The 44,564-nt window shown below is 55.8% G+C and carries 44 protein-coding genes and 3 tRNA genes; 34 read left to right on the top strand and 13 right to left on the bottom strand.

Annotation, left to right across the window (positions count from 1 at the left end; all coding sequences use genetic code 11):
• Nucleotides 1–733: 733 nt before the first annotated feature.
• From prmB to yedA, 3 genes are all read right to left on the bottom strand, one after another.
• Entirely contained in the window at nt 734–1,630 is an 897-nt protein-coding gene (prmB, locus tag HNQ59_RS16980) for a 50S ribosomal protein L3 N(5)-glutamine methyltransferase (protein ID WP_184041586.1), read from the bottom strand.
• Between the two features lie 10 nt (nt 1,631–1,640).
• Complete coding sequence (locus tag HNQ59_RS16975) at nt 1,641–2,264, bottom strand: YchE family NAAT transporter (protein WP_184041585.1); 624 nt, start codon at nt 2,262–2,264, stop codon at nt 1,641–1,643.
• Between the two features lie 70 nt (nt 2,265–2,334).
• A complete protein-coding gene (gene yedA, locus HNQ59_RS16970; RefSeq protein ID WP_246491058.1) occupies nt 2,335–3,240 on the bottom strand; it encodes a drug/metabolite exporter YedA in 906 nt (301 codons plus the stop codon).
• A 140-nt stretch (nt 3,241–3,380) separates the two neighbouring features.
• Here yedA and ribH point away from each other — a divergent pair, with 140 nt between their 5' ends.
• Both ribH and nusB read left to right on the top strand, forming a co-directional pair.
• Nucleotides 3,381–3,854, top strand: coding sequence for a 6,7-dimethyl-8-ribityllumazine synthase (ribH, locus tag HNQ59_RS16965; RefSeq protein ID WP_184041584.1), 474 nt, complete (start codon nt 3,381–3,383; stop codon nt 3,852–3,854).
• Nucleotides 3,854–4,306 (top strand): transcription antitermination factor NusB, encoded by a 453-nt coding sequence (gene nusB / locus HNQ59_RS16960; protein ID WP_184041583.1) that lies wholly within the window; start codon nt 3,854–3,856, stop codon nt 4,304–4,306. The genes ribH and nusB overlap by 1 nt, the downstream gene beginning before the upstream one ends.
• A 145-nt stretch (nt 4,307–4,451) precedes the next feature.
• Here nusB and HNQ59_RS16955 read toward each other — a convergent pair whose 3' ends face one another.
• Complete coding sequence (locus HNQ59_RS16955; RefSeq protein WP_184041582.1) at nt 4,452–6,305, bottom strand: M48 family metallopeptidase; 1,854 nt, start codon at nt 6,303–6,305, stop codon at nt 4,452–4,454.
• Nucleotides 6,306–6,491: 186 nt separating this feature from the next.
• Between HNQ59_RS16955 and ribD the strand changes: the two genes are divergently transcribed.
• The 20 genes from ribD to nagZ all read left to right on the top strand — a co-directional run bounded on the left by ribD (nt 6,492) and on the right by nagZ (nt 22,561).
• Nucleotides 6,492–7,589, top strand: coding sequence for a bifunctional diaminohydroxyphosphoribosylaminopyrimidine deaminase/5-amino-6-(5-phosphoribosylamino)uracil reductase RibD (ribD, locus tag HNQ59_RS16950; RefSeq protein WP_184041581.1), 1,098 nt, complete (start codon nt 6,492–6,494; stop codon nt 7,587–7,589).
• 31 nt (nt 7,590–7,620) lie between these two features.
• The gene (locus HNQ59_RS16945; RefSeq protein ID WP_184041580.1) at nt 7,621–8,229 is read left to right on the top strand and encodes a riboflavin synthase; all 609 of its coding nucleotides are present in this window, start codon (nt 7,621–7,623) and stop codon (nt 8,227–8,229) included.
• A gap of 142 nt (nt 8,230–8,371) precedes the next feature.
• Nucleotides 8,372–8,848 carry a DinB family protein gene (locus HNQ59_RS16940; RefSeq protein ID WP_221320278.1) on the top strand — a complete coding sequence of 159 codons (477 nt, stop codon included), beginning with the start codon at nt 8,372–8,374 and terminating at the stop codon, nt 8,846–8,848.
• 44 nt (nt 8,849–8,892) lie between these two features.
• The gene (gene ribBA, locus HNQ59_RS16935) at nt 8,893–9,984 is read left to right on the top strand and encodes a bifunctional 3,4-dihydroxy-2-butanone-4-phosphate synthase/GTP cyclohydrolase II (RefSeq protein WP_184041578.1); all 1,092 of its coding nucleotides are present in this window, start codon (nt 8,893–8,895) and stop codon (nt 9,982–9,984) included.
• A 257-nt stretch (nt 9,985–10,241) separates the two neighbouring features.
• Nucleotides 10,242–10,841, top strand: a complete 600-nt coding sequence (gene rpoE, locus HNQ59_RS16930; RefSeq protein WP_184041577.1) for an RNA polymerase sigma factor RpoE — start codon at nt 10,242–10,244, stop codon at nt 10,839–10,841.
• Nucleotides 10,842–10,845: 4 nt separating this feature from the next.
• A complete protein-coding gene (locus tag HNQ59_RS16925; protein WP_184041576.1) occupies nt 10,846–11,364 on the top strand; it encodes a sigma-E factor negative regulatory protein in 519 nt (172 codons plus the stop codon).
• A gap of 4 nt (nt 11,365–11,368) precedes the next feature.
• Nucleotides 11,369–12,376 carry a MucB/RseB C-terminal domain-containing protein gene (locus HNQ59_RS16920; RefSeq protein WP_184041575.1) on the top strand — a complete coding sequence of 336 codons (1,008 nt, stop codon included), beginning with the start codon at nt 11,369–11,371 and terminating at the stop codon, nt 12,374–12,376.
• A complete protein-coding gene (locus HNQ59_RS16915; RefSeq protein ID WP_246491059.1) occupies nt 12,376–12,813 on the top strand; it encodes a SoxR reducing system RseC family protein in 438 nt (145 codons plus the stop codon). The genes HNQ59_RS16920 and HNQ59_RS16915 overlap by 1 nt, the downstream gene beginning before the upstream one ends.
• Nucleotides 12,814–12,820: 7 nt before the next feature.
• Nucleotides 12,821–14,209 (top strand): DegQ family serine endoprotease, encoded by a 1,389-nt coding sequence (locus HNQ59_RS16910; protein ID WP_184041573.1) that lies wholly within the window; start codon nt 12,821–12,823, stop codon nt 14,207–14,209.
• Nucleotides 14,202–14,450 (top strand): glutaredoxin family protein, encoded by a 249-nt coding sequence (locus HNQ59_RS16905; protein ID WP_184041572.1) that lies wholly within the window; start codon nt 14,202–14,204, stop codon nt 14,448–14,450. Before HNQ59_RS16910 ends, HNQ59_RS16905 begins: the two co-directional genes overlap by 8 nt.
• Before the next feature lie 64 nt (nt 14,451–14,514).
• Nucleotides 14,515–16,308 (top strand): translation elongation factor 4, encoded by a 1,794-nt coding sequence (gene lepA, locus HNQ59_RS16900; RefSeq protein WP_184041589.1) that lies wholly within the window; start codon nt 14,515–14,517, stop codon nt 16,306–16,308.
• Entirely contained in the window at nt 16,305–17,285 is a 981-nt protein-coding gene (gene lepB, locus HNQ59_RS16895) for a signal peptidase I (RefSeq protein WP_425491403.1), read from the top strand. The genes lepA and lepB overlap by 4 nt, the downstream gene beginning before the upstream one ends.
• A 12-nt stretch (nt 17,286–17,297) precedes the next feature.
• Nucleotides 17,298–17,672, top strand: coding sequence for a DUF4845 domain-containing protein (locus HNQ59_RS16890; RefSeq protein ID WP_184041571.1), 375 nt, complete (start codon nt 17,298–17,300; stop codon nt 17,670–17,672).
• A gap of 7 nt (nt 17,673–17,679) precedes the next feature.
• Nucleotides 17,680–18,366, top strand: coding sequence for a ribonuclease III (rnc, locus tag HNQ59_RS16885; protein WP_184041570.1), 687 nt, complete (start codon nt 17,680–17,682; stop codon nt 18,364–18,366).
• Nucleotides 18,363–19,253 carry a GTPase Era gene (gene era / locus HNQ59_RS16880; RefSeq protein ID WP_184041569.1) on the top strand — a complete coding sequence of 297 codons (891 nt, stop codon included), beginning with the start codon at nt 18,363–18,365 and terminating at the stop codon, nt 19,251–19,253. Before rnc ends, era begins: the two co-directional genes overlap by 4 nt.
• 1 nt (nt 19,254) lies before the next feature.
• Nucleotides 19,255–19,590 carry an antibiotic biosynthesis monooxygenase gene (locus HNQ59_RS16875; protein WP_184041568.1) on the top strand — a complete coding sequence of 112 codons (336 nt, stop codon included), beginning with the start codon at nt 19,255–19,257 and terminating at the stop codon, nt 19,588–19,590.
• Complete coding sequence (recO, locus tag HNQ59_RS16870) at nt 19,587–20,300, top strand: DNA repair protein RecO (RefSeq protein WP_184041567.1); 714 nt, start codon at nt 19,587–19,589, stop codon at nt 20,298–20,300. Before HNQ59_RS16875 ends, recO begins: the two co-directional genes overlap by 4 nt.
• Before the next feature lie 33 nt (nt 20,301–20,333).
• A complete protein-coding gene (pdxJ, locus tag HNQ59_RS16865; RefSeq protein ID WP_184041566.1) occupies nt 20,334–21,071 on the top strand; it encodes a pyridoxine 5'-phosphate synthase in 738 nt (245 codons plus the stop codon).
• 9 nt (nt 21,072–21,080) lie between these two features.
• Nucleotides 21,081–21,458: a holo-ACP synthase gene (gene acpS / locus HNQ59_RS16860; RefSeq protein WP_184041565.1), complete on the top strand. Its 378-nt coding sequence runs from the start codon at nt 21,081–21,083 to the stop codon at nt 21,456–21,458.
• Between the two features lie 2 nt (nt 21,459–21,460).
• Entirely contained in the window at nt 21,461–22,561 is a 1,101-nt protein-coding gene (nagZ, locus tag HNQ59_RS16855) for a beta-N-acetylhexosaminidase (protein ID WP_184041564.1), read from the top strand.
• Between the two features lie 42 nt (nt 22,562–22,603).
• On the opposite strand, the gene nrdR is transcribed toward nagZ, so the two are convergent.
• From nrdR to gluQRS, 7 genes are all read right to left on the bottom strand, one after another.
• The gene (gene nrdR / locus HNQ59_RS16850) at nt 22,604–23,056 is read right to left on the bottom strand and encodes a transcriptional regulator NrdR (RefSeq protein WP_184041563.1); all 453 of its coding nucleotides are present in this window, start codon (nt 23,054–23,056) and stop codon (nt 22,604–22,606) included.
• On the bottom strand, nt 23,053–24,168 hold the full coding sequence (locus tag HNQ59_RS16845; protein ID WP_281397240.1) for an aminopeptidase: 1,116 nt from the start codon (nt 24,166–24,168) through the stop codon (nt 23,053–23,055). Before HNQ59_RS16845 ends, nrdR begins: the two co-directional genes overlap by 4 nt.
• A gap of 128 nt (nt 24,169–24,296) precedes the next feature.
• Nucleotides 24,297–25,544 (bottom strand): serine hydroxymethyltransferase, encoded by a 1,248-nt coding sequence (gene glyA / locus HNQ59_RS16840; protein WP_184041561.1) that lies wholly within the window; start codon nt 25,542–25,544, stop codon nt 24,297–24,299.
• Between the two features lie 186 nt (nt 25,545–25,730).
• A tRNA-Glu gene (locus tag HNQ59_RS16835) sits at nt 25,731–25,806 on the bottom strand.
• A 27-nt stretch (nt 25,807–25,833) separates the two neighbouring features.
• Nucleotides 25,834–25,909, bottom strand: a tRNA-Glu gene (locus HNQ59_RS16830).
• A gap of 27 nt (nt 25,910–25,936) precedes the next feature.
• Nucleotides 25,937–26,012 (bottom strand) — tRNA-Glu (locus tag HNQ59_RS16825).
• A gap of 79 nt (nt 26,013–26,091) precedes the next feature.
• On the bottom strand, nt 26,092–27,048 hold the full coding sequence (gluQRS, locus tag HNQ59_RS16820) for a tRNA glutamyl-Q(34) synthetase GluQRS (RefSeq protein ID WP_184041560.1): 957 nt from the start codon (nt 27,046–27,048) through the stop codon (nt 26,092–26,094).
• 112 nt (nt 27,049–27,160) lie between these two features.
• Between gluQRS and fdxA the strand changes: the two genes are divergently transcribed.
• The gene (gene fdxA / locus HNQ59_RS16815) at nt 27,161–27,496 is read left to right on the top strand and encodes a ferredoxin FdxA (protein ID WP_184041559.1); all 336 of its coding nucleotides are present in this window, start codon (nt 27,161–27,163) and stop codon (nt 27,494–27,496) included.
• Between the two features lie 147 nt (nt 27,497–27,643).
• Here fdxA and HNQ59_RS16810 read toward each other — a convergent pair whose 3' ends face one another.
• Together HNQ59_RS16810 and HNQ59_RS16805 are read right to left on the bottom strand one after the other, a co-directional pair.
• Nucleotides 27,644–28,042, bottom strand: a complete 399-nt coding sequence (locus tag HNQ59_RS16810) for a DUF6970 domain-containing protein (RefSeq protein WP_184041558.1) — start codon at nt 28,040–28,042, stop codon at nt 27,644–27,646.
• 134 nt (nt 28,043–28,176) lie between these two features.
• Nucleotides 28,177–30,849 (bottom strand): ABC transporter substrate-binding protein, encoded by a 2,673-nt coding sequence (locus HNQ59_RS16805; protein ID WP_246491056.1) that lies wholly within the window; start codon nt 30,847–30,849, stop codon nt 28,177–28,179.
• 522 nt (nt 30,850–31,371) lie between these two features.
• Here HNQ59_RS16805 and tssA point away from each other — a divergent pair.
• From tssA to HNQ59_RS16750, 11 genes are all read left to right on the top strand, one after another.
• Nucleotides 31,372–32,403, top strand: a complete 1,032-nt coding sequence (tssA, locus tag HNQ59_RS16800) for a type VI secretion system protein TssA (RefSeq protein ID WP_184041557.1) — start codon at nt 31,372–31,374, stop codon at nt 32,401–32,403.
• A gap of 172 nt (nt 32,404–32,575) precedes the next feature.
• A complete protein-coding gene (gene tssB, locus HNQ59_RS16795; RefSeq protein ID WP_184041556.1) occupies nt 32,576–33,073 on the top strand; it encodes a type VI secretion system contractile sheath small subunit in 498 nt (165 codons plus the stop codon).
• A gap of 30 nt (nt 33,074–33,103) precedes the next feature.
• Complete coding sequence (gene tssC, locus HNQ59_RS16790; RefSeq protein WP_184041555.1) at nt 33,104–34,597, top strand: type VI secretion system contractile sheath large subunit; 1,494 nt, start codon at nt 33,104–33,106, stop codon at nt 34,595–34,597.
• 104 nt (nt 34,598–34,701) lie between these two features.
• Nucleotides 34,702–35,181 (top strand): Hcp family type VI secretion system effector, encoded by a 480-nt coding sequence (locus HNQ59_RS16785; protein ID WP_184041554.1) that lies wholly within the window; start codon nt 34,702–34,704, stop codon nt 35,179–35,181.
• Between the two features lie 164 nt (nt 35,182–35,345).
• Nucleotides 35,346–36,164: a type VI secretion system accessory protein TagJ gene (locus tag HNQ59_RS16780; protein WP_184041553.1), complete on the top strand. Its 819-nt coding sequence runs from the start codon at nt 35,346–35,348 to the stop codon at nt 36,162–36,164.
• A 9-nt stretch (nt 36,165–36,173) separates the two neighbouring features.
• Nucleotides 36,174–36,686, top strand: coding sequence for a type VI secretion system baseplate subunit TssE (gene tssE, locus HNQ59_RS16775; protein ID WP_184041552.1), 513 nt, complete (start codon nt 36,174–36,176; stop codon nt 36,684–36,686).
• The gene (gene tssF / locus HNQ59_RS16770) at nt 36,686–38,563 is read left to right on the top strand and encodes a type VI secretion system baseplate subunit TssF (RefSeq protein ID WP_184041551.1); all 1,878 of its coding nucleotides are present in this window, start codon (nt 36,686–36,688) and stop codon (nt 38,561–38,563) included. Before tssE ends, tssF begins: the two co-directional genes overlap by 1 nt.
• Nucleotides 38,548–39,585 (top strand): type VI secretion system baseplate subunit TssG, encoded by a 1,038-nt coding sequence (gene tssG / locus HNQ59_RS16765; protein ID WP_184041550.1) that lies wholly within the window; start codon nt 38,548–38,550, stop codon nt 39,583–39,585. Before tssF ends, tssG begins: the two co-directional genes overlap by 16 nt.
• Before the next feature lie 48 nt (nt 39,586–39,633).
• The gene (tssH, locus tag HNQ59_RS16760) at nt 39,634–42,324 is read left to right on the top strand and encodes a type VI secretion system ATPase TssH (protein WP_184041549.1); all 2,691 of its coding nucleotides are present in this window, start codon (nt 39,634–39,636) and stop codon (nt 42,322–42,324) included.
• 230 nt (nt 42,325–42,554) lie between these two features.
• Entirely contained in the window at nt 42,555–43,139 is a 585-nt protein-coding gene (locus HNQ59_RS16755; RefSeq protein WP_184041548.1) for a hypothetical protein, read from the top strand.
• A gap of 191 nt (nt 43,140–43,330) precedes the next feature.
• On the top strand, nt 43,331–44,350 hold the full coding sequence (locus HNQ59_RS16750; protein ID WP_184041547.1) for an adenosine deaminase: 1,020 nt from the start codon (nt 43,331–43,333) through the stop codon (nt 44,348–44,350).
• The last annotated feature ends 214 nt before the right edge of the window (nt 44,351–44,564 follow it).

Genomic DNA, 44,564 nt, shown 5'->3' with positions numbered 1-44,564 from the left:
ACTTCAGCATGCTGGGCCGTCCGTGCACGGTAGCTTTGGCGTAAATCCGTTGGGGTAAAGGGGAGCATCGCCCGATTCAGGATTTATGCAACAGCGCCATTAAGGACTGACATTTGATCACCTCATTTCGATATCAATTGAATAGAACAAAGAGAAGTTTGCCCACACCAGCTGGTGTACTTCATTGTCGGCTGGGCTTGCAAATGACGTGATGCAAAAATTGTTCCGGTGAGAGTGATATTTTGAATATTCGAATTGAATTATTTATCTGTGAGTAAAAAGGCTAAAAATTTCATGGCTGCGCTTTTTTCCATGAATCCGATATGCAATATGTTTCAGCTATCTTGCTTTGCCGATACTGTCAGGTATTTCGACATTGCTACGTTGGCGGGTTGCAGCCTTATCGGAATCGATTGAATATGGGGCATGTCTCTATTGGCTTATGGCAGCCCTTGCGCGGGCGATCATCGTCCCTGCGAACTTGGTCTGTGATACAGCGACGTGCTGCATACACATGGGTTGATTCCTGTGCTGGCCGGGGCATCCGCCAGCCCGCTCAACCCTGGGTGGCAAAGAGCGGCTGTGATCAAGTGCTGCATCAATAGCGGGTGGGATGGTAATGGAAGGGAATGGCTGATGGCTGGGGGATGGGTGCTTTTTGTGCTGTGTTTTCAGCGCATGAAATAAAAAAACCGAGCCCCATGAAGCCCGGTTGTTGTGAGTGATGGGCGGTTTACGTCGGAAAATCTTCCTTTCGTAACAGGAACACAAAACCATCGCCGCCACTTGTTTCCAGCCAAGTAAAGGGTAGCTCTGGATATTCCTCTTCCAGCAATGCCCGATTATGGCCGATTTCCACCACCAGGATGCCGTGCGGTGTCAGCAGGGCAGGAGCTTCGTCGAGGATGATGCGTGTCGCGTCCAGTCCGTCATGGCCTGATCCCAATGCCATTTCCGGCTCTTGCAGGTATTCGGTAGGTAGCTCGGCCACCGATTCGGCATCTACATAAGGCGGGTTGCTGACGATCAGGTCATATTGGTGGCCCTGAACAGCGACAAACATGTCAGATTGCAGGAGATTGACTCGGTAGCCAAGGCGGTAGTCTTCCACATTGCGTGCGGCGACTGCGAGCGCGTCACTTGAGAGGTCGATCGCATCGATTTCCGCATCCGGAAAGGCATCGGCCATCATGATTGCCAGGCAGCCGGAGCCGGTGCACAGATCCAGGCCTCGATGGATCAATTCCGGGTATTCGACCCACGGGGCAAGATGCTGCCGTAGCAGCTCTGAGATGAAAGAGCGCGGCACAATCACACGCTCATCGACATAAAAACGGTACTCGCCCAACCACGCTTCGTGGGTGAGATAGGCCGCAGGTTTGCGCTCTTCGACACGACGTCTGATCAGAGGCAGAACTTGATTGATCTCCTCGGGCAGCAGGCGTGCATCCAGAAAAGGTTCGAGACGATCGATTGGTAGCTTGAGGGTATGTAGCACCAGATAGACGGCTTCGTCGTAAGCGTTGTCCGTGCCATGGCCAAAATGCAGCTGGGCTTGGTTGAAGCGGCTGACTGCAAAGCGGATCAGGTCGCGGACGGTGTGCAGGTGTGATGCGGCGGAATCAAACATGGTCTTTCCATTATTTGGCGAGGCCGGGAAGGAGCTCCACCAGGCCTGCGCAGATGAATTCAATACCGACGGCGGACAGCAACAGGCCCATCAGTCGGGTGGAGATATTGATGCCTGTCTTGCCGACCAATCGGCTGATCGGGTCGGCCAGATTGAGCGCAGCAAAGGTGATCAGCCCGATCACCACGCCTGCGCCAACCATATAGGAGTACTCCCACCAGTGGCGGATGCGGTCGGTATAGATGATGACCGTGCTGATTGCGCCAGGCCCGGTCAGCAGCGGAATGGCCAAGGGCACCACGCCGATGCTGTGCTTGTGCTCGGCTTCATCGGTTTCCTCTGGGGTTTGGCGGGAGGGGGCCAGCTGTGCATTCAGCATCGAAATCGATAATAGCAGCAGCAGGATGCCGCCACCTGTCCGGAAGCTGGCCATGCTGATACCAAACAGCTTGATCACGAATTCACCGATGAACGCTGAAATGATGATCACCAGGGCGACCGCAATGGCGGCAACACGGATGGTGCGTTTTTTTTCGACTCTTGACTGTGCATGGGTCAGGCTGATGAACAGCGGAATGGCGCCGATCGGATTGATCAGCACCAATAGCGATATGAAAGCTTTCAGGAATTCCATGACAATGCCCGGTGGGATGATGTGCTTAGTTTAGGTTCTGTTGCGGAATGGTGCAGCCGAGTCTGCCGGATTATCCCTTGTTTCGTACTTGTTGGTACACCACCAGGGCCACGGCGATCAGGATGGCGCCCATTGCGAACAGCTCGTGCAGCCCGATATGTTCGTTGCCGATCGACCAGCCCAGAAAGACAGCCACGACCGGGTTGACATAGGCGTAACTGGAAGCCAGTGCAGGCCGGACATGTATGATCAGATAGGAGAAAGCACTGTAGGCAATCATCGAGCCTGCAACGACCAGATAGAGCAGGGCAGCAATCGATGTGCCACTGGGCATATGCGTCATCCGCTCGCCATGCATCAGGCTCATCAAAGTCAGTACCAGCGCGGCAGCCAGCATTTGCAGGGCGCTGGACATGGTGCCGGAGGGCATGTCGAGGTATTTGCTCCAGACCGTGGCAATCGACCAGATCACCGTCGCGAACAGGATGAGCCCTGCGCCCATAGGGCTGGCGCTCATGTCAGCACCGAAATTCAAGGAAACGATGCCAGCCATGCCGATACCAATGCCGATCCACTCTGACCGACTGGAATGATGCCCCCAGAAACGCGCCACGATGATGGTCAGCAATGGCACGACAGCAACGCCCAGCGCGGCCACCGCCGAGGAGATCTCCAACTCGGCAAAGGTTACCGCGCCATTGCCACCCGCCAGCATCATGGTGCCGATGATCGCTGCATTGCGCATCTGCCGTTTCGAGGGAAGCGCAGCCCCTTTCCATTTCAGCCATGCAAACAGCATGCCGCCAGCCAGCCAGAAGCGAATTGCCGCAGCCATGAAGGGTGGAATGTCTACAATCACAAAACGGATCGCCAGATAGGTCGATCCCCAGATGAGCCAAGTTGAAAGCAGGGCCATGGCCAGGCCGGTGCGGGATGGGGCGGACACAATGAACTCGAAGAACAAACAGCGCTGCATTATAAGCGGATTTGCGTCTATTTCCGGTAGATGGGAAAGCCATTGTTAGCCAGCAGGCTTATCACCATGTAAAATGAAGAGTTTTCCGTTACACACCGACGGCTGATCGTTTGATCAGCGCTTGAATTTAGGAAAGCCGTATGGCCCGCTACGACAATATTCTGGAAATCGAACAAAATCTTTCTGGCAGTGGTTTACGTATCGGCATCGTGATGTGCCGTTTCAATACTGATGTATGTGAAGGCCTGTTGGCCGCCTGTACTGCGGAACTATTGCGTTTGGGCGTCAAGACGGAAGATATGCTGATTGCGACGATCCCTGGCGCGTTGGAAGCCCCCTTGACGCTGAAGACCATGGCCCAGAGTGGCAAATTTGATGGTCTGGTGGCGCTGGGCGCGGTGATCCGGGGTGAGACCTATCACTTTGAAGTCGTGTCGAACGAGTCGGCATCGGGTATCAGTGCGGTCGGTCTGGAAACCGACACGCCGATCGCCAATGCCATTCTGACCACCGAAAACGATGACCAGGCACTGGCGCGCATGCATGAAAAAGGCACTGACGCGGCCCGTGTCGTGGTTGAAATGATCAATCTGTTGAAAAAGTTGAGTAAATAATGAAAAGCGCACGACGCAAAGCACGTGAATTCGCCGTGCAGGGTTTGTATCAATGGCAGTTGACCCAAGACCCCCCCACGCTGATCGAAAAGAATCTGGCCGAAAACCAGGCTTTTGAGAAGTGTGATCTGACGCTGTTCCGTGCGGTGTTGTTCGGTGCGATCAGCCACGCCGACACCTTGCGCTCAGCCATGTCACCTTATCTGGAGCGCGACTGGGATGATGTCAGCCCGGTCGAGCGGGGCGTTCTGTTGGTGGCTGGTTTCGAGTTGGTGCACATGCCAGAGACTCCTTTCCCGGTCATCATCAACGAGGCCATCGAGTTGTCGAAGACGTTTGGTGGCAACGAAGGTCACAAATTCATCAATGGCGTACTGGATAAATTTGTCGAGCAGGTGCGTGCGGCTGAGGCGCAGAATGTGCGCAACCAGCGTGGCCAGCGTCGAGGCTGAATGTAGCCAGCCAGTGAAATGGTGGTGATCAAACGGGGGCATCTGCCCCCGTTGTTGTTTGTGCACGCCGCCTGCAGGCGGTTGATCAATCGCTGTGCGGCATGCGGGCTCCGGTGTTACGGGTATTGGAACGGTGCGATGGAGTCTAGGGAAAGATTTGTGAGCCCACCAGCTTCTCGGCGCGTTGTTTCAGCGCCCGGGTGCGTTGATCCAGTTTGATGATGAATGTTTGATTGGGAATCAGTGTTTCTGGGGCGATGGTGTGGGCGGCCACCTGCCGGGCCTGGGTCGTATTCTGCAAGAGTAGGAGATAGAGTGACCGCTCCGGGAAGTCTGTCACGTGGCGCCTCAGCAGCCAGGCTTGCTCGACATATGGGTCATGTGCCAGGTCACGGCTCAGTGCGTCCGCCTGTTTAGGCAGCAGATCATGTGGCAGCAATGAAACGTCTGTCTTTGGGGTGCCATCGTCCCGATGCTCGGTGGCCAGCACATATTCACAGGCCAGCCGGAAATAGTTCTCTGCCCCACGTTTGTCGCCCAGCCCTTGCAGGTACAGATAAGCCTGCCGTGCGCAAGGCGTGGTCAGCCGTGGGTCTTGTCGGAGTGCGTGATCAAGGCTGTCCAGGCCACGTGCATCACCTTGGGCGAGCAATAACTGACCTTGCAGATGATGGCCCGGTGCATATTCCGGATGGGTTTGTGTCAGATATTCACAGGTGGCGATGGCAAGCTGGGGCTGACCCAGCGCCTGGGCCAATTCGGCCAATCGCCAGGCGCGTGGCAGGCTCAGCGGCCCGACACTGGCTTCTTGTTGCAATGCTTCCAGCTCGCGTCGGCCTTCCTGTACTTGTTGATGGCGTGCGTACCAGCTGCCACGGATCTGTTGTCGCCAGTTATCGTCAAGCTGGTCTTGCAGGACATCCAGATCCTCGCCCAGTAGGCGTCGGGCTGCGTTGATACTGATGGGCTCTGGCAGCGTAGCGGCATGATCAAGCCGACTCAGGCGGTCAGCCAACGAGGGGTGAGTGTCGAAATGACCGGTCTGATGGGTGAGCGCTTCTGCAAGCCACACATCCAGCCCATGCTGCTGCATGCCCAGCGCAATGGCTTGTTCCAGTGCGCGATGAGGGGACGGGGTGGGCTCTGGATTGTCTTCGGCATTGCGTAGCAACGCTGGCCAGTAATGTTGCTCCAGCCAGCGGCTGGTCAACTGCGACAACACCAGTGCCTCCATCGTTACACGTTTGCCACACATGGTGACAGAGGCCTGATCTGCTTCGTATTCGTTCTGTCGCGCCAGAACGAATGAATAGGCATTGAAGTAGTGGACAAAGCGTTGCAGCCAAGTCAGCAACAGATTCGGCGTATGTTCAACGACGGAAGGTTGCTCCAGCGCCCGTTGCCAAGTATTGCGCAGGCGATAGACCCAGCAGGCGAACCGGCCATGCTGAGCTGATAGATGGCCAAACTCATGGGCCAGCACCGCAGCAAAATGCCGGGTAGAGAGCGCCATCATCAGCGGCAGCCCCAGCAGCAGGATGTTCCGATGCCATCCGACCAAGCCCAGCCGCGGTTGCTGGACGATTGCCGCATTGAAATCCGCAGTCAGCAGCACCTTGTCCACCCCGGGGCTCCCCACCTTGGCGGTGACTTTATCGATCAGGCGAAACAGATTGGGCGAGGTCTGGCGAGTCAATGGCTCGCCAACGGGTGTGGCGGGCGTGACGCGACAGAGCAACCAGATCAACCCGCCCACGATGCATAGCGCAATGGCCAGCAAAAACCAGCTTGGATGCAGCGGGTAAGTCAATATGGCTACGGTCAGCAGTGCTAGTGCAATCAGGAACAGGCTGAGCGCCACCAGCTGGCCAACGTGTCCAAGCAGAATCAACATCAGAATCCGCAAGCGATACCAGCCTGGATGGCGAAGTGCATCGGCCTCCAGGCGTGCGATCAGCTCGGTGTAGACACCGTGATTTGGATTGTGCTGTGTCATCATCTTGCGGGTCAATATACTTAATGAACATCGATTTTATGCAACTAGCAAGCAATTGACAAAGCAGGTTGAAAAAAACTTGATCAAGTAGGGCCTGGTGGATATCGCCTTGCTTGAATGTGCCGGACGTGGACGCTGATCGTCACGGTCGGTAACATGTCGCCTTTCCGAGATGGAGTACGGTGGCAGATGTTCACGGAAGCAGATCATCAATACATGTCGCAAGCCCTGCAGCAAGCAGCATTGGGGGCTTGGCAGACCTCGCCCAATCCCTCGGTGGGCTGCGTGCTGGTCAAGGCGGGCGTGGTGATCGGTCAAGGCCACACATTGGCCGCAGGGCAGGATCATGCTGAAATCCAGGCGCTGAAGGATTGCCATGCACGTGGCTTGAGTGCGCAGGGTGCAACGGCCTATGTCACATTGGAGCCCTGTAGCCATTTTGGCCGCACCCCGCCATGCGCCGACCGCTTGGTCGAAGCGGGTGTGGTAAGGGTGGTGGCTGCCTTGGGTGATCCCAATCCGCAGGTGTCTGGGCGGGGCCTGGCCCGGTTGCGATCGGCTGGGGTGGTGACGCAGGTCGGATTGCTGGCGGATGCCGCCCGACACCACCATCGCGGTTTCCTGTCACGCATGGAGCGGGGGCGGCCTTGGCTGCGGGTTAAATTGGCAGCCAGCCTGGATGGCAAAACCGCTTTGTGGAATGGCGCCAGTCAATGGATTACCGGCGAGGCCGCCCGGCAGGATGTGCATCGGCTCCGCGCCGGGGCGTGTGCCATGTTGACTGGAATCGGCACCGTTTTGGCAGATGACCCCCGGCTGACGGCCCGCATCGATCAGGTCAGCCGACAACCGGCGCGAGTGGTGGTGGATAGCCAACTGAGAACACCCCCCTCTGCCAAATTGCTGGACGGAGGGCAGGCGTTCATCATCCATGCTTCGACCGATGTGAAGCGGATGGCCGATCTGCAAGATGCCGGGGCCAGCTTGCAAGCCTTGCCGACATCTACAGGGCGGGTTGATCTGAATGCCCTGCTGACCTGGATGGGCCAGCAGGGATGGAATGAGGTCTTGGTGGAGGCTGGGCCGGCGCTGAGTGGCGCACTGATCCAGGCCGGGCTGGTGGATGAGTTGGTCCTGTACCTGGCCCCCATGTTGCTTGGACACCAGGCGCATGGGCTGGTAGATTGGCCGCCGTTGTCATCGCTGACAGAGCGGGTGGATTTGACCTGGGTGGATCAACGCATGATCGGTGCGGACTTGCGATTGATTGCGCAGCTGCGTCCGTGATCTTTTTAAATAGCATTGATAGGGAGTCAACATGTTTACCGGCATTATCCAAGCACTGGGCACCATTCATGGTGCGACTCCACAGCGAGGCGATCTGCGCTTGGAGATACACGCACCAGGCATGGATTTCAGTGATGTGAAGCTTGGGGACAGCATTGCGGTGAATGGTGTGTGCCTGACGGCAATCGAGCAGGACTCAGAGAGCTTTGTGGTGGATGTCTCCAGGGAATCGCTCGACTGTACCGTCGGCTTGGATCAGGTCGGGCTGGTGGTCAACCTGGAGAAGGCGATGCGCCCAATTGACCGTCTGGGTGGTCATCTGGTGTCGGGCCATGTCGATGGAGTGGGTGAGGTGGTTCGATTCGAACAAGTCGGCGACTGCTATGAGCTGGTGGTGCGAGCGCCTGCAGACTTGGCTCGCTATTTCGCGGCCAAAGGCTCGGCCACCATCAACGGCGTGAGCCTGACCACCAACCGGGTAGAGGGAGATTGCTTTTCGATCAACCTGATCCCACACACCTTGCAGGAAACCAACCTCAAGTATCTCAAGGCCGGTAGCAAGGTCAATCTTGAAGTGGATCTGATCGCGCGCTATTGCGAACGTCTGCTCAGTTTCCGTCTTACGCTCGATCAGGCTTGAAAAGAGTGTGGTCTGGTCATATCAATGAACAAGCATGCCGCTGCAGGTGACAATCGGTCCCGTGGTAGCATTTGCCATGACATGAATCGTCTGCGTCTCGCGAAAGGGTATCAGCGTGTTTAATGGCCACTATCCGATATTGATGGCGGAATACAATCGCTGGATGAATGACAAGCTGTATCAGGCCTGCCATCAGCTTGGTGAGGATCTGTTGAAGGCTGATCGGGGTGCATTTTTTGGCTCCATCCACCATACCTTGAATCACATCCTGTGGGGTGACCGGGTCTGGCTGTCCCGCTTCAATGGTCAGGGCTATCAGGTTGGGACAATTGGGGAGGTGCTCTATGAATCATTCGATGAGCTATCTTCCGCCCGCCGTGCGCTGGATCAGGACCTGATGGACTGGGCTCAGGCGGTGGATCAGGCATGGCTCGACACACCCATGACCTGGACCAGCAAGCTATATGGCATGACCCAAACGGTGCCGCGTTGGGTGCTGGTGACCCATATGTTCAACCATCAGACGCACCATCGTGGCCAGATCACCACACTTTTATCTCAGCTGGGGGTGGATATCGGCATCACCGATATGCCCATGCTACCTTTGTTGAATACCTGAGCCATTGGCCATCCTTGCCAGGCTGTCAGTAGAAAGAAATCGATATGACTATTGCCCCCATTCAGGACATCATTGCCGATATGCGCGCAGGGCGCATGGTGATCTTGGTGGATGATGAAGATCGAGAAAACGAAGGCGACCTGATCGTTGCCTCCGATTTCGTCACGCCAGAAGCCATCAATTTCATGGCCAAACATGGCCGGGGCTTGATATGCCTGACACTGACCAAGGAACGGTGCAGTCAGCTCGATTTGTCCTTGATGGTGTCACGCAATGGCACGCCCCATGGCACCAATTTCACCGTATCCATCGAAGCTGCTGAGGGCGTCTCGACCGGCATCTCGGCGGCAGATCGTGCGCGGACAGTACGTGTGGCGGTTGCCAAACATGCCAAAGCTGAAGACCTGGTCCAGCCTGGACACATCTTTCCATTGATGGCGCAAGATGGCGGTGTGTTGGTTCGGGCGGGGCATACCGAGGCAGGTTGCGACTTGGCCCAGCTGGCCGGCTTGACACCTTCGTCGGTGATCTGTGAGATCATGAATGACGATGGCACCATGGCGCGTCTGCCTGAATTACTCCAGTTCGCAGAGATACATGGCCTGAAGGTGGGGACGATTGCCGATCTGATCCAGTATCGCCATCAACATGAGCGTTTGGTCGAGCGCGTGGTGGAGCGGCAGATCAGCACAATCGCCGGTGAATTCCAGTTGATCGTGTATCGCGATCTGACTGCCAATACCTTGCAGCTGGCGCTGGTAAAGGGCGACATCCAAGCTGGGGACGATGTGCTGGTGCGGGTTCACGAGCCCCTCAGCGTGGTCGATCTGTTGGATGTGACGGACAAGGCGCATTCATGGGGTGTCTATCCCGCATTGCAAAAGATCGCTGAGGCGGGCAAGGGCGTCGTGCTGCTGTTGCATCGCCCGGAGACAGCCGAGGATCTGTTGGCGCGTCTGTTACCCAATCAGGACAACCGCGCACGGCCCAAGTGGGATCTACGTAATTATGGTATTGGCGCACAGATCCTTCGCGATCTGAATGTCACTCGCATGACGGTGATGGCGCCGCAACGCAAAATGCCAAGCATGGCTGGCTTTGACCTGGCCCTGCTGGGTAATGTGTTGCCTGACTGACCATCGCCATGGCCAATGGTGAATGGCGCATGTGGTCGGACATGGGGAATGGTTGAAATGACCGATATCCCCTGTAAAAGTCGTGTTTATCTGGCTAGCATGATAGATGCAGGTGTTGTGAACTATTTGTTAATCTCAGTGTCACTAGTGACAAACCAGTCAGGATAACTTGGCAGGCGGGCAAAAAAATGGCTTTCGAGATGTCAAAATACGGAACCAATGTCCGCAGAAAACGACAAAACAGGGAGTGATATTGAATGGGCGATCGTGAGGTCGACCAGCAACTGGTCGAACGAGCGCAGCATGGCGACAAGCGGGCATTCGAGTTGCTGGTCAACAAATACCAGCGCAAGCTGGCGCGCTTGCTCTCGCGCTTCATCCGCGATCCCAGCGAAGTCGAGGATGTGACGCAGGAAGCCTTCATCAAGGCGTACCGTGCGTTGCCTACGTTCCGAGGCGAGAGCGCGTTTTACACATGGCTGTATCGAATTGGCATCAATACCGCCAAGAACTATCTCGTGTCGATGGGGCGGCGGGCACCGGTCAATGCGGATGTGTTGGATGACGAAGAGGAAGGCCCGACGCTGTCTGACCGTATGCCCGACATGAATACGCCAGAGACTGAATTGATGAATCGGCAGATCGTCGATACCGTCAATCAGGCGGTAGAGGCTTTACCAGATGAATTGAGAACAGCCATTACATTGCGCGAGATGGAAGGGCTGAGTTATGAAGACATTGCTTCGATCATGAACTGCCCGATCGGGACGGTGCGATCACGTATTTTCCGCGCGCGCGAAGCCATCGCCGCGCAACTGCGACCTTTGCTTGATACCGGGAAAAACAAGAGGTGGTAAACAAATGAACGAACAGATTTCACAAATGATGGACGGCGAACTCGATGAGGACGAGGTCGGACGAGTGTTGGCAGCACTCAAGTCTGATCAGGATCTCAACGACGAGTGGAGTGTCTATCACTTGATCGGTGATGCGATGCGCGATGACGGGCCGGTTCTGACGGCTGATTTCTCATCCCGGTTCAGTGAGAGATTGGCGGCAGAGCCGATCGTCTTTGCGCCCAAGGTCATCCCCAAAAAACCTGCCGGATTCTCGCGCCGTTATGTGGCCATGTCTGCGGCTGCGTCCGTTGCCGCTGTTGCAATGGTGAGCTGGTTTGCGCTCAATGGCGCCCAGTTGGGAACCGTCAGCCCGACCGGGATGCAGCCTATCGCGGCTGCCAATGACCCAGCTTTGCACCAGGTGTCGGTTTCGAATGGGGCCAATATCGAGAACGTGCAGGATTATCTGGTCGTGCACCGGGAAGCGACTGGGTTGCACACCGCGAATTACACTACTGCAGGTCAATCCAAAGGGCATTAAGCACATGAGGGTGTTCCTGAGCGTACTGCTGCTGTCGGTAGCAAGCAGTGTGTGTGTGGCTGAGACGGCTCTATCACCTGCCGATGCTACTGCGTTGCTGAAGAAGATATCCAACGCCATTCGTAAGCAGAATTACCACGGCATGTATGTGTACCAGCATGACGGCGAAGTGGAAACGTTTCGAATGATCCATGTGTTGGATGGCGACAATCAGCTTGAGAAGCACGAGTCGTTGGACGGCCCGGTTCGTGAGTTCGTCCGTCTCAATGATCAGATCAACTGCTATCTGCCTGAAATGCCAGCCAATCCGGTCGAGCTGCGTCGTCGTGTCAGTATCAAGCTGTTCCCGGCTTTGCTGCCCGAAGATCCATCAGACATCGCCAACCTCTATCACTTCAAGAAGAAGGATGCAGAGCGCGTCGCCGGTATCGACAGCGCGGTGTTGATGATGGAGCCCAAGGACAGCCTGCGCTATGCCCGCAAGCTTTGGTATGACCCTGTATCCGGGCTGTTGCTGCGGATCGGTACCTATAACAGTCGGCAAGAGCCGGTGGAAAAGTTCTCGTTCATCCAGCTTGATATTGGTGGTCAGGCGGATCGTAAAGCCTTGAAACCACGCTTTGCCAATAAGATTCCACTGAAACCAAGTGAGATGACTGTAGCGGATAACGACAACGGGCGAGCCGACGCAGGTTTTGAGATCAGACCCATGCCGCCGGGTTATCGTTTGATTCAGGAAGGTAAACGTCTTCTTGGTCATCGAAACGTGCAGGTTTCACATCTGATGGTGGGTGATGGCATGGCGGCGATATCAGTATTCGTCGAACCGGTCCAAGTCCCGAATAAAACCAGCAGCATGATGGTCAACCAGGGTGCGATCAATATCTACACCCGGTATACCAATGATTCACGCATCACCGCATTGGGCGATGTGCCCGAAGCCGCGCTGAAGCTGATTGGCAGTTCGGTCGTCACCAAGCCTGGCAAGCCTCAACAAGGGGCTGCGCAGTGATGCAGGTACACGCGGTTGTGCGTCGGATCGATGGCCATCGTGCCTACATCGCTATCCAGCAACCGCGTTGTGCGGGTTGTACCGGCCAATGTGCCGACAAGGGGGCCTTTTCCCGCCTGTTCAGCCCTCGGCTGCATGCTGTTTCTGCGCCTGAGGGTTGTCGGGTGGGGGATGAATTGCAGTTCAGCTTGCCGGAATCCTCCATGAGTCGATTGGCTTGGTTGGGCTATGGTTTGCCGCTGTCTGGTCTATTGGGCGGTGCATTGCTTGGTTCCCTGGTGAGCGATGGCATTTCAATCCTCGCCGCAACACTCGGCTTGTTGTCCGGCCTAAGTGCGAGCGGCTGGTGGATGCGTCGTCATCGACCAACCTGTCAGCAACTTCATCGACAAGTTGTGGTCTCTTCTCTGTCTCAATCATCAATTCAACAAAGGTAATCTACCCATGAAGAAATTGTTGTCAGCAACCGCGTTGCTGTTGGCATCGATTCCTGTTGCCTATTCGGCAACCGCTTCTCTGGATGTTGCATCGCTGGTCGAAAAAGAAGGTCCTGCGGTTGTGAATATCAGCACCACCCAGACAGTAGTCAATAATCAGGGCGGGCCTGGAATGTCTGAGGACGACCCGTTCTATGAATTTTTCCGCCGGTTTCAGCCAAGGCAGCAACCACGCGAGTTTCAGGCTCGGAGCCTGGGGTCGGGTTTCATCATCAGTCAGGATGGTTACATCATGACCAACGCCCACGTGGTGGGCAATGCCGATGAGATCACGGTCAAATTGACCGACAAGCGGGAATTCAAAGCCAAGGTCATTGGAACCGACGAGCGTACCGATGTGGCGCTGATCAAGATCGAAGCCAAATTGCTGCCGACGGTGAGACTGGGTGATCCGGCCAAATTGCGGGTGGGCGAACCTGTTGTGGCGATCGGTTCCCCGTTTGGTTTCGACAACACCGTGACATCAGGGATCGTCAGTGCAAAGGGGCGTCAGCTGCCAGACGAGAGTTTCGTTCCCTTCATCCAGACCGATGCGGCGGTCAATCCGGGTAACTCCGGCGGGCCTCTGTTCAATGCCAATGGCGAAGTGGTCGGGATCAATTCGCAGATCTACAGTCGCACAGGTGGCTTCATGGGCCTGTCCTTTGCCATTCCCATCGATGTGGCAATGGATATCTCCACGCAATTGAAGGCAGGTGGCAAGGTCATTCGTGGTCGGATAGGGGTATCGATTCAGGAAATGTCCCGGGATCTGGCCGAGTCCTTCGGCTTGACCAAGCCACAAGGCGCATTGATCAGCGGGGTCGAGAAAGACGGCCCGGCAGATAAGGCAGGCATGTTGCCATCCGACATCGTCTTGAAGTTCGGAGACAAGGTTGTGAATTCCAATGCTGATCTGGTCCGCCTGGTGGGTAGTACCAAGCCCGGTACCAGGATGACCATGCAGGTCTGGCGTAACAAGACCACCAAGGATCTGACCGTGACTGTGGGTGAGATGCAGGATCAGCCAGGCCCAGGCAAGCCTGGACGCCGCCATAATGCAAATGTCGGTCAGGTCGGCCTCATGGTGGGTGAGCTGACTGCCGCCCAGCGTAAGCAGCTTGGTGTGGAATATGGGCTGCTGGTCCAGGCATCGCAAGGGGCCGCTGCACGGTCGGGCATCCAGCAAGGTGACGTGATCGTCGGCATCGGTGGAGAAGGCCTGAAGAGCTACCAGCAATTGGCACGCGCAATCGAAGATGCCAAGACCGGCAATAAAACCGTGACATTGAGGATTTATCGTGACGGTGGTTACCAGTTCATCCCGCTCAAGTTGTCGAACAAATCGGATGAATAAACCTGTTCTGACAGTGTTGTTCCGCGACTATTGCAGTTTGTGTCATGCCATGGTCGCGGCATTGGAGGCGTATCCGGGGCGAGCTGGATTTGACATGCAGATTGTGGATGTCGATGCCGACCCGATGCTGGAGGAAAAGTGGGGAGAGTGGGTGCCTGTATTACTCGCGGGTGATCAGGAAATCTGCCATTATCACTTGGATACCGCAGCATTAGATGCGCATTTGGCCGTGTTCGGGTAGAATCGCACGCTGGCTCAGTTTGATGAAGGGCACGCAGGGCGTGCCCTTCTTTTTTGTAAGACGTATGGAACATATCCGCAATTTCTCGATCATCGCACATATCGACCACGGCAAATCAACGCTCGCGGATCGCTTCATTCAATTTTGTGGCGGCCTGGAGGCTCGGGAGATGTCCGAGCAGGTGCTCGACTCGATGGACATCGAGAAGGAGCGTGGCATCACCATCAAAGCCCAGACTGCTGCCCTGCAATACAAAGCACGGGATGGGAAAGTCTACAACCTCAACCTGATCGACACCCCAGGGCACGTTGACTTCTCATACGAAGTCAGCCGCTCACTGGCCGCTTGTGAAGGTGCTTTGCTGGTTGTAGATGCATCACAAGGGGTGGAGGCGCAGACCGTTGCCAATTGCTACACCGCCATTGAGCAAGGGGTGGAGGTCGTTGCTGTCCTTAACAAGATCGACCTGCCTGCTGCCGATCCGGATCGCGTCATCCAAGAGGTTGAAGACATCATTGGCATCGAGGCCACCGATGCGGTACGCGCTTCCGCCAAGAATGGCATCGGTATCGAGGATATTCTTGAGGCAGTGGTCAACAAGGTGCCTCACCCAAAGGGCAACCCCGCAGGGCCTTTGAAAGCCCTGATTATCGACTCATGGTTTGATAATTACGTCGGCGTCGTCATGCTGGTGCGTGTAGTCGATGGCCAGATCAAACCCAAGGACAAATTATTGTTCATGTCCACCAAGGCCCAGCATCTGTGTGAGCAGGTGGGGGTGTTCACGCCCAAGTCGTTACAGCGTGAAGCGCTCAAGGCGGGTGAGGTTGGTTTTGTGATCGCAGGCATCAAAGAGCTGGCGTCCGCCAAGGTCGGTGACACCATCACCCTGGCTTCGGCCCCTGCGGTAGATCCCTTGCCAGGCTTCAAGGAGGTCAAGTCCCAGGTATTTGCTGGCCTGTATCCGGTTGAGTCTCACGATTACGAAGCCCTACGAGATTCACTGGAAAAATTGAAACTGAACGATGCCAGCTTACACTTCGAGCCGGAAGTTTCCCAGGCGCTCGGTTTTGGTTTCCGTTGCGGCTTCCTTGGGTTGTTGCATCTGGAAATCGTGCAAGAGCGGCTGGAACGCGAATTTGACATGGATCTCATCACCACTGCACCAACGGTGGTCTATGAGGTTCTGTTGAAGGATGGTGTGGTGATCAATGTCGAAAACCCATCCAAATTACCTGATTTGTCCAAGATCCAAGAGATCCGAGAGCCCATCATCACCGCCACCATCCTTGTGCCGCAAGAGTACGTGGGTGCCGTCATGACACTCTGTAATCAGAAACGCGGTGCGCAGCGCAATATGCAGTATATGGGTCGTCAAGTCATGCTGACCTATGACATGCCGATGAACGAAGTGGTCATGGATTTCTTCGATAAACTCAAATCGACTTCCCGTGGTTACGCCTCACTGGACTATGAATTCAAAGAGTTCCAAGCTGCGGATCTGGTGAAACTCGATATTCTGGTCAATAGCGAAAAAGTCGACGCGCTGAGCTTGATCGTGCATCGCCTGAATTCCCAGTATCGTGGTCGGGAGCTGGCCGCCAAGATGCGCGAACTGATCCCGCGGCAAATGTTCGATATCGCAGTTCAGGCGGCGATTGGCTCCAACATCATAGCCCGTGAGACGATCAAAGCCATGCGTAAAAATGTGCTGGCCAAATGCTACGGCGGTGATATCACACGTAAACGCAAGCTGCTTGAGAAACAGAAGGCAGGCAAGAAACGCATGAAGCAGGTGGGTAATGTCGAAATCCCTCAGGAAGCATTCCTGGCCATTTTGCAAGTGAGTGATAAATAAACATGAACTGGCTCTATTTCTTTGCATTTGTCACCTTCATCGGGGTGATGTTGGCTGCGGCCAATCGTGATCCGATCGAGCCGGGAGAGGAGCCCCCGGTGATTTTGCAGGCCGGCTACCTCGGTATCTTTGTCGGTATTTTTGGTTTGATGGCACAATTTGCCAGCCTGTCTGCCGCCATGCTGATGTTTGTCGTGCTGATCGCAATTGTGGCTTATGGGTACAAGTTGTTTGAAGGTAAACCAGCAGAAGCAGCAGACAAGACCAAGCGCATTCCGCTATCGGTCGAATATGCACGCGACTTCTTTCCGATTCTGTTGGTGGTCTTCCTATTGCGCTCGTTCTTGGTTGAGCCTTTCCAGATTCCCTCCAGCTCTATGCGCCCAGGCTTGATCGTGGGGGATTTCATCCTGGTCAATAAGTTTGCATATGGCTTGCGGATGCCTGTCACCAATCAGGTGGTGATCCCGATTGATATGCCCAAACGTGGCGATGTGATGGTGTTTCATTTCCCGGAAGAAGAGAAGATCGATTACATCAAACGGGTGATCGGTTTGCCGGGCGATAAGGTTGAATATCGCAATAAAAAGCTGTTCATCAATGGCCAGGCCATGTCGCAGCAAGACAACGGTACTTATCAGTACGTTGCTGACGAGGCCTTCAGCGTGGTGACCACTGCCCGCAAGGTAGAGCAATTGGGCGACCGTAGTCACCCGATCATTATCGATGAAAGCAAACCGACACTCACGACCATGAACGTCAAGGATTTCCCAAATCGTGACGCATGTGTCTATAGTGATGATGGGTTTGTCTGTCAGGTGCCTGAAGGGCATTACTTCACAATGGGCGACAATCGGGACAATTCTGCCGATAGTCGCTATTGGGGTTTTGTACCGGAGCGTAATATCGTTGGCAAGGCGTTTTTAGTGTGGATGAATTTCCGTGATTTAAAACGAATTGGTACCCTGATTAACTAAGGAGCACAACTCATGCGCAAGCAACAAGGCTTGAGCCTGTTCGGTTTTTTGATTATCGCAGCTTTTGTGGGTTTTTTTGCGTTGCTGGCGGTTCGTTCCATTCCGGCCTATTCCGAGTATTTCAGTGTCAAGAAGATGGTCAAGGCGTTGATTCAGGAAAATGCCAGTGGCAGTCCGCAAGATATTCGTAATAGTTTCGATAAGCGTGCCAGTATCGATTATGTGAGCTCCGTCAAAGGTGAAGATCTGGATATCACGCAAATCGGTGGGGTCACGACAATTGGTCTTGAGTACTCAAAAGAAGTCCCTGTTGTAGCGAATATCAGCCTGAAGTTCGCGTTCAAGATAGAAGAGACAACGGGTAGTAAAGCAGCAGCTGCTCAGTAGTGCTGGAATGCGATATCAACGTCTTACCCAGCAGTTAGGTTATGAATTTTCTGATGCGTCATTATTGCGCCAAGCGTTGACGCATCGGAGTTTCGGTACCCCTCATAATGAGCGGCTCGAATTTCTCGGTGATTCAGTTTTGAATTGCTCGGTGGCTCGGCTTCTGTTCGAACATTTTCCCCGCTTGACTGAGGGTGAGCTCAGTCGTATCCGTGCCAGTCTGGTCAGACAGCAGGCATTGGCCGAGATCGCCGGCCAATTGCAGCTGGGTGAATATCTGATGCTTGGTGAAGGTGAGTTGAAAAGTGGCGGTTTTCGCCGCCCTTCCATCCTCGCAGATGCAGTGGAGGCCATACTTGGAGCCATCATGCTGGATCGGGGCTTTGACGCCGCATTCGCGGTGATTGCGCACCTCTATCATCCGATGTTGAGTGCGCTGGATCCCAATGCTGTGTCGAAAGATCCCAAGACACGTTTGCAGGAGTGGTTGCAGGGGCGGCGTTATCAGCTCCCGATGTATACGCTGTTGCAAGTTCAAGGGGAGGCGCACGATCAGCAGTTCGAGGTTGAATGCCAGATTCCGGAATTGAAACTCGCAGCCAAAGGTTTAGGCAGTAGTCGCCGTACTGCTGAACAGGATTCAGCGCAACAGGTATATGAAATGATCATGAAACAGCAAAGGCGGAAGCCGTGAGTAGTACTGAATTTCGCGCGGGATTTGTCGCGATCGTGGGGCGGCCCAATGTGGGTAAATCGACTCTGCTCAATCAATTGATCGGGCAGAAGATCAGCATCACCTCTCGGAAGGCGCAGACCACGCGACACCGTGTTACGGGTATATACACTGACGAAGTTTCACAGTTCGTGTTTGTCGATACCCCTGGGTTTCAAACCCGTCATCGCAATGCGATGAACGATGCGCTGAATCAAAGCGTCAAGACGACTTTGGGTGATGTGGATGCCATCCTGTTCGTCGTAGAGGCGATGAAATACAGTGCTGCGGATGCGGAGGTTCTGGCGCTGCTGCCCAAGCATCGGCCTGTCTGGTTGGTCATCAACAAGATCGATAAACACGCGGATAAAGGATTGTTGCTCCCATTCATCCAGAAAATGGCGGAGCAGTTTGCATTTGCAGGTATCGTCCCGATCTCCGCGGAAAAAGGGACGCAGATCCCTGAATTGTTGAACGATGTTCGTCCTCATCTGCCCGTTGGTGAGATGCTCTACCCTGAGGACCAGATCACCGATCGCAATGAGCGCTTTCTGGCTGCGGAAATCGTTCGTGAAAAGCTGTTCCGTCTGCTTGGTGAGGAGCTTCCCTATTCAATCAATGTTGAAATAGAGAAATTTGATCTGGATGGTGCTCTGCGGCGGATCTATGCCGCTGTTTATGTTGACAAGCCCAATCAGAAAGCCATCATCATCGGCAAAGGTGGCGAGAAGCTCAAGCGGGTTTCCTCCGAGGCCCGTGTTGACATGGAGTTGCTGTTTGATGGCAAGGTCTATCTTGAAGTCTGGGTAAAGGTGAAGAGTGGCTGGGCGGATGATGTTCGATTCCTGAAACAACTCACAGGAGAGTGAGGTGTTCGCCAGCACGCCACCCCCACCTTACTACGTCGTCATTTTCACATCGTTACGCAATCAATATGATGAAGTCGGCTATGAAGCAATGGCTGAACGGATGTTGGCATTGGCGCAATGTCAAGCGGGGTTTCTTGGTGCTGAGAGTGCGCGCGGCAGTGATGGATTGGGCATCACTGTCTCCTATTGGCGGGATGAGGCGTCCATTCAAGCTTGGCGTAATCAGTTGGATCACCTTGAAGCGCAGCGGCTAGGCCGTACCCGCTGGTATGAACGTTATTCGCTCCGTGTGGCACATGTCGAGCGTGCCTATGAGTTCAGCCCCTCTCCAGTATGACTGAGCCACGCCGTGTTGAGGGTCAGCCGGCATTCGTCCTGCATACCTATCCATATCGTGAAACCAGCTTGATCGTCGAGGCATTCAGTCGTGATCATGGCCGGGTTGCCATTGTCGCACGAGGTGCCCGTCGCCCGAAGTCGGCTGTCCGTGGCGTATTGATGGCTTTCCAGCCACTTTTGTTATCGTGGTTTGGCAAGCAGGAACTGAAGACGCTGCATAGTGCGGAATGGCAGGGCGGTATTCCGCAGCTGTCTGGTTTGCCATTGATCTGTGGTTTTTATCTGAACGAACTGCTGCTGAATATGCTGGCGCGTGAAGATGCGCACAGTGGGCTGTTTGCTAATTATTTCGATACCATACAGAGACTAAGCTGTCAGCTTGACCCGGCACCCTGCTTGCGCCGGTTTGAGTTGCAGATGTTGATGGAGCTTGGCTATGGGCTGGATCTGACCCGGACAGTGGATGGTCAGCGCGTGCGGGCTGGGTTGTGGTATGTTTTTGCAGGGGGGCTCGGTCTGCGAGAAGACCAGATGCATGGTGAAGGCGCGGTGCAAGGCGAAACGTTGCTGGCAATGGCTGAGCAGCGCTTTGATCAACCTCAGGTATTGGCTCAAAGCAAGGGCTTGATGCGGCAAGCCATTCAACACGCGCTGGGTGATCGACAGCTCTATACGCGGCGGCTGTTGAGAGATTTGAATCAGCTTTGAACGAGCATAGCATTACGTGAATGGGAGAGAGAAATGATCCAACTGGGCGTCAACATCGACCACGTTGCCACGCTGCGCCAAGCGCGGGGTACGCGTTATCCAAGTCCTATCCAGGCTGCAGTGATTGCGGAGTCGGCTGGGGCCGACGCCATCACAGTGCATTTGCGCGAAGATCGCCGACATATTCAGGATCGGGATGTGGAAATCCTGCGTGATGTGATCCAGACGCGGATGAATCTGGAAACGGCGGTGACGGATGAGATGTTGGCGCATGCGCTGAGGATTCGCCCGCAAGATGCATGCCTGGTGCCAGAGAAGCGCGAGGAGTTGACCACGGAAGGAGGGTTGGATGTCGTAGGTCAGCGCGCCAAGGTCAAGGCTGCCATCAACATGTTGACGGAGGCGGGCTCGCGGGTTTCGATTTTTATCGATCCCGATCTCAAACAGATTGATGCCGCTAAAGAGCTGGGTGCGCCAGTAATCGAGATCCATACTGGCCGATACGCAGAAGCGGAAGATCTACACACCATGCAGCTTGAGCTGGAGCGGATTCGGGTTGCCGTGGCGCACGGCACCAAACTTGGGTTGCGGGTCAATGCGGGGCATGGTCTGCACTACCACAATGTACAAAAGATTGCGGCCATTCCCGACATTCGGGAGCTGAATATCGGCCATGCCATCGTGGCACAAGCATTGTTTGTGGGCTTCAAAGAAGCCGTTCGTGAAATGAAACAATTGATCGAGGTGTCTTCACGTCTTTCAGCGAGCTGAGATGGCATCATGATCTACGGAATCGGCACCGATATCGTGACGATCAGCCGCATCGACAAACCTTTACAGCGGTTTGGTGAGCGCTTTACCGCGCGGTTTCTTTCTGCTGTCGAACGCCAGTCACCGCCTGCACAGGCATTGCAGGCGGCCTGGGTGGCCAAGCGCTTTGCCGCCAAAGAGGCTTTTCTAAAAGCGCTGGGAATGGGGCTGGCTGGCCCGGTCCGGCTGGTTGATCTGACCATCTGCCATGACACCGCTGGCCGCCCCTATTTTGAATACACCCCATCCGTTGCGGCATTGCTTGCCGAACGTTCAATCAAAACCATCCACCTGAGTATCTCGGACGAGCAGACGCTGGCCTGTGCGTTTGTCGTCATGGAATGCTGAATATGGCTGAATTGACATCCCGTTATCAGTTGGGGCAACTTGGGCCGCTGATGGTGGACATGGCTGGCATGGCCCTGACCGATCAGGAGCGGGATCGACTGCAGCATCCGATGGTGGGGGGCTTGATGCTGGCCGCTCGGAACTATCAATCTATCGAACAACTGACTGCGTTGTGTGATGAGATCCATCATTTGCGCCAACCCAAGCTGTTGATTGGTGTCGAGCAGGAAGGTGGACGTATTCAACATTTTCAATCGGGTTTCACCCATTTACCGGCGATGCGGGATCTCGGCTTGGTTCATGACCGCCATGGGCGCCACCCCGCGCGGCGCTTGGCCGAGCAAACGGGCTGGGTGTTGGCGGCAGAGTTGCGGGCTTGTGGTGTGGATTTCAGCCTTGCACCCGTGTTGGATGTGGATCATGGCTCATGTGGTGTCATCGGCAATCGGGCATTCCATCGCCAACCTGCGGTGGTGGCGGAATTGGCGCACGCGCTACAAATGGGCATGCGGCGAGGCGGCATGCATGCGGTAGGCAAGCACTTTCCCGGCCATGGGCATGTCAGTGATGATGTGTGCCACGCGCTGCCGGTCGATCCACGCACGCTGCCGGAAATCGAGGCCGAGGAGCTCCGGGTGTTCCGGCACATGATTGATGAAGGGCTGGCGGCCATCATGCCCGCCCATGTCATCTACCCTCGGGTTGATTCGCAGGCGGCTTGTTTTTCAGCTATCTGGTTGCAGGAGATCTTGCGCGATCGGTTGGGTTTTGCTGGGCTGATCATCAGCGATGATCTAGGGGTGATTGGTGCGGCATCTGCCGGGGATATGCTGCGTAGAGTACACGCAGCACTGGACGCGGGTTGCGATATGGTATTGATTTGTAATCAGCCGGCATGGGTTGATCATGTGTTGGCACATCTCAATCGTCCGGCCCAGGCGGTCAGTTTGGCGCGGTTTGCACGAATGCATGGGCGCCCCTGTCCTTCGCGGGTTGCATTGCGGGAGGATGCTGAGTTCGCCTTGGCCATTCATGAGGTAGGGGCTGTGGGGTTGGCCAGTGCGGTGCTGCCATTCTCACCACCAGACGAAGCATCGTGTTGAATCCTTTGCGTTGATTGGCGCGCTGACCACTAGCGCCTATTGTCAAGGCTGTTGCACCTCCTGGATGGCCTCACGGAAATCGTCCACATCTTGAAAGCTACGGTAGACTGACGCAAAGCGGATGTACCCGACCTTATCCAGCTTGTGTAGCTCAGTCATGACCATTTCCCCGATCTGGCGAGAGGGGATTTCCCGCTCAGCCAAACTGAGCACCTTTTGCAGAATCCGTTCAATGGCTTCATCCACCAGGGTGGTGGGCACAGGGCGTTTATGTAGTGCCCGTAGAAAGCTGACTCTCAATTTTTCGCGATCGAATTCAGTGCGATGGCCGTTGGTTTTGACGACCTGCGGCATGCGAAGCTCTGCCGTCTCAAAGGTGGTAAAGCGTTTTTGGCAGGTGGCGCATTTACGCCGACGGCGGACTGAATTGCCCTCCTCATTGACGCGGGAGTCGATCACCTGGGTATCGGCTGCGCCACAGAATGGGCATTTCATTGTGTGTTCTCCTCAACTTGGTTCACTGTCGATGGTGCCAGCACCTGTGTTGCGGGCGCCAAAGCCCGTGCAGACAGGGCTTCCAGCATTTTGGCACGTTCTGTGGCGGGCTGCTTGCCGATTCGTCGGGTCTTGTCGTAAAAAACCGCCCACTGCCCATCACTTTCCTTGAGCAGCTGGCGAAATGCCGGTACCCATTGGTAATAGGTGGCTTGACTTGCCAGATGGGCATTGCCGGGATGCGGCTCAAACCAATGATCATACCCACGATAGCCACGCCAAACCTGTTTGAAAACCTGATAGCGGCTGGCATATTCGGCTTGAATATGGTGCTTATGAAGCCGCATATCGGCTTGGCTGAGCGGCGCCTGATACAGTGCGGCCAATGCCTGGCGCATCTCATCCAGCAGCTGCCGGAAAGCTGTCTTGCGTAGCTCCTGCTGCTCGGGTGAAGCATCATGTTGTGCCGGATGTTTCTGCTGATCAAGCCAGCGTTTGGCTCCCTCCAACTCAACTGCAGTGGCGAAGGCCTCGTTAAAGGCAGTATCGTCTTTTATATAGATCAATTGATGCGACAGCTCATGGAAAATCAGTCGGGCCAAATCCAATTCGGAGTACGCAAGAAAGCTGTTGACCAGGGGGTCAGGAAACCAACCCAGCGTAGAGTAAGCGGGGACGCCGTATACAAACACATCTTTTCCCTCGCTACTGAGCTTGGCGGCATGTTCCTGTGCGTCAGCAGGCGAGAAAAAACCGCGATAGCTCAAGCAGCCCACCACCCAGAAGCACTCTGTATCTGCCCTCAACGTAAACTCGGCTGCGCTGACCACATTCCAGGTCAGATAGGGACGCCCCAGGTCGGCATAGCTTTGATAGCTGGCATTGTCAGGCAGCTGGAGTTGCTGACTGGCAAAAGCCCGGATGGCTTGAGCAGTCTTGAGTTGATGGCGAAGCGATGCGGGAGTTGTTGGATTTTCGATGATTTGGTCAATTGGCTGTGCCTTAGCCATGAGCGTCAAGTGGCCGCGGATGGCTTGCCCATAATAGCCAAGCGTACTGCAGCCCGTCAGGGCGCAGAGTGTCAAGAGAAAAGCAAACAATCGAATGGGCATGGGGCTTGCGGTGCAACCGTATCAACGGAGTCTAGACGGCGGGTGTGTCAAATCTGTGATATGGAAAAAGCAAAAAGGAGGGTAGCCCCTCCTTTTTGATGCAGCTACTGGCTTACAGCAGCAAGCGATCATTCACCATACACAGGGAAGCGTTTGGTCAGTGCATGCACCTTGTCTCGTGTGGCGGCAATCACGGACTCATTGCTTGGGTTGTCCAGCACATCGGCAACCAGATGCGCCACCTGACGTGCTTCTTCTTCCTTGAAGCCGCGCGTGGTGATGGCGGGAGAGCCGATGCGGATGCCCGAGGTCACAAATGGGCTCTCCGGATCATTCGGGATCGCATTCTTATTGACGGTGATGTGCGCCAGACTTAGCGCTGCATCTGCTGCCTTGCCGGTCAAGCTCTTCGGACGCAGGTCAACCAGGAACAGGTGGGATTCGGTGCGGCCAGAAATGATGCGCACTCCGCGCTCCGCCAATGTGCGAGCCATGGCGTCAGCGTTTTTCAATACTTGTTCCTGATAGGTTTTGAATTCGGGCTTGAGTGCCTCGCCAAAAGCCACGGCTTTTGCTGCGATGACATGCTCCAGCGGGCCACCCTGCAAGCTTGGGAATACGCTGGAGTTCAAAATCTTCTCATGCTCAGCACGGGCCAGGATGATGCCGCCGCGTGGGCCGCGCAGGGTCTTATGGGTCGTGGAAGTGACGAAATCCGCATGTGGCACGGGGTTGGGGTAGACGCCTGCTGCAATCAAGCCTGCGTAGTGCGCCATATCAACCATGAAATACGCGCCAGCCTTCTTGGCAATGGCTGCCATACGTTCAAAATCGAAGCGCAATGCATACGCCGAAGCGCCGCCGATCAGCAGCTTGGGCTTGGTTTCCAGCGCAATGCGTTCCATCTCGTCATAATCGATTTCTTCTTGATCGTTCAAGCCATAAGGCACGATCTTGAACATCTTGCCCGACAGGTTGGCAGGCGAGCCATGTGTCAGGTGTCCGCCATGGCCTAGGTTCATGCCCATGATGGTGTCGCCAGGTTTCAGGATGGCAAAATACACACCTTGATTGGCCTGGGAGCCAGAGTGAGGCTGGACATTGGCATATTCTGCGCCGAACAGCTGTTTGACACGATCAATGGCAATCTGCTCGACCTTGTCGACAAATTCGCAACCGCCATAAAAGCGCTTGCCCGGATAGCCTTCCGCATATTTGTTGGTCAGTTGGGAGCCCTGAGCTTGCATGACGGCTGGGCTGGTATAGTTTTCGGAGGCGATCAGTTCGATGTGCTCTTCCTGGCGATGGCGCTCGCCTTCCATGTGTTGCCAGAGTTCAGGGTCGAGCGATGCAATCGTCTGCTTATAGGAAAACATGGGGTCTCTTTCCGGGCATTAAGTTTTGGTGGTAAATCAAGCTCGGGATTTTATCAGATCAAAACCGGAACGGTATTGTAGTTTTCCATGTAAGAATGAGGCGCATTCATGCAAAACCCTGAGCAAAGGGCAGGATCTGATGTTCAAGTTGCGGTAATCGGTGGAGAGGCTGAGGAAGCTGAAATGTGGCGTCCCCACGGGGATTCGAACCCCGGTTATCGCCGTGAAAGGGCGGTGTCCTAGGCCTCTAGACGATGGGGACGCTGACGCAAAGGTAGCGTTATGTTTGTGGCGTCCCCACGGGGATTCGAACCCCGGTTATCGCCGTGAAAGGGCGGTGTCCTAGGCCTCTAGACGATGGGGACGCTGACGCAGAGGTAGCGTTGAGTTTGTGGCGTCCCCACGGGGATTCGAACCCCGGTTATCGCCGTGAAAGGGCGGTGTCCTAGGCCTCTAGACGATGGGGACGCTACGGTCTTCCGCTGCGGTGCAACGAAAGAGGCGCGGATTCTAAGTTGCGCCTCTTGGGGTTGTCAACCGTTTTTTGCTAATTTTTGAAAATAGGTTTGGCCTGTTTCGCTTCATCATAGCGTAATGGGCTGTTACTTGCTCGAATCGGTACATTTTTCAGCTGCCAATGCTTGATTGCCCAGGCCCATAGGTCGCGTAAGGGGGCGCCCAGCAAGCTGGTCGGGGGGGGGTGCCCTAGAAAGGTCAGTGCATCGGCAAGTGCTTGTGATCGCGGCTGGTCTGCCAGGCTTTTTGCCAGGTTCTGTTTGCTCAGTTTGTCTCCTTGCCGATTCAGTGCCAGGGGTAGATGTGCATGGTGCGGTGTGGGGTAGCCCAGGGCATTCTGCAGGAAGAGTTGTCTCGCGGTGGAAAGCAATAGATCTGCGCCTCTGACGATATCGGTGATCAGGGTTTCCGCGTCATCGACCACAACTGCCAGCTGGTACGAGAACAAGCCATCCGCGCGTTTGAGGATGAAATCGCCAATCTCGGTGGCGAGATTTTGTGTTTGTGTGCCAAGCACGCGATCTTCAAAGCAGATCGGGGTGGAGGGCACGAGGATGCGCCATGCCCGTGCTTGTTTGCCCTGAGCAAGCCCTCGCCGGCAGGTGCCAGGGTAGATCAAACCATCCAGCCCGTGGGCTGCTGAATCGGCAATTTCTTTGCGTGAACAGGCACAGCCATAAAGTAAGCCCTGAGCAAGCAGTTTTTCGAGCGCTGCCTGGTATAGATCAAAACGCTGGCTTTGGTACAGGATGGGGCCGTCCCATTCAAAGCCGAAGCGCTCCAGTGTCTTGAGAATGTCGTCAATCGAACCCGCCACTGCGCGTGGGGGGTCCAGGTCTTCGATGCGTAGCAGCCATTCACCTTGTTGCGCTTTGGCGTCCAGATAGCTGCCGACGGCGGCGACCAGTGATCCAAAATGCAAAGGGCCAGAGGGTGTGGGGGCAAAACGTCCGCGATAGGGGGCGGGTGGGGTTGGGTGGTTGGGCATGATGGGTGATCGAAATGGCATGAGCTAATAACCAGGAGATCACGCCGCGATTTCTTGCTTCTGCTAGAATTGCGGCCTATCTCTTGAGAATGCTCGACAAGGAATCAGCAAGATGGCGTACGTTGTAACCGAATCCTGTATCAAGTGCAAATATACCGACTGCGTAGATGTATGTCCGGTGGACTGCTTTCGGGAAGGGCCGAATTTTCTGGTGATCGACCCCGATGAGTGCATCGATTGCACTTTATGTGTCGCGGAATGCCCGGTTGAGGCCATCTATGCGGAAGATGACGTGCCGGCTGACCAGCAGCATTTCATCCAGATCAATGCTGAATTGTCGCAGCACCGGAATTGGAAGCCGATCGTCGAGAAAAAAGATCCGTTGCCTGATCATGATCAATGGGCCAATGTCAAAGGCAAGACTCAGTATCTCGATCGCAACGAATGATCTGCCGGGCTTTTGCGCCGGTCAGCTCGATCGGCGCTGTAACTGCCTGCTGAATGACCTGCCTTAACGCTGTACTCAATAGCAGTATCTTCCCTTGACTCCTCATGCCTATGTGATCGGCAGCCACCATGCAGTTGGTGGCTTGGCTCAACGCTTGGCTGCTGGGTTGTCCCTGCTATCCTGCCAGATCATTTGGTTACTTGGTGATTGCCGCTTGAAGTCGGGGCATCTCCCGTCTCCGTCCCCCACAATGCCGCCGTCTGGTGAGCAGAGTGTCTGCCCGTTGCTGTCATACAATTCGCTGAATCGGTCACAACAGACTGCTGGCACGTAATATACCGTCTTGCCTCGATATTGGCTCTTGATCACTTGGCGAGGCGGGTTGGTTACTGGCTCGGTCTCGAATTGCCTGATCTTGTCACGTAGCCATGTTGGTGGTGTGTCCGTGGCCGTTGCCGAGCCAGCTAGGCTGGCCAGCGCAATGACCAATGCAGGTATGCTGTATCGTGAGATAGGCGGGGTGTGCAAAACTTGCTTGGATGCCATATCTGGCCTCATCGTTCGAGTGCCAGGAGGTAGCTGGCACATTGGTCTGCGGCCACGGGCTGGAGCAGCCTGGAACCTCACCACTTATGTATCACGCATGTATGCTGTTGGCAAATGGATCTTGGTGAGGGTGTTCAGTTGCGCTCATCTTGCGTCAATTTGATGGCGGCCAATGAGCCATCATGTTTGAGTACCGTTCCCCAGACCCGGTGGCTGCCTTGATGGTTGGATGGGCTGAAGGACAGATTGGTGCCCAGGCCGATGTCCAGATCGCGGATCTTCTCCAATTCGCTGATCACCTCTTCGGTATCCAGTTTTCGCCCAGCGCGTTCGATGGCTTCGAGCAGGATCGAAGCAGCGGCGTAGCCTTCCAGCGACAGGTGGGTCGGTTTCTCGTTGGGATAGAACTTATGCAAGGCATTGCGATATCTGAGTACACCGTCGGCAAAGGAGTCTGGCATCGGGACGACTTGTGAAATGATCACGCCATTGCCATAGTCCTGCCCCAGGCTTTTGAATTCATTGGCCAATGCGGCGCTGTCTACAAAGGATACGTTGGCGATCAGGCCTTGATACCCAGCTTGTCGCATGGCGACGGTAAAGCGGGCGCTGACACGATAGGTGCCGACGACGATGATGGCATCGACTTCGTGCTGCAGCGATTGCAGCCGTGCGATTTCTTCGTCCAGCCGAGTGCTGTTCCGTTCATAACTTGCGACCTGGATGGCGGGGCGCTTGATATCGTATTTGCGCAAGGCGTTGACGATGCCATCCAACCCATCCCGCCCATAGTCGTCGTTTTGTATGAAGGCGGCGATCTTGGTGGGTGCGATGCCTTTTTCCTGCACGAAATACTCGACGAGCGCGGCGGTTTCTTCTGCATAGCTGGCACGGAAATTGAATACATAGCGGTCAGCAGGGTCTTGCCGGAGCAAGCTGCTGCCCGATAGGGTGCCAAAGAGCAGGGTCTTCTTTTGCAAGATGGTTGGCAGCACGACGGCGGTGGTGGCCGTGCCGACATTTCCAAGCAGTGCAAAGACTCCGGAAGGCGCCAGCAGCTGATCAACATTGATCCGTGTCCGATCAGGTTCATATTGATCGTTCATTTCACGTAACTGAACCTGCCGGCCATGGATTCCGCCCTTGGCATTCACTTCCTTGAGTCTGGCCATGATACCCAGCTGCATGCTGCGACCCAGCTCTTTTGCCGGGCCGCTGAATGGTGCGCTCATGCCCAGGATCAGGGTATCCCGGGTGACGCCACGCGGGTAGGGAATGCCTTGCAACTGCATGATCCAGTCTGTTATCCGATAGCGGGTGCTGGGCACCGCCAGCGTAATGGCGGTGCTGGCGATGACCGGGATGACCAGCCAAGGCCACTTTCTCCTGCGGCGTTTGACTTGCACCTGAATCGCTGAGGGTTGGGTGCGTGGGGTGAATGCTGTCGGGGTGTTCAACGACTGGGTGGTAGGGTGGCTTTGGCCGGTAGGGGTGGGCTGGCCAGGCAGGGTCGATTTGGGGAGCGTGATGGCGTGGCTGAGTGACAGATCATCGCGAGAGCGGGTTGGCACGATGCGTGTCGCATCGCTCATGGCTTCGACTTGGCAGATGGCACCAGCGACCAGAAAGACCTGCTCATAACGCATGGCCGTATCATGATCGATCGCCTTCTTGACAACGCGCCGCTGGCCGGTGAACAGCGCATCGACCTGCGCACGCTGCAGCCCGAAATGCTTCTGTATCTGCAGCTTGGCCTGCTCCGCATCCACACCGGGCAGCAACTCGCCGGCGAATACCAGCTGATATTGGCTGAATGCTGCGATCGCTTCTGCTTGTGTGCTTTGCGCAGCTTGCTTGGCAGTGGTGGCCGCCACACGCAAATGCTCCAACAGGCTCTGGGTGTCGGCAAAGCGTTGAGCGGGTGCGATGAGCATGGCTTTTTGTAGGATCGGCTCCAGCATCAGATTGCGAGCGTCGGCCAACAGCATCTCACCAAGCGGCCTGGGTGGGCCCTTGAGTTGATTGGACATGATCTGCTGACCGCTTTCCCCCTCGTAGGGGCGCTGCCCGGTGATCAGGAAATACAGGATCGCGCCCAATGCATAGATGTCGCAGCGCTGATCGATATTGGCTTGGCCATTGATCTGCTCCGGTGCGAGATACCCTGGGGTGCCCATGACCGCGCCAGAGCGGGTAAAGCCCAGATCCTGCTCGTGCAGGGGTTTGCTGATGCCGAAGTCCAGCAACTTGACCACCGTGCTGTCACCAGAGATACGGGCAACCATCACATTGCTGGGCTTGAGATCGCGATGCACGATGTGCTGTTGGTGCATGGCGGCCAGACCGGCGCAGAGCTGTTCCATCGCCCAGACGATGTTTTCCAGCGACAGCCCGCCTCGTTGCTCCACGATCCGGCCCAATGTCTCGCCGTGCAGGTACTCGATCACCAGGTATGTCGTGCCATCGGGCAGGGTGCCAAAATCGATGATCTGAATGACATTGGGGTGGTTGAGCTGGCTGGCAACCCGGGCTTCCCGGAAGAACAGCTGGATCGAATCTGCATCTGCGACGCCGGGGCGTAGCATCTTGATGACCACCAGGCGGTCGAGTGCCAGCTGTCTTGCTAGGTAGACCACGCTCATGGGGCCGGAGGACAGGGTTTGTTCGACTCGATAGCTGTCTTTGATGACCTGCCCAAGCCAGCTGTCCTCTGGATTGCGCGCAATCAATGCTGCGCCATCGGCGGGGCAGAAATCTGCATTTTCATAGGCTGTCTGGCAAATCGGGCAGACTTTCATGGTGTGCATATATATAAGCTGGAAGAGATTTTGGGCCGCGAAATCGCGTCAGTGGAGTCTAAGGCCTCTGGCTGACCGATGACAAATTAGTTCACTTCAGGCTGAAACGCGCTACAGGAGCGGTATTCAGCACTGGCAATGCAATTGATGACCATTGTTCATAATTATTCTTCTTCTGTGAATCATGGTGAATCTCAATTCATATCATTTTCACTTTTTGACACTTTTCATTAAATTATCATATCTGAACATATTCATGTTATGGACGCCTTGAGGCGCCATCCATTGTGCTGCTGATATACGGCAGCAAGCGGCCAGGCTTGCCTGGGCTGGTCTATAGTGGAGTCATCTCCAAAAATAATTTCGATCCGGGCTGCGTCCTGCATGTCTTTCACTAATTTGAATTTTTTAACGAGAATGGGTATTTGATCAAGCTGCAATGGCCTATTTTTAAGTTTGAATGAGGGTGAAGTACGGAACTAATGATGGCCAGGGCTGCACCAAGGCGCATGTTCAAGGAGAAATGCAGGTATGGGTTTCATTGATCTTGAGGTATTGCTTGGTGATGTATCGGCAGATTCGCCCAGTGGTGACAACCTGGAATATGACCCGGTTTTTGTCGAGCTGGAGCAGGCAGCGCAAGGAAAGCCCGAGGTCCAGTATGGAAATACCATCAGCCCGGCAGAGCCGCCAGACTGGAAGAACGTCAAACAGCTGGCATTGGATCTGCTGGCGCGTTGCCGTGATTTGCGGGTGGCGGTGCATCTTGCCCGTGCATTACTTCACCTCAATGGCTATAAAGGTTTTGCAGAGGCGGTGCACTTGCTGACGGGGTGGCTGGATACCCGCTGGGATTCACTGCATCCCCAGCTCGACCCAGATGATGACAACGACCCGATGCTGAGGGTGAATACCTTGGCGTTGCTGATCGATGGTGATTTCTTGCGCGAACTGCGAGAGGTGCCGTTGATCACATCGCGGGCGAATGGCCGGGTGTCATTGCGTGATCTCGACATCCTGACTGGGGAGCTGGAAGTCCCAGAGGGCGTTGAAAAGCCTGCGATGGGGGTGGTTGAGGCAGCGTGCGAGGATGTCGGGGCGGATGAAGTAGCGGCAATTCACACTGCTTTGCAGCAAATTCAAACAGATGTGGCCCGTTTGGAAGCAACCTTGACTGCACAAGTGGGGGCCTCGCAAGCACTCGACTTGTCTTCATTGAGCCGCATGATCAAGCGGGCCTTGAACTTTTTCGCAGGTCGGGTTGTCAACCCGATAACACAGGTGATGACAGAGGTGCCGCTGGCTGGAGATCCAGCTCTGGATTCACAGACAGCAGTTGTAGCTGCGCCGGGGATATCGGGCGAAGTGCGTAATCGAGACGATGTGCTGAAGGTATTGGATGGGCTTTGTGACTATTACGCAAAACATGAGCCATCCAGCCCGGTACCGCTGCTGTTACGTCGGGCGTATCGCCTGGCGACGATGGATTTTCTGGAGATCATGCAAGAACTGGCCCCGGATGGGATAAGCCAGGTGCGACAGGTCAGCGGTACGCAAGACTAGCCCTGTTTGGGCTGTGTCATGACAGATTTCAACAGGGAGGTGTCGCTGATCGGTGATTGAGCCGTGTGATGTAAAGCCTGTCTGACCAAGCCCGCTGATATATGGGTGATGGTATGGATGGTTTGTGATCGATGCGACATTTCAAATCAAATAAGCGCCTAGGAGGATTACCGTGGCAGAAAGCAGTCAAAAATTCATTGCCCGCAACCGCGCTCCACGTGTTCAGATCGAGTATGACGTGGAGCTGTACGGTTCTGAGAAAAAAGTACAGCTGCCATTCGTGATGGGTGTACTGGCGGATTTGTCTGGTAAACCGGTGGACCCATTGGCACCGGTTGCAGACCGCAAATTTCTGGAAATCGATGTTGACAATTTCGATGAGCGTTTGAAATCGATGAAGCCACGGGTGGCGATCCAGGTGCCAAATACGCTGACCGGCGAAGGCAATCTGGCGGTTGATATCACCTTTGAAAGCATGGATGACTTCACCCCGGCGGCGATCGCGCGCAAGGTGGAGTCCTTGAGCAAGCTGCTGGAGGCGCGTAGCCAGCTGTCCAATTTGTTGACCTATATGGATGGCAAGACTGGGGCCGAGGAATTGATTGCCAAATTACTGGCTGACCCGACCCTGATGCAAGCCCTGGCTGCTGCACCCAAGCCACAAGAATAATTGCTGGATATCCGAGGAGGAATGCAAAAAATGGCTGAGTCCAGTACCGAACTGCAAAGCGGCGAAAGCGCCGGCACCCTGGAGGCGGGCGATTTCGCAAGCCTGTTGCAAAAAGAGTTCAAACCCAAGACCGACAAGGCGCAGGAGGCAGTCGAAAATGCCGTCCGCACCCTGGCGGAGCAAGCCCTGCAAGGCACCAATCTGCTCTCTTCAGATGCGATCGGCACCATCGAAGCGCTGATTGCCGCGCTCGACAGGAAAATGACCGAGCAGATCAATATGATTCTGCATCACGAGGAATTCCAGTCGGTCGAAAGTGCTTGGCGTGGTCTGCATCATCTGGTCAACAACACGGAGACAGATGAGTTGTTGAAGATCCGGGTCCTGAACATTTCGAAGAACGATCTGCACAAGACGCTCAAGAAATACAAAGGCACCGCCTGGGATCAAAGCCCGATCTTCAAGAAGATCTATGAGGAGGAATACGGGCAGTTCGGTGGCGAGCCCTTCGGTTGTCTGGTGGCGGATTACTACTTCGACAACAGCGCACCCGATGTTGAGCTGCTGACCCAGATGTCGAAGATTTGTGCGGCGGCACATGCACCGATGATTTCCGCAGCCGATCCATCGGTGATGTTGATGGACTCCTGGCAGGAGCTTGCCAATCCGCGTGACCTGACCAAGATCTTCCAGACGCCGGAGCATGCCGCGTGGCGTTCATTGCGCGAGTCGGAGGATTCACGCTATATCGGGCTGGCCATGCCTCGTTTTCTGGCGCGCGCACCCTATGGCGCCAAGACCAACCCGGTTGAGGCATTCGACTTTGAGGAAGATACCACGGGAGAGGGTACCAGCAAGTTCACCTGGGCTAATTCGGCCTACGCGATGGCTGTGAATATCAACCGCTCCTTCAAGCTGTACGGCTGGTGCTCGCGCATCCGTGGGATCGAGTCGGGTGGCTCAGTCGAGGGGCTGCCAGTGCATACCTTCCCGACCGACGATGGTGGTGTGGATATGACCTGCCCGACTGAGATTGCCATCAGTGACCGTCGTGAAGCCGAGCTGGCCAAAAATGGCTTCATGCCGCTGGTGCATAAGAAGAACAGTGATTTTGCGGCCTTCATTGGCGCACAATCATTGCACAAGCCGGCTGAATATGAAGACCCGGATGCCACTGCCAATGCCAATCTGGCTGCGCGCCTGCCTTATCTGTTTGCTACCTGCCGTTTTGCGCACTATCTGAAATGTATCGTGCGCGACAAGATCGGTTCGTTCAAAGAGCGGAGCGATATGGAGACCTGGCTCAATAACTGGATCAGGCAATACGTGGAAAACAACCCAGCCACGGCGACTGAAATCGATAAGGCCAGGAAACCGCTGGCCGGGGCTGAAGTCGTGGTGGAGGAGATCGAGGGCAACCCAGGTTATTACTCCTCCAAATTTTTCCTGCGCCCACATTATCAGTTGGAGGGTCTGACCGTGTCATTACGGCTGGTATCAAAGTTACCGTCTGCCAAGGCGTAATCCATCTGGCAGTTCGCTGCCATCTGTTTTGTTTGTTTTGTCTGCGCGAGCCCGCACATCGCGGGCCGTAAGGACCTTTTTCGCTCATTTTTAAGGAAACTATCATGATTTTGTTGAATTTCGCTACTGAAATCAAAGGCACCAGCACTGTTGAAAAGCATAAAGACTGGATTGCTGTGGATTCGATGAGTTTCGGCGTGGGCCGTGCTATCCACTCGGTAAGTGGTGGTAAGGATCGTGAAACCAGCAATCCCTCTTTCTCCGAGCTGACTTTCACCAAATCGACAGATATCTCATCCGGTGATCTGTTCATGCAGAGTATCTGCGGCAAATCACTGGGCAAGGCACAGATCCATTTCATTCAAACTGGCGGGACTGAGGCAAATGGCCAGCATTATCTGTCGATCGAGCTGACTGACGCGATTGTCAGCTCCTACTCGATCAGCAGCTCTGGTGAGCGCCCAGTCGAAACGTTCTCGCTCAACTACACCCAGATCAATTTCAAGTACGATGCATTCGATGGTACTCAGATTGCCGCTGGCACTCTGAAGGGATGGGATCTGCTGAAGAATCAAAAGATTTAAGCCAGGACGTATTCTCCGTGCTTGGTCATTGGGCTGCCTCGGGTCGAGGCACCCAATTGGCCTGGTGGGTGGCGCGGATCGCGTGAATAGTGGATTTGCCCAGCAGGGTGAGTCTGTTATTTCCGATATCTGTTCAATTGAAAACTGGTTTGAGGAGTGGGCGCATGTCAGCCATTGAAGCGTTGCGGGCAGGGCGGTTGCAAGAGGCGCTGGAACTGCTCCAGCAGGAAGTCCGCCAACATCCGGCAGATGGCAAGCGGCGGGTGTTCCTGTTTCAACTGCTCTGTGTGATGGGGCAGTGGGATCGGGCCAATACCCAGCTGAATGTGGTGGCCGACCTCGATAAGCAAGCAATGCCAATGGTGCAGACCTATCGAGAAGTCCTGCGCTGTGAAGTGCTGCGTGGCGAGGTGTTTGCGGGCAAGCGTTCGCCGTTGGTGCTGGGTGATCCACCCGCATGGCTGGGGTTGCTGATCGAAGCATTGCGCCTGTTGGGCGAAGGAAAGGCCGATGAGGCGCGACGGTTGCGCGAACAGGCTTTCGAGGCAGCTCCCGCCATTGCCGGCACGATAGACGATGTACCTTTCAGCTGGATCGCTGATGCGGATTCACGCTTGGGGCCGGTGCTGGAATTCATTGCCAATGGTCGTTATTACTGGCTGCCATGGGAGCGTGTCCAACGGTTGTCGATGGAAGCCCCGACTGATCTGCGCGACAAGATCTGGATGCCAGCCGAGGTCGGATTGGCAAATGGCGGAGAGTTGTTTGGCTTCATCCCTACCCGCTATGCCGAAACCTGTGAAACTGACGATGACGTGCTCAAGTTGGCGGGGCGTACCGATTGGGTGGCGTTGGGAGCAGAGGCTGCGCGTGGCCTGGGGCAGCGGATGCTGACCACCGATGCCGATGATTACCCGTTGCTGGATGTCCGGCAGGTCTTACTCACTCCACCAGCGCAGCAAGGTGCCGTGGCGGATCAATAAGGTAGCCATATGGCCGAGCTGACCGCCCAGGAGCGTTTGCAGCCTTCCCTGCTGGATCGCCTGACCGATGATGAAGTCGGTAATCGGCAGGAACCACGTGAAAAGCGGGTGTTGTCGATGCGTGCATTGCGCGCTGCTGTGTTGCGTGATTTGAACTGGCTGCTGAACACGGTCTGTCTGGATACGGTACAAAGTCTGACCGAATACCCGCATGTGGCGTCGTCGGTCTTGAATTTCGGCATGCAGGATCTGTCCGGCAGGACTCACTCAGGCCTGGATCTCGGGGCGTTGGAGCGTAGCTTGCGGCAATCCATCTGGGATTACGAGCCCCGTATCGTCCGCAATACCGTCAGAGTGCGTGCCCTGGCGGAGGAGCAAAGCCAGGGTGGCAATATGCTGGTTTTTGAAATCGAAGGCGAGCTGTGGGGGCAGCCCCTACCGGAGCGGCTGTATCTGAAAACGGCGGTGAACTTGGAGACGGGCGAGAAGCAGGTGCTCGATGGCATGGGGGCGCTCGGTTGATGGATACCCGACTGCTTCGTTACTACGAACGTGAGTTGCAGCATCTACGCGAAATGGGTGGTGAGTTTGCCAAGGAGTTTCCCAAGATCGCGGGGCGGCTGGGCCTGGAAACCTATTCGTGCGCAGACCCGTATGTCGAGCGGCTGTTGGAGGGCTTCAGCTTTCTGGCCGCACGGGTGCAGCTCAAGATCGATGCCGAATTTCCACGTTTCACCCAGCACATGCTGGAGATGGTCTACCCGCATTACCTGGCACCGACCCCGTCGATGGCCGTGGTGCAGTTGCAACCCAATCTGAGCGAAGGCAGCCTGGCCGAAGGGTTTACGCTGCCACGTGGCACTGCCTTGCACAGTTTGCTTGGCAAGGGCGATCAGACCGCATGTGAATACCGGACTGGGCATGATGTCACTTTATGGCCGCTTGAGCTGGTCGAAGCACGCTACCAGGCGTTTGCCGGTGAATATGGCGGCATCGGCTTTGCCCGCCTGGGCAAGGTCAAGTCGCTGTTACGAATCCGCCTGCGGGCCACGGCAGGCTTGAAATTCAATGAGCTGATGCTCGATAAACTGCCCTTTTTCCTGCAGGGTAGCGATGCGCTGCCAGCCCAGCTGTTGGAACAACTGTTGGCCAACGCCCTGGGCATGGCTGTGGTGCCTGCGCTCAACAAACCCAGCTGGCATGAGTTGATCCCCGCATCGGCCATCCGCCATGTCGGCTTTGAAGACGACGAGGCGCTATTACCCTATGGCCCGCGCTCCTTCCAGGGCTATCGCCTGTTGCATGAGTATTTCGCCTTTCCACAGCGATTCCTGTTCGTCGAGCTGGGCGGGCTGCGCCGTGGCATGTCGCGTTGCGCGGATACCGAGATCGATCTGCTGGTGCTGTTTGACAAGCTGGACCCGCTGCTGGAGCAGATCATCAGCAAGGACAACTTTGTACTGTTTGCCACACCAGCGATCAATCTGTTCTCCAAACGCACCGACCGTATCCACCTGACCCAGCAGGTGACGGAATTCCATGTGGTGCCTGACCGTACCCGCCCACAGGATTTCGAGGTCTATCAAGTGCTGAACGTGCGTGGCTATGGTGCTGGGGTGGATGCCGAGGTCGAATTCCGGCCTTTCTATGCGGCGGATGATCTGGCCGATGCCACCAGGCGGCAGGCTTATTACCAGGTGCGACGCACCCCCCGGCTGATGTCCGACCGACAACGCTTGAAAGGGCCGCGTTCCAGCTATATGGGCAGCGAGGTCTTCCTGTCCTTGGTGGATGCGCAGGAAGCGCCGTTCCGGTCTGATCTGCGACAGCTGGGAATCGAGACACTCTGCACCAATCGTGATCTGCCGCTGACCATGCCGATTGGCGCAGGCAAGACGGATTTCGTGGTGGAAACCAGTGCGCCTGTGCTGGCCGTGCGCTGTGTGAGTGGTCCCACCCCTCCGTCACCGTCTTATGCCGAGGGCGACACCGCGTGGCGTCTGATCAGCCATCTGTCCCTCAATTACCTGTCATTGGTGGATAGCAATGCCAAGGACGGGGCAGCGGGTTTGCGTGACCTGTTGCGTTTGTACAGCGCCTATGGAGATGCGGGCAATCTTCGGCAGATCGATGGGGTCAGCCATATCCGCACCCAACCCATTGCCCGTCGCTTGCCGGTGGCTGGGCCGATCTGTTATGGAAGAGGGCTGGAGGTGACCTTGACCGTGGATGAAACTGCCTTCCGAGGGGTGGGGGTGATCTTGTTCGGTGCGGTGATGGAGCGGTTCTTCGCCAAATATGTGTCGATCAACGCTTTCACCGAAATGGTGCTATCGACCACTGATCGTGGTGAGATCATGCGCTGGGCGCCAAGGATCGGTACATGCGCGATGCTATGACCATACTGGCCGATCTGGTCCGGCACCCGGCGAACTATGAATTTTATGCCGCGCTACGGCTGATCGAGGCCGCCAACCCTGACAAGCCGCGCATGGGCGAATCCTTGCGCCCGCAAGATGACCCGGTGCGGCTTGGGCAGCCACCCAGCCTGGCATTCGAGCCAGCCTCCGTTGCGCAATGGCAACAGACCGAGACTGGGCCGGTGCCGCGTCTGGGTGTGAATGTGTTGGGGTTGCTGGGGCCCAATGGCCCTATGCCCCTGCATTTTTCGGAATATGCGCGGGACCGCCTGCGCAACGCCAATGATCCTACCTTGTCACGCTTTCTGGATGTATTCCATCACCGGCTGCTCAGCCTGTTCTATCGCGCCTGGGCCAATGCACAGCCGACGGTCAGTATGGATCGACCCGGGGATGACCGCTTTGCCAGCTATATGGCGGCCATGATCGGCTTGCGCAGTGAGGCACTGACACAGCGTGACAGCGTGCCGGATTGGGCCAAGCTGCACTATGCAGGCCGTCTGGCACCCCATCATCACAATGCTGAGGGCCTGGCGGCCATTCTTGGTGATTTTTTCAAAGTACCGGTGGTGATAGAGCAGTTCGTCGGCCATTGGATGCCCCTGCCCAAAGACGGCCTTTGCCATCTGCAAGGCCGTTTCGGTGGGCAAGCGCTAGGCCAGACCACAGTCATCGGTAAAAAAGTATGGAACGCCCAACACAAGTTCCGCATCCGGGTCGGCCCGGTCCGCCATGCCGATTTTCAGCGGTTGCTGCCCGGTGGTGACAGCATGCAACGGCTGGCCGATTGGGTTCGCAATTACATCGGGGATGCCTTGGAGTGGGATGTCAACGTTGTCCTGTGCCGTGAAGATGTCCCCCGCCTCAAACTCGGCAAGACAGCACGTCTGGGTTGGAATACCTGGGTGAACAGCCGCCGCCCCGATCACGATGTGGCGGACTTGAAGCTGAAGCCTGGATTCAGCAGACAGGACCACACGGCCCGCGCAGATCAGTATTGACGATACGGGTGCCCCGCTGGGGGCTCCCCTTTTGAAAAGGACGCCAATATGGCCGAAATCAGTCGTGTAGCGCTGTTTGGCAAGCTGAACAGCTTGTGCTACCGCTCCATCGAAAGCAGCACCGTGTTTTGCAAGCTGCGTGGCAATCCCTATGTCGAGCCAGTTCATTGGTTCCATCAGATTCTGCAGTTGACCGACTCTGACCTGCACCGGGTCATCAAACATTTTGCGCTGGATGCCGCCGGGCTGGCGCGTGACTTGACCGCCGCGCTGGATCGCCTACCGCGTGGCTCGACCTCCATCACTGATCTGTCGTCCCATATCGAGGAAATGGTCGAACGTGGCTGGTTGTTTGGCACACTGATGTTCGGTGAGTCACAGGTGCGCTCAGGGCATCTGGTGGTGGCCATGCTGAAGATGTCCGGCTTGCGCAACCACTTGTATGCCATGTCCCGACAGTTTGAGAAGATCAAGGTCGATACCTTCTGTGAAGAATTCCATCGCATTCTTGGTGGCTCGCCAGAAGAGGGGCAGAGCGCCACCGACGGGTTCCAGGCAGGAGCAGTGCCAGGCGAGGCCAGTGGCGCCGTCGCACCGGCGGCCATGGGCAAGCAGGAGGCGCTCAAGCGCTTTACCATCGACCTTACCGAGCAAGCCCGCTCCGGCAAGCTGGACCCCATCGTCGGGCGGGATGATGAAATCCGTCAGGTGATTGATATCCTGATGCGTCGCCGTCAGAACAACCCCATCCTGACTGGTGAGGCTGGTGTGGGCAAGACAGCCGTGGTCGAGGGTTTTGCGCAGCGCATCGTCAAAGGGGATGTACCCCCGCCGCTGAAAGAGGTCAGCCTGCGCACGCTGGATGTCGGCTTGCTGCAAGCCGGTGCCAGCATGAAAGGGGAGTTCGAGAACCGCTTGCGGCAGGTGATCGAGGAGGTGCAGGCCTCCGAGAAACCGATCATCCTATTCATCGACGAGGCCCATACGCTGGTGGGTGCGGGTGGTGCAGCCGGTACAGGCGATGCGGCCAACCTGCTCAAGCCGGCACTGGCCCGTGGCAACCTGCGCACCATTGCCGCCACGACTTGGGCAGAATATAAAAAGCACATTGAAAAAGACCCGGCGTTGACCCGGCGCTTTCAAGTGGTGCAGGTAGCCGAGCCAGATGAGACCAAAGCCATCCTGATGTTGCGCGGGGTGACTTCCACCATGGAAAAGCACCACCGTACACAGATTCTGGACGAAGCGCTGGAAGCGGCTGTACGCCTGTCGCATCGTTACATCCCCGCCCGGCAATTGCCTGACAAGGCAGTCAGCCTGCTCGACACTGCCTGCGCACGGGTGGCGGTCAGCCAACACGCGACACCTGCTGAGGTGGAAGACTGCCGACGCCGCATCGAAGGCTTACAGACCGAGCTGGATATCATCGCTCGTGAAAAGGCGGTGGGTATGGACACCGAGCAACGTGAAACCCATGCCAACAATCGGCTGGAGGTCGAACAGGCGCGATTGACTGATCTGGAAGCGCGCTGGAACGCCGAAAAAGCGCTGGTGGACCGTATTCTGGTGATCCGTGGGCAGCTTCGCGGCCAAGTAGGCGCGGTGGAGGGGGCAGCAGCTGTGCCCGCCGAAGGTGACCAAGCATTGGACCGCGACGCCTTGCTGGCAGAATTGAAAACCTTGCAAGCCGAATTGGCCACCCATCAAGGTGAAACACCGCTGATCCTGCCCACGGTCGATCACCAGGCCGTGGCGGCGGTGGTACAAGACTGGACGGGCATTCCAGTGGGCCGCATGGTCAAGAACGAAGTCGAGAACATTCTGAATCTGGCTGATACCCTCAGTCAGCGCATCATCGGGCAGCGGCATGCACTGGAAATGATCGCCAAGCGTATTCAGACCTCACGCGCTGGGCTGGACAATCCCAACAAGCCGATCGGCGTATTCATGCTGGCCGGTACATCGGGTGTGGGCAAGACTGAAACCGCCTTGGCTTTGGCCGAAGCGCTCTATGGTGGGGAGCAGAATGTCATCACCATCAATATGAGCGAATATCAGGAAGCGCACACTGTCAGCACGCTCAAAGGTGCGCCACCGGGGTATGTGGGTTATGGCGAAGGCGGGGTGTTGACCGAGGCAGTGCGCCGTCGCCCATACAGTGTGGTGTTGCTGGATGAAGTCGAAAAAGCCCACCCGGATGTCCATGAAATCTTCTTCCAGGTGTTCGACAAGGGCTGGATGGAAGACGGCGAAGGCCGCATCATCGATTTCAAGAATACCTTGATCCTGCTGACCACCAACGCAGGCACCGATCTGATCAGCAATCTGTGCAAAGACCCTGACCTGATGCCCGAGCCGGAGGGGATCGCCAAAGCCCTGCGCGAGCCCTTGTTGAAGGTCTTCCCGCCTGCTCTGCTGGGGCGGCTGGTGGTCATCCCTTATTACCCGCTCAGTGACGAAATGCTGGGTGCGATCATCCGCTTGCAGCTGGGACGCATCGAAAGACGGGTTCGCGACAGCCACAAAGTGCCATTCACCTACGATGACGACGTGGTCAAGCTCATCGCCAGTCGCTGTACCGAGCTGGAAAGCGGTGGCCGCATGATCGATGCCATCTTGACCAACACCGTGCTGCCCGAGATCAGTGGTGAATTCCTGCGCCGCATGATCCGGGGCGAGCAGGTCAGCCGCGTACATATCTCGGTGAATGGGTCGGAATTCGGCTACGGGTTTGAATAACGGTTTGCCTGTTCCATACGATGCGGTTTGACGGATAGCGGCATAAGGGGGTGGTTGGCCATCATGTTTCCACATTCTGAGTGTGGATATGATGCATGGTCAGCCATCACCTTATCGGCTGCCAGCTTGATTCGTACTTTTATGTAAGGAGGGTTGGGCACATTTGATACTACGGCAAGTGAAATCTATATTGAATTCAATATGGAGGTTTCACCGACAAGGAGTGACAAATGGCAACCTACCCGCTTGGATGGTCACAATCAGGCAAGAGTCATAGCCCGCCCAATATCAAACCGACAGAAGAGCAGACGATTTACAACCCATTCTGGATCGATCTGTCAGTCGAGAGAATGAAACTGGACCCACATTGGTTCGATATCAGTGGCATCGTGGTGAATTGGTTGGTGAAAGAGGACAACAACATACCCTGCCGGTTGATCCTGGGGATTGAGGCGACGAAAGCCGACGCGATGAAGGCTTTTCTGCGTAAGTTTGTGGGCGGGAGTTATGTCGAGCGGCTGACGGATGAAGACATCAATCGGATGCTGTTGCTGGGTCATCCCACCCTGGCATGTGAAATCCGGGGGGGCGGGCTCGTGACCACCTCGGATTTCGTCCAGGCCAATTACTCTGGCGTGATTGGCGGGGAACTGCATTACGGCAGAAGACATTTTTACAACAGCAAGGGTTGGTACATCAACTACAATTCTGGCCGATATGGCCCACAGCATCACCCTTCAAAGGTCAGGGGCGACTTGAAGAAAACGGCTAAAAGCCTGTTCTACCGTTTCACCGGAGAGCGAGTGACGGACTGATCCGGCAGCGTATCGCCAGATGGGGTGACATTGTAGCGGGCCGGTCAAGATGCGTGCCGCCCCTGAGCTGGCCGCGCCACACTGCTGCGTCATCTGCAGCCGGTGCGCTTTGGGTTAAAATCGAGCTTTCCAACCAACCCCAGGGCGTATCCGTCTTGGGGTTTCGTTTCTTCATAGGATGAGATCGATCCATGACCAGCCCCCATGCGGCCCTGATCCGGGCCTTGCCGAAAACCGAGCTGCATCTGCACATCGAGGGCACGCTGGAGCCCGAATTGATGTTCGACTTGGCCAGTCGCAATGGTCTGTCGCTACCATATGCCGATGTGGCCTCGCTTCGGGCGGCCTACGCCTTTGACAACCTGCAATCGTTTCTGGATCTGTACTACGCCGGTGCCAGTGTATTGGTCACCGAGCAGGACTTCTACGACCTGACCTGGGCGTATCTGTTGCGGGCACAGGCAGATCACATCGTCCACACGGAAATCTTCTTTGACCCGCAAACCCACACTGAGCGGGGGATTGCGTTCGAGACCGTCATCACAGGGATTCGCCGGGCATTGGATGACGCACGGCGACAACTGGGCATCTCCTCGCGTCTGATCATGTCCTTTCTGCGGCATATGAGTGAGGCCGCAGGCTTTCAGACGCTGGAGCAAGCCAAGCCATTTCTGAGCCAGATCGATGGCGTGGGGTTGGATTCCAGCGAACAGGGGCACCCGCCCAGCAAATTCCAACGTCTGTTCGCGGCCTGCCGCGCACTCGGCTTGCCTCGTGTAGCGCATGCAGGCGAAGAGGGGCCACCCGCCTATGTCTGGGAAGCCTTGGAATTGTTGGATGTCTGTCGGATCGACCATGGCGTTCGCTCGGCAGAAGATGCTGCGCTGATGGCGTGGCTGGCCGAGCACCGCATGCCACTGACGGTGTGCCCATACTCGAATGTCAAGTTGAAAGTATTTCAACGGCTGTCAGATCACAACTTACGTGCGCTCCTGGCAGCGGGGCTGTGCGTGACCCTCAATTCCGACGACCCAGCCTATTTCGGGGGATACCTGCAGGACAACTACCTCGGCTGCGATGCCGCACTGAACCTGACCCGCGACGAGTTGCTGCAATTGACCCGAAACGGCTTTGAAGCCAGCTGGTTGGATGCGGCGGACAAAGCACATTGGCAGGCAGAGATCGATCGTATTGCCGGACAGCAGGGCTGACGGACAAGGCTATGGCGATGGATTGACGCTGCCCAATTGCCATATTGGGCATGTCGGATGTGTTGTGGACCGCAGATGGCTATGGATAATTCCAGACAAACTCGCTCCACGGCATAGCCATGAACCATCGTTTTGCACCAGCCATCAAAACGCAATCAGGTGAATCACCTTGATCCAGATCGCGATACCCAGACCGACGCAGCCAAGCTGCCAG

The organism is Chitinivorax tropicus, from assembly GCF_014202905.1.
Lineage (GTDB): Bacteria > Pseudomonadota > Gammaproteobacteria > Burkholderiales > SCOH01 > Chitinivorax > Chitinivorax tropicus.
Note: the sequence above shows the minus strand (reverse complement) of the source record. Positions and strands in the feature narration are given on the sequence as shown.

Coding starts and splice junctions, on each gene's coding strand:
- HNQ59_RS16905 (WP_184041572.1), top strand. CDS start 14,202: ATGAATAAACCTGTTCTGACAGTGTTGTTCCGCGACTATTGCAGTTTG.
- HNQ59_RS16910 (WP_184041573.1), top strand. CDS start 12,821: ATGAAGAAATTGTTGTCAGCAACCGCGTTGCTGTTGGCATCGATTCCT.
- tssC (WP_184041555.1), top strand. CDS start 33,104: ATGGCTGAGTCCAGTACCGAACTGCAAAGCGGCGAAAGCGCCGGCACC.
- HNQ59_RS16945 (WP_184041580.1), top strand. CDS start 7,621: ATGTTTACCGGCATTATCCAAGCACTGGGCACCATTCATGGTGCGACT.
- HNQ59_RS16780 (WP_184041553.1), top strand. CDS start 35,346: ATGTCAGCCATTGAAGCGTTGCGGGCAGGGCGGTTGCAAGAGGCGCTG.
- tssE (WP_184041552.1), top strand. CDS start 36,174: ATGGCCGAGCTGACCGCCCAGGAGCGTTTGCAGCCTTCCCTGCTGGAT.
- HNQ59_RS16955 (WP_184041582.1), bottom strand. CDS start 6,305: ATGATGACACAGCACAATCCAAATCACGGTGTCTACACCGAGCTGATC.
- yedA (WP_246491058.1), bottom strand. CDS start 3,240: ATGCAGCGCTGTTTGTTCTTCGAGTTCATTGTGTCCGCCCCATCCCGC.
- acpS (WP_184041565.1), top strand. CDS start 21,081: ATGATCTACGGAATCGGCACCGATATCGTGACGATCAGCCGCATCGAC.
- HNQ59_RS16890 (WP_184041571.1), top strand. CDS start 17,298: ATGCGCAAGCAACAAGGCTTGAGCCTGTTCGGTTTTTTGATTATCGCA.
- HNQ59_RS16785 (WP_184041554.1), top strand. CDS start 34,702: ATGATTTTGTTGAATTTCGCTACTGAAATCAAAGGCACCAGCACTGTT.
- tssG (WP_184041550.1), top strand. CDS start 38,548: ATGCGCGATGCTATGACCATACTGGCCGATCTGGTCCGGCACCCGGCG.
- HNQ59_RS16845 (WP_281397240.1), bottom strand. CDS start 24,168: ATGCCCATTCGATTGTTTGCTTTTCTCTTGACACTCTGCGCCCTGACG.
- rpoE (WP_184041577.1), top strand. CDS start 10,242: ATGGGCGATCGTGAGGTCGACCAGCAACTGGTCGAACGAGCGCAGCAT.
- tssH (WP_184041549.1), top strand. CDS start 39,634: ATGGCCGAAATCAGTCGTGTAGCGCTGTTTGGCAAGCTGAACAGCTTG.
- HNQ59_RS16975 (WP_184041585.1), bottom strand. CDS start 2,264: ATGGAATTCCTGAAAGCTTTCATATCGCTATTGGTGCTGATCAATCCG.
- HNQ59_RS16750 (WP_184041547.1), top strand. CDS start 43,331: ATGACCAGCCCCCATGCGGCCCTGATCCGGGCCTTGCCGAAAACCGAG.
- HNQ59_RS16805 (WP_246491056.1), bottom strand. CDS start 30,849: ATGCACACCATGAAAGTCTGCCCGATTTGCCAGACAGCCTATGAAAAT.
- fdxA (WP_184041559.1), top strand. CDS start 27,161: ATGGCGTACGTTGTAACCGAATCCTGTATCAAGTGCAAATATACCGAC.
- pdxJ (WP_184041566.1), top strand. CDS start 20,334: ATGATCCAACTGGGCGTCAACATCGACCACGTTGCCACGCTGCGCCAA.
- HNQ59_RS16810 (WP_184041558.1), bottom strand. CDS start 28,042: ATGGCATCCAAGCAAGTTTTGCACACCCCGCCTATCTCACGATACAGC.
- prmB (WP_184041586.1), bottom strand. CDS start 1,630: ATGTTTGATTCCGCCGCATCACACCTGCACACCGTCCGCGACCTGATC.
- nusB (WP_184041583.1), top strand. CDS start 3,854: ATGAAAAGCGCACGACGCAAAGCACGTGAATTCGCCGTGCAGGGTTTG.
- HNQ59_RS16755 (WP_184041548.1), top strand. CDS start 42,555: ATGGCAACCTACCCGCTTGGATGGTCACAATCAGGCAAGAGTCATAGC.
- HNQ59_RS16925 (WP_184041576.1), top strand. CDS start 10,846: ATGAACGAACAGATTTCACAAATGATGGACGGCGAACTCGATGAGGAC.
- tssA (WP_184041557.1), top strand. CDS start 31,372: ATGGGTTTCATTGATCTTGAGGTATTGCTTGGTGATGTATCGGCAGAT.
- ribBA (WP_184041578.1), top strand. CDS start 8,893: ATGACTATTGCCCCCATTCAGGACATCATTGCCGATATGCGCGCAGGG.
- ribD (WP_184041581.1), top strand. CDS start 6,492: ATGTTCACGGAAGCAGATCATCAATACATGTCGCAAGCCCTGCAGCAA.
- ribH (WP_184041584.1), top strand. CDS start 3,381: ATGGCCCGCTACGACAATATTCTGGAAATCGAACAAAATCTTTCTGGC.
- nrdR (WP_184041563.1), bottom strand. CDS start 23,056: ATGAAATGCCCATTCTGTGGCGCAGCCGATACCCAGGTGATCGACTCC.
- HNQ59_RS16920 (WP_184041575.1), top strand. CDS start 11,369: ATGAGGGTGTTCCTGAGCGTACTGCTGCTGTCGGTAGCAAGCAGTGTG.
- lepA (WP_184041589.1), top strand. CDS start 14,515: ATGGAACATATCCGCAATTTCTCGATCATCGCACATATCGACCACGGC.
- HNQ59_RS16915 (WP_246491059.1), top strand. CDS start 12,376: ATGCAGGTACACGCGGTTGTGCGTCGGATCGATGGCCATCGTGCCTAC.
- recO (WP_184041567.1), top strand. CDS start 19,587: ATGACTGAGCCACGCCGTGTTGAGGGTCAGCCGGCATTCGTCCTGCAT.
- HNQ59_RS16940 (WP_221320278.1), top strand. CDS start 8,372: ATGGCGGAATACAATCGCTGGATGAATGACAAGCTGTATCAGGCCTGC.
- rnc (WP_184041570.1), top strand. CDS start 17,680: ATGCGATATCAACGTCTTACCCAGCAGTTAGGTTATGAATTTTCTGAT.
- nagZ (WP_184041564.1), top strand. CDS start 21,461: ATGGCTGAATTGACATCCCGTTATCAGTTGGGGCAACTTGGGCCGCTG.
- glyA (WP_184041561.1), bottom strand. CDS start 25,544: ATGTTTTCCTATAAGCAGACGATTGCATCGCTCGACCCTGAACTCTGG.
- tssF (WP_184041551.1), top strand. CDS start 36,686: ATGGATACCCGACTGCTTCGTTACTACGAACGTGAGTTGCAGCATCTA.
- gluQRS (WP_184041560.1), bottom strand. CDS start 27,048: ATGCCCAACCACCCAACCCCACCCGCCCCCTATCGCGGACGTTTTGCC.